The 57,671-nt window shown below is 41.5% G+C and carries 47 protein-coding genes (1 of these 47 cut by a window edge); 33 read left to right on the top strand and 14 right to left on the bottom strand.

The features are described 5' to 3' along the window. From KTO63_RS02930 to KTO63_RS02920, 3 genes are all read left to right on the top strand, one after another. A protein-coding gene (locus KTO63_RS02930; protein ID WP_232372999.1) for a tetratricopeptide repeat protein crosses the window boundary here: on the top strand, window positions 1–264 show its final stretch. It extends 417 nt beyond the left edge of the window; the window shows 264 of its 681 coding nt (coding positions 418–681); its start codon lies beyond the left edge, outside the window; it ends in the stop codon at window positions 262–264. An 80-nt stretch (window positions 265–344) separates the two neighbouring features. Then, complete coding sequence (gene ribH / locus KTO63_RS02925) at window positions 345–845, top strand: 6,7-dimethyl-8-ribityllumazine synthase (protein WP_217789623.1); 501 nt, start codon at window positions 345–347, stop codon at window positions 843–845. A 126-nt stretch (window positions 846–971) separates the two neighbouring features. Beyond that, window positions 972–1,691 (top strand): (Fe-S)-binding protein, encoded by a 720-nt coding sequence (locus KTO63_RS02920; protein WP_217789622.1) that lies wholly within the window; start codon window positions 972–974, stop codon window positions 1,689–1,691. Between the two features lie 155 nt (window positions 1,692–1,846). On the opposite strand, the gene KTO63_RS02915 is transcribed toward KTO63_RS02920, so the two are convergent. Beyond that, entirely contained in the window at window positions 1,847–2,605 is a 759-nt protein-coding gene (locus tag KTO63_RS02915) for a Rossmann-like and DUF2520 domain-containing protein (protein ID WP_217789621.1), read from the bottom strand. A gap of 18 nt (window positions 2,606–2,623) precedes the next feature. Here KTO63_RS02915 and KTO63_RS02910 point away from each other — a divergent pair, with 18 nt between their 5' ends. Continuing rightward, complete coding sequence (locus tag KTO63_RS02910) at window positions 2,624–3,463, top strand: alpha/beta hydrolase (protein ID WP_217789620.1); 840 nt, start codon at window positions 2,624–2,626, stop codon at window positions 3,461–3,463. A 49-nt stretch (window positions 3,464–3,512) separates the two neighbouring features. Here KTO63_RS02910 and KTO63_RS02905 read toward each other — a convergent pair whose 3' ends face one another. From KTO63_RS02905 to KTO63_RS02895, 3 genes are all read right to left on the bottom strand, one after another. After that, complete coding sequence (locus KTO63_RS02905; protein WP_232372998.1) at window positions 3,513–4,415, bottom strand: histone deacetylase family protein; 903 nt, start codon at window positions 4,413–4,415, stop codon at window positions 3,513–3,515. 219 nt (window positions 4,416–4,634) lie between these two features. Further along, window positions 4,635–5,594, bottom strand: a complete 960-nt coding sequence (locus KTO63_RS02900; RefSeq protein ID WP_217789619.1) for an ROK family protein — start codon at window positions 5,592–5,594, stop codon at window positions 4,635–4,637. A 132-nt stretch (window positions 5,595–5,726) separates the two neighbouring features. After that, a complete protein-coding gene (locus KTO63_RS02895) occupies window positions 5,727–7,178 on the bottom strand; it encodes an MFS transporter (protein WP_217789618.1) in 1,452 nt (483 codons plus the stop codon). Window positions 7,179–7,576: 398 nt separating this feature from the next. Here KTO63_RS02895 and KTO63_RS02890 point away from each other — a divergent pair, with 398 nt between their 5' ends. The 14 genes from KTO63_RS02890 (at window position 7,577) to rffA (ending at window position 25,217) form a co-directional block, all read left to right on the top strand. Next, the gene (locus tag KTO63_RS02890) at window positions 7,577–8,998 is read left to right on the top strand and encodes a glycogen synthase (protein ID WP_217789617.1); all 1,422 of its coding nucleotides are present in this window, start codon (window positions 7,577–7,579) and stop codon (window positions 8,996–8,998) included. A 116-nt stretch (window positions 8,999–9,114) separates the two neighbouring features. Then, window positions 9,115–10,389 carry a glucose-1-phosphate adenylyltransferase gene (locus tag KTO63_RS02885; protein WP_217789616.1) on the top strand — a complete coding sequence of 425 codons (1,275 nt, stop codon included), beginning with the start codon at window positions 9,115–9,117 and terminating at the stop codon, window positions 10,387–10,389. A 305-nt stretch (window positions 10,390–10,694) separates the two neighbouring features. Then, the gene (gene glgB / locus KTO63_RS02880; protein WP_217789615.1) at window positions 10,695–12,740 is read left to right on the top strand and encodes a 1,4-alpha-glucan branching protein GlgB; all 2,046 of its coding nucleotides are present in this window, start codon (window positions 10,695–10,697) and stop codon (window positions 12,738–12,740) included. Between the two features lie 124 nt (window positions 12,741–12,864). After that, complete coding sequence (locus KTO63_RS02875) at window positions 12,865–13,887, top strand: tetratricopeptide repeat protein (protein WP_217789614.1); 1,023 nt, start codon at window positions 12,865–12,867, stop codon at window positions 13,885–13,887. 319 nt (window positions 13,888–14,206) lie between these two features. Beyond that, on the top strand, window positions 14,207–16,633 hold the full coding sequence (locus tag KTO63_RS02870) for a DUF2339 domain-containing protein (RefSeq protein WP_217789613.1): 2,427 nt from the start codon (window positions 14,207–14,209) through the stop codon (window positions 16,631–16,633). Between the two features lie 13 nt (window positions 16,634–16,646). After that, entirely contained in the window at window positions 16,647–17,813 is a 1,167-nt protein-coding gene (locus tag KTO63_RS02865) for a hypothetical protein (RefSeq protein ID WP_217789612.1), read from the top strand. 5 nt (window positions 17,814–17,818) lie between these two features. Then, complete coding sequence (locus tag KTO63_RS02860; RefSeq protein ID WP_217789611.1) at window positions 17,819–18,736, top strand: RDD family protein; 918 nt, start codon at window positions 17,819–17,821, stop codon at window positions 18,734–18,736. Between the two features lie 277 nt (window positions 18,737–19,013). Then, window positions 19,014–19,637 (top strand): RDD family protein, encoded by a 624-nt coding sequence (locus KTO63_RS02855; RefSeq protein WP_217789610.1) that lies wholly within the window; start codon window positions 19,014–19,016, stop codon window positions 19,635–19,637. Between the two features lie 124 nt (window positions 19,638–19,761). Further along, on the top strand, window positions 19,762–20,946 hold the full coding sequence (locus KTO63_RS02850; protein ID WP_217789609.1) for an acetyl-CoA C-acyltransferase: 1,185 nt from the start codon (window positions 19,762–19,764) through the stop codon (window positions 20,944–20,946). 394 nt (window positions 20,947–21,340) lie between these two features. After that, on the top strand, window positions 21,341–21,541 hold the full coding sequence (locus tag KTO63_RS02845) for a hypothetical protein (RefSeq protein ID WP_217789608.1): 201 nt from the start codon (window positions 21,341–21,343) through the stop codon (window positions 21,539–21,541). Between the two features lie 89 nt (window positions 21,542–21,630). After that, on the top strand, window positions 21,631–22,440 hold the full coding sequence (locus tag KTO63_RS02840) for a glycosyltransferase family 2 protein (RefSeq protein WP_217789607.1): 810 nt from the start codon (window positions 21,631–21,633) through the stop codon (window positions 22,438–22,440). 35 nt (window positions 22,441–22,475) lie between these two features. After that, complete coding sequence (locus KTO63_RS02835; protein WP_217789606.1) at window positions 22,476–23,372, top strand: glycosyltransferase; 897 nt, start codon at window positions 22,476–22,478, stop codon at window positions 23,370–23,372. Then, window positions 23,369–24,073: a GNAT family N-acetyltransferase gene (locus KTO63_RS02830; RefSeq protein ID WP_217789605.1), complete on the top strand. Its 705-nt coding sequence runs from the start codon at window positions 23,369–23,371 to the stop codon at window positions 24,071–24,073. Before KTO63_RS02835 ends, KTO63_RS02830 begins: the two co-directional genes overlap by 4 nt. A gap of 4 nt (window positions 24,074–24,077) precedes the next feature. Continuing rightward, window positions 24,078–25,217, top strand: a complete 1,140-nt coding sequence (gene rffA, locus KTO63_RS02825) for a dTDP-4-amino-4,6-dideoxygalactose transaminase (protein WP_217789604.1) — start codon at window positions 24,078–24,080, stop codon at window positions 25,215–25,217. Between the two features lie 174 nt (window positions 25,218–25,391). Here rffA and KTO63_RS02820 read toward each other — a convergent pair whose 3' ends face one another. Next, on the bottom strand, window positions 25,392–28,067 hold the full coding sequence (locus tag KTO63_RS02820) for a valine--tRNA ligase (protein WP_217789603.1): 2,676 nt from the start codon (window positions 28,065–28,067) through the stop codon (window positions 25,392–25,394). A gap of 349 nt (window positions 28,068–28,416) precedes the next feature. Here KTO63_RS02820 and KTO63_RS02815 point away from each other — a divergent pair, with 349 nt between their 5' ends. Further along, on the top strand, window positions 28,417–29,460 hold the full coding sequence (locus KTO63_RS02815; RefSeq protein ID WP_232372997.1) for a Gfo/Idh/MocA family oxidoreductase: 1,044 nt from the start codon (window positions 28,417–28,419) through the stop codon (window positions 29,458–29,460). A gap of 158 nt (window positions 29,461–29,618) precedes the next feature. On the opposite strand, the gene KTO63_RS02810 is transcribed toward KTO63_RS02815, so the two are convergent. The 5 genes from KTO63_RS02810 to KTO63_RS02790 all read right to left on the bottom strand — a co-directional run bounded on the left by KTO63_RS02810 (window position 29,619) and on the right by KTO63_RS02790 (window position 33,462). Next, complete coding sequence (locus tag KTO63_RS02810; RefSeq protein WP_217789602.1) at window positions 29,619–30,791, bottom strand: hypothetical protein; 1,173 nt, start codon at window positions 30,789–30,791, stop codon at window positions 29,619–29,621. 97 nt (window positions 30,792–30,888) lie between these two features. Next, a complete protein-coding gene (gene smpB, locus KTO63_RS02805) occupies window positions 30,889–31,326 on the bottom strand; it encodes an SsrA-binding protein SmpB (protein ID WP_217789601.1) in 438 nt (145 codons plus the stop codon). A 53-nt stretch (window positions 31,327–31,379) separates the two neighbouring features. Further along, a complete protein-coding gene (locus KTO63_RS02800; RefSeq protein WP_217789600.1) occupies window positions 31,380–31,751 on the bottom strand; it encodes a four helix bundle protein in 372 nt (123 codons plus the stop codon). Between the two features lie 116 nt (window positions 31,752–31,867). Continuing rightward, the gene (gene accD / locus KTO63_RS02795; protein ID WP_217789599.1) at window positions 31,868–32,782 is read right to left on the bottom strand and encodes an acetyl-CoA carboxylase, carboxyltransferase subunit beta; all 915 of its coding nucleotides are present in this window, start codon (window positions 32,780–32,782) and stop codon (window positions 31,868–31,870) included. A gap of 122 nt (window positions 32,783–32,904) precedes the next feature. Beyond that, on the bottom strand, window positions 32,905–33,462 hold the full coding sequence (locus KTO63_RS02790; RefSeq protein WP_217789598.1) for a suppressor of fused domain protein: 558 nt from the start codon (window positions 33,460–33,462) through the stop codon (window positions 32,905–32,907). 378 nt (window positions 33,463–33,840) lie between these two features. Here KTO63_RS02790 and KTO63_RS02785 point away from each other — a divergent pair, with 378 nt between their 5' ends. The 10 genes from KTO63_RS02785 (at window position 33,841) to KTO63_RS02740 (ending at window position 45,898) form a co-directional block, all read left to right on the top strand. After that, a complete protein-coding gene (locus KTO63_RS02785) occupies window positions 33,841–34,539 on the top strand; it encodes a succinate dehydrogenase cytochrome b subunit (RefSeq protein WP_217789597.1) in 699 nt (232 codons plus the stop codon). Between the two features lie 111 nt (window positions 34,540–34,650). Beyond that, complete coding sequence (locus KTO63_RS02780) at window positions 34,651–36,624, top strand: fumarate reductase/succinate dehydrogenase flavoprotein subunit (protein WP_217789596.1); 1,974 nt, start codon at window positions 34,651–34,653, stop codon at window positions 36,622–36,624. 264 nt (window positions 36,625–36,888) lie between these two features. Next, window positions 36,889–37,101, top strand: coding sequence for a four helix bundle protein (locus KTO63_RS26205; protein WP_317195733.1), 213 nt, complete (start codon window positions 36,889–36,891; stop codon window positions 37,099–37,101). 68 nt (window positions 37,102–37,169) lie between these two features. Further along, complete coding sequence (locus tag KTO63_RS02770; protein WP_217789595.1) at window positions 37,170–37,934, top strand: succinate dehydrogenase/fumarate reductase iron-sulfur subunit; 765 nt, start codon at window positions 37,170–37,172, stop codon at window positions 37,932–37,934. A 204-nt stretch (window positions 37,935–38,138) separates the two neighbouring features. Continuing rightward, window positions 38,139–39,725 (top strand): FMN-binding glutamate synthase family protein, encoded by a 1,587-nt coding sequence (locus tag KTO63_RS02765; RefSeq protein WP_217789594.1) that lies wholly within the window; start codon window positions 38,139–38,141, stop codon window positions 39,723–39,725. Window positions 39,726–40,125: 400 nt separating this feature from the next. After that, entirely contained in the window at window positions 40,126–42,207 is a 2,082-nt protein-coding gene (locus KTO63_RS02760; RefSeq protein ID WP_217789593.1) for a S9 family peptidase, read from the top strand. A gap of 153 nt (window positions 42,208–42,360) precedes the next feature. Continuing rightward, complete coding sequence (locus KTO63_RS02755; RefSeq protein WP_217789592.1) at window positions 42,361–43,158, top strand: polysaccharide deacetylase family protein; 798 nt, start codon at window positions 42,361–42,363, stop codon at window positions 43,156–43,158. A 5-nt stretch (window positions 43,159–43,163) separates the two neighbouring features. Then, window positions 43,164–44,537, top strand: coding sequence for an alpha/beta hydrolase family protein (locus tag KTO63_RS02750; RefSeq protein WP_217789591.1), 1,374 nt, complete (start codon window positions 43,164–43,166; stop codon window positions 44,535–44,537). Between the two features lie 80 nt (window positions 44,538–44,617). After that, window positions 44,618–45,217: a YdeI/OmpD-associated family protein gene (locus KTO63_RS02745; protein ID WP_217789590.1), complete on the top strand. Its 600-nt coding sequence runs from the start codon at window positions 44,618–44,620 to the stop codon at window positions 45,215–45,217. 198 nt (window positions 45,218–45,415) lie between these two features. Further along, entirely contained in the window at window positions 45,416–45,898 is a 483-nt protein-coding gene (locus KTO63_RS02740) for a VOC family protein (RefSeq protein ID WP_217789589.1), read from the top strand. Between the two features lie 91 nt (window positions 45,899–45,989). On the opposite strand, the gene KTO63_RS02735 is transcribed toward KTO63_RS02740, so the two are convergent. Continuing rightward, window positions 45,990–47,192 carry a lactonase family protein gene (locus KTO63_RS02735; protein WP_232372996.1) on the bottom strand — a complete coding sequence of 401 codons (1,203 nt, stop codon included), beginning with the start codon at window positions 47,190–47,192 and terminating at the stop codon, window positions 45,990–45,992. A 146-nt stretch (window positions 47,193–47,338) separates the two neighbouring features. On the opposite strand from KTO63_RS02735, the gene KTO63_RS02730 reads away from it, so the two are divergent. Continuing rightward, complete coding sequence (locus KTO63_RS02730; protein WP_217789588.1) at window positions 47,339–49,444, top strand: endonuclease MutS2; 2,106 nt, start codon at window positions 47,339–47,341, stop codon at window positions 49,442–49,444. Window positions 49,445–49,575: 131 nt separating this feature from the next. Here the strand turns inward: KTO63_RS02730 and KTO63_RS02725 are convergent, their stop codons facing one another. Together KTO63_RS02725 and KTO63_RS02720 are read right to left on the bottom strand one after the other, a co-directional pair. Next, window positions 49,576–50,004 carry a CBS domain-containing protein gene (locus KTO63_RS02725; protein ID WP_217789587.1) on the bottom strand — a complete coding sequence of 143 codons (429 nt, stop codon included), beginning with the start codon at window positions 50,002–50,004 and terminating at the stop codon, window positions 49,576–49,578. A gap of 233 nt (window positions 50,005–50,237) precedes the next feature. Beyond that, window positions 50,238–51,095: a hypothetical protein gene (locus KTO63_RS02720; protein ID WP_217789586.1), complete on the bottom strand. Its 858-nt coding sequence runs from the start codon at window positions 51,093–51,095 to the stop codon at window positions 50,238–50,240. A 216-nt stretch (window positions 51,096–51,311) separates the two neighbouring features. On the opposite strand from KTO63_RS02720, the gene KTO63_RS02715 reads away from it, so the two are divergent. Continuing rightward, window positions 51,312–52,802 carry a serine hydrolase domain-containing protein gene (locus KTO63_RS02715; protein WP_217789585.1) on the top strand — a complete coding sequence of 497 codons (1,491 nt, stop codon included), beginning with the start codon at window positions 51,312–51,314 and terminating at the stop codon, window positions 52,800–52,802. 313 nt (window positions 52,803–53,115) lie between these two features. Here the strand turns inward: KTO63_RS02715 and KTO63_RS02710 are convergent, their stop codons facing one another. Beyond that, entirely contained in the window at window positions 53,116–54,270 is a 1,155-nt protein-coding gene (locus KTO63_RS02710) for a hypothetical protein (RefSeq protein ID WP_217789584.1), read from the bottom strand. Window positions 54,271–54,602: 332 nt separating this feature from the next. Here KTO63_RS02710 and thrS point away from each other — a divergent pair, with 332 nt between their 5' ends. Both thrS and infC read left to right on the top strand, forming a co-directional pair. Further along, on the top strand, window positions 54,603–56,543 hold the full coding sequence (gene thrS / locus KTO63_RS02705) for a threonine--tRNA ligase (protein ID WP_217789583.1): 1,941 nt from the start codon (window positions 54,603–54,605) through the stop codon (window positions 56,541–56,543). A 368-nt stretch (window positions 56,544–56,911) separates the two neighbouring features. Beyond that, window positions 56,912–57,505 carry a translation initiation factor IF-3 gene (gene infC / locus KTO63_RS02700; protein ID WP_217789582.1) on the top strand — a complete coding sequence of 198 codons (594 nt, stop codon included), beginning with the start codon at window positions 56,912–56,914 and terminating at the stop codon, window positions 57,503–57,505. Window positions 57,506–57,671 lie beyond the last annotated feature (166 nt).

The following is a 57,671-nucleotide window of genomic DNA, read 5'->3' as shown; positions in this document are numbered from 1 at the left end:
GCCCTGGCTCTATTGGGTGATGCATATGCAGATTCGGGTAAAAAAGAAGAAGCAATCGACCAGTATAAAAAAGCAGGTACCTTGTTTGAGAAAGATGACTATAACTCTCCGGAATATCTTTTCCGTGCAGGTTTGCTTTCTGAAACAATTGGCAAAACCAAAGAAGCTATTGAGTTGTACAAAACAATCCAAACAAAATACCCTCGTAGCGAAAGAGGTATGTCTATTGACAAATACCTTGCGAGACTGGGCGTAACTGAATAACTATAAAGTCAAAAGTCAAAAGTGAAAAATCAAAAATGCAACTCGTTTTTACTTTTTACTTTTGAATTTTAAATTTCGAAATGGCAACAGTATCAAACAGTAGTTTACTAGAAATAAATGCAGGCATTCTTCCAAAGGATGCCTGTGTTGTTATTGTGAAAACAGAATGGAACGCAGTCACAATTAACAAGCTTGAAGATGGCTGCAGAAAAGTTTTTGCAGAACAAGGCATAGAGAATGTAAAGACGATCGTAGTGCCCGGCGCTTTTGAAATTCCTTTTGGCGTAAAAGCTTACTGGGAAGCGAAAGAAAACTCTTACGAACAACCCGATGCATTTATTGCGCTAGGTGTTGTATTGCGCGGAGATACGCCGCATTTCGACTATGTATGCAAAGCGGTAACAGATGGTGTGGTGAATCTGAACCTTCAGCTACCTGTACCTGTTATTTTTGGTGTGTTGACAGTAGATAACCAGCAACAGGCCGATGAAAGAGTAGGCGGTGTGCATGGTCACAAAGGAGAAGAGGCGGCGATTACAGCGTTGAAGATGATTGCGTTGAAGAGAAGTTTTGAGCACTGATCTTTAATTGAAAATTGAAAGTTGAAAATTGAAAATGGAATGCTCGACATTTAGGCGTTTTCAACTTTCAACTTTCAATTTTCAACTCCCTAACAACCAACAACCATCAACTAACAACTTCCTGACATGAACGTACAACTATTCATACCTTGTTTCGTTGATCAATTGTATCCGCAAACGGCATTCAATATGGTGAAGGTTTTGCGGAAACTTGGTTGTGAGGTTTCCTATAACGAGAATCAAACCTGCTGTGGGCAGCCGGCTTTTAATGCAGGGTTCCAGCATGAGGCGAAAGAGGTTTGCTCCAAATTCCTCAAAGACTTTTCAGGAACTGATTATATCGTTGCGCCAAGTGCTTCCTGCACTGGCTTTGTAAGAAATTACTATACAAAACTGTTCGATAATTCTTCCGTTCACAATGAGGTGAAGAACCTTGGAAATCGTTTGTACGAATTCTCTGAGTTTCTTGTAAAGGTGTTGGGGGTGGAAGATGTGGGCGCGACCTTCCCCGCAAAGGCCACTTACCACGATTCCTGTGCAGGTTTGCGTGAATGCAAGATCAAGCAGGAGCCGCGCAAATTGCTGAAAAATGTAAAAGGACTTGAACTCGTTGAAATGAACGATGTTGAAACCTGCTGCGGTTTCGGTGGCACATTTGCGGTAAAATTTGAACCAATCTCTGTGGCCATGGCCGACCAGAAAATTACTAATGCGGTAGCCACAGAAGCGGAATACATTATCTCCACAGACCTTTCCTGCCTCATGCACATTGGTGGGCGCAGCAATTTCAAAGGCAATAAAATCAAGACGATTCATTTGGCGGATGTGCTGGCAAGCGGATGGTAATAGTTGAGAGTTGAGAGTTGAGAGTTGAGAGTTGAGAGTTGAGAGTTGAGAGTTGAGAGTTGAGAAAAATGTAATCGTTGAAGATACTACATTTAGCCATGATCATTGAATGCATGGCTATAAAGAACTCTCCATTCTCCATTCTCAACTCTCAATTATTCATACCTCTCCATTATTTCATCACTAAATACCTTATACAATTTCTTTAGTTGCGGTTCGTGCTGGAGTAATTGAAGATGTTTTTCTATCGTCGTCACATCTCTGCGAATTGCAGGGCCGGTCTGCATTGTAGCGGGAGCGTTGGCCTCAAGTCTGCCTACAGTTTCCCGGATAAGCGGCAATAACAATTCGAAATTAATGTTCTGGTGTCTGCAATAATCATCTGCCAAGGTAAACAGATGATTGGTGAAATTATTAACTATCACTGCTCCTACATGGAGGTGTAATCTTTTATTATCATCTGCAATTGCCACTTCTTCACTGATGGTTGTTCCCAATTCGATCAATACGCTGATATCTGCATTGGTATTGGCATCTACAAGAAACGGGATTTCAATATCCGCATCGCTGTTTTTCTTAAGGCTCTGCAATGGGTAAAAAATACCGTAACGCGGCGAGATTTTTTTGAGCACGTCTTTACTCACAGACCCTGCGGTGTGCACCACGAGGCTATCGCAACGAAAATCATCGGGTAGTTCATACAGGCCATTGTCAGAAATAGCGATGATGTACAGATCCGCATCTTTAGAAATGTCACTCCAATCGTAGCAGGGCGTGGCTTTCAATTCCTTTGCCAGTTGACCCGTTTTTTCATTGCTTCTTCCATACACCTCTACGATTTTATGAGATGCTCGTAAAAGCTTGTGACCTACAACAGTTGCAACATTGCCTGTTCCTATAATCGTAATGTTCATTGCACTAATTTTGGGGTGATGAAATTAAAACAAAAACTTGCGATCCGCTACATCAGCAGCAAGCTGAAACTTATTTCTGTTGTTTCGAAAAAACGCGCAGCTGAAAAAGCCTTTGATCTTTTCAGCAGCCCGGTATCGAGATCGCGAAAACAATCTGCACTGTTTGATAAGGTAGAGCGACTGCCCATGCAGGTTGACAATATTCCTGTTATGGCGTACAGATGGAACAAAGGAGCAGGCAAAAAGGTTCTCGTTCTCCATGGTTTTCAGAGCGCCAGTAAAAATTTCGATCATTTTATTCAATTGCTTATCAATAAAGGATATGAGGTATTGGCGGTTGATGCTCCGGCGCATGGCGAGTCTGGCGGCGACAGGATATTGTTGCCATTGTATGTAAAAACCATTGAAGCCGCTTTCAACCAGTTTGGACCCATTCAAAATTTTGTAGCACACTCTTTCGGTGGTTTGGCGATCACCCATTTCCTTGAAAAAATTGAACATTGCGAGGATTACAAGATTGCGCTCATTGCTCCGGCAACGGAAACTTCAAGCGCTATTGATCTTTTTTTCACAACGCTGAATCTCAATGATTCCTTTAGAAAAGAATTTGAGGATATTATTATCGAAAAAGGTGGCAAGCATTCTTCTGAATATTCCATCGCAAGAGCGGTAAAAACGATCAAGGCAAAAATATTGTGGATACATGATGCAGATGATGATGTAACGCCTTACAGTGATGTGATCCCTGTGATCAATGCCAATCATGGTCATATACAATTCATAACTACAAAGGGTTTGGGGCATCGGAAAATATACCACGACGAAAAAGTAGTGAAAGCGGTGATTGATTTTTTGTGATTAAGGCTTCGGCAAGCTCAGCCTGACAGCGGATTCTCCTTTCATCTACTCACGAATAAATATCAATAGCGGCTTTGAAAGTGTTGCAATGCGCTTCCACAATTTTCTTTACATCGGCGGAGTAGCCGCCGCCCATGGCAACGGTTACGGGAATGTTTCTTTTTTTTAGTTCTTCAAACACAAATACGTCTCTTTGGCGGCAACCTGCTATTGTCACTTTTAGCTTTCCGAATTTGTCAGTATCAAGAATATCAACACCGGAGAGAAAGAAAGCGAATTGTGGCTTCTCCTTGTCAAGCAAGCCTGGCAAAGTGTTTTGCAGAATGGACAAATAGGTGTTTGTGTCTGTTCCGTCCAGTAACGGTATATCAAGGTCTGATTTTTCTTTGTGAAAAGGGTAGTTGTGTGCGCCATGCATGCTGAATGTGAAGACGCGTGGTTCATGTTCAAATATTTTGGCAGAGCCATTTCCCTGGTGCACGTCGAGGTCGATAATCATGATTTTTGTTGCTTCTTTTCTATGCAGTAAATAATTTGCTGCAATTGCCATATCATTCAACAAACAAAATCCTTCGCCTTTGTCTGCATACGCGTGATGTGTGCCACCAGCGACATTCAGCGCCACGCTGTCTTTCATCGCATGGTAACAACAATCAATTGTTCCCTGGGCAATGATCAGTTCACGTTCTGTTAATAGTGGTGATTGCGGAAAACCAATCTTTCTTTGTTCGCTTGCGCTGAGCGTTTGATGGATTAGTTTGTTGTAGTACTCTTCCGTGTGGGTTAGCAAAACAGTTTCTTTCGGACAAACCACTGGCTCAAAAATATTCTTCTTTGTAATCACACCTTCATGTAGCAACTGCTCGGGAATCAGATCATATTTCAACATCGGAAAGCGATGCCCTTCGGGGAGAGGGTGGGAGTAGATGGCGGAGTGAGCGATAAGCGCCATAAGCGAATTAATAATTAATAATTAAAAATTAATAGGTGCAGCCAATTGAAGCAATTGCGCTTGTTTGGGTGCTACACAGTGTTTAAGACATGTTTTTCTACAAAAACAAAGGGCATTTATTCAAGTGAACAATGCCCTTCTATAAAACTATTTGAGTAATACTGATTACGTTTTATGCAGCACAGAAAGAATTATTAATTCTTAATTCTTAATTGGCCCTCATTTGTCCATATTCCACACCAAAGCACTTGCACCCAATATCGCAGCATCAGATTCTTTCAGATGGCTCACTATGAGTTTTACTTTGTTTTGGAAGATCTTGATCAGGTTATCTTCCATGTGCTCTTGCGTAGGACGCAGGATAAAGTCACCCGCTTTGGTAAGTCCGCCGAAAAGAATAATTGCTTCCGGGCTGGAGAACATTACTGCATTTGCCAACGCCAGACCAAGAATTTTACCGGTATATTCGAAAACTTGTTTTGCGATCTTATCGCCTTTGATGGCTGCGTCATACACTTTTTTAGAATCCATTTCTGATTCCGGAACCACTCTGAGAAGGCTGTCTTCAGCACTTTTGCTTAGTAGTTCAAGCGCAGTCAGCTTCACACCTGTTGCAGAAGCGTAAATTTCGAGGGAACCGTGTTTGCCAGTGCCCGGGTGAAAACGGCCATCAGGAATAACCACCGCGTGGCCAAGTTCTCCGGCGAAACCGTCATGGCCATAGATCAACTGACCATTCGCCACGATGCCACTGCCCACACCTGTGCCGAGGGTGATCATTATAAAGTCTTTCATCCCTTTTGCCGCGCCATACATCATTTCGCCGATTGCTGCTGCGTTGGCGTCATTGGTAAGTGTAACGGGCAATTGAAATTTATTCTCAAGCAATTTTGCAAGGGGCACTATGCCTTTCCATGGAAGATTTGGAGCGTATTCAATTGTTCCGGTGTAGAAGTTGCCGTTTGGAGCACCAACACCAATACCTTTCATTCGTCCAACACCACCTGTTTTATTAATCAGTTCGAAAACTGCATCATATAATTCATCGATAAATGTTTCTACATGGGAATGTTTCTTAGTGGAAATTTCACTGGAAAATAACACGTTGCCATTGCGATCTACAATACCAAATTTGGTACCTGTTCCGCCGATATCTATACCAATTGCTAAGGAAGTCATTTGTAAAGTTGGTTTATAGTAATGCGCGAAGATAGGAAAGGATGTACGATGTACGGCGTACGGTGTACGAAATTCATTTTGGTTTAACTCCTTAAAGTATTTCGTACACCGTACTTCGTACGTCACAACAGTCTAATGTCCTCCTGCGCTTTCTAGAGAATCATAATCTATACCTTGTGCTTTGAGCAGCGATTTTGCTTTTACGGCGTAGAAAGCCAGGTAAAGAAAACACGCAACTCCCACTACGTAAGAGTATTGTATGCCTAAAATAGCGTCGCTGGACAGTACACCCTGTAGCAATGGGATCAGACCACCACCCATAATCATCATAATCAGGAAGCTTGCGCCTTCGTTGGTATGTTTTCCAAGGCCTGCAATAGCCAGGGTAAAAATACAAGGCCACAAAGTGCTACAGAACAAACCAACGCTGATAAATGCAAAGGTGCTCACCATACCATCAGCCAGCATGCCAATAATGAGTGCTATTATGGCAAGAGCAGAGTAGATCAGCAACTGGCGTGCGGGGTTGCCCTTACTAAAGTAGTCACCGATGATCATTGCAACAATCACAGCGGCATAAATGTAGAAAGGAACCACATCATGACCGGCAATTTTATTAGCAATAATGAAAACAAGGAATGCCAGGTAAGGCATGATAAAACCAAGTATTTTGGTAATTCCTTTATTCAGGTTGAAAGCGCCTACAGAGCTTGTCCAACGGCCAATCATCAAACTTGCCCAGTAAAGGGAAACATAAGGAGCTACCTGGCTGGTATCAAGGCCTAAATGTTTTTCGATAAACAATGGCAGGTTGGATGCTGTAGATACTTCAACACCTACATAGATGAAGATAGCTATCATGCCCAGCACAAGTTGAGGGTATTTGAAAACGGAACCTCTGTCTTTGTAAAGATGGTCCTTTGGATCTTCTACGACATCATCGGATACCGTGTGTATTTTGTTAGGTACAGAGGAGAATCTAAAGATGAGGGCAGCCACGATGAAAGCGGCGCCGAGTATAAGATAAGGTGTTTTTACAGACTCAATACTTGCGGTTGTATTACCTGCAGAAACACTGCCGAATATAGCAAAGCTTACAAGCAATGGTCCGATGGTAGTACCGAAATTGTTGATACCACCAGCCATGCTCAAACGCTGTGAACCGGTTTTGGGATCACCCATCACAATGGCCAGCGGGTTGGCGGCTGTTTGTTGTAGCGAGAAGCCGAGACCAACTATGAAAAGTCCGCCAAGCAATAAGCCGTAAGAAGCCGTTTGCGCCGCAGGATAAAACAACAAGGTACCAACGGCGGAAATGATCAAGCCCAGGGATATACCATTTTTATAACCAATGCGGTTTAGAATGTCACCACCGCTTGCTCTGGAAATACCGAAATAAATTATTGAACCTACAGTGTAGGCCACATAGAAAGCAACCGAGATCAATTGAGATTGCCATGGGGCAAGGTCAAGGGCTTTTTTGAAAACTGGAATAAGGATATCGTTGCTCGCGGCTACGAAACCCCAGAAGAAGAATACAGTGACCAGCGTTCCAAACTGGGACCACTTCGTTTGTTGACTCATACTAGTTGTTGTTGTTGTTAAATTGAGGGCTTAAAAATAAATTGTTTTTCACGACATTAAACTGATTTCGATAAAAAGAATAAACATTTTACTCATAAAGTAATTTTTTTTTAATGCAAATGCATTTCGAATGCAAATCCTTCTTAAATTGAACTGCCTATATCAATGTACAAACCTATACTTTCCGCTGTACTTTGTGTTATGACTATTTTAGAGTAACTTTTATCATATTAGCGGCTAAAGAACACTTCTTTAAAGGGTTTTGGGCCGGTTTCCGATTGCACATTTGCGAGCGATAGTATATACTTAGTTTTCACCACCATGTTAGTGTCAGCATTACTGTAATTGTAATCACGGAACATTTTTTAGTATAAGGATCAATTTATAACGAAGAGCATATGGAAATAATTCACGTATCAGCAGAATGTTATCCGGTAGCAAAGGCGGGAGGTTTGGGCGATGTAGTAGGAGCGTTGCCAAAATACCAGAACCAGGCGGGGCACATTGCCAAGGTGGTAATGCCCATGTACAGAACAAAGTTCCTGTTTGACAACACATGGGAAGTCGTGCACAAAAGCGGCACATTTCTCGGCCAGCGCTGGTTCGACTACACAATAATCAAAGAAAAAACAAACAAACTGGGTTTTGATCTTTACCTGGTTGATATACCCGGTCTGCTCGACAGGGAAAAAATCTATTCATACAATGACGACGTTGAACGATTTACGGCGTTCCAAATCGCGGTAGTAGACTGGATCAGTGTTTGGAGGCATCGTCCCGACGTCATTCACGTTCACGACTATCATACTTCGCTTATTCCTTTTATGATGCAACATTGTTTTGCATACCGTCACCTTTCAACAGTGCCGGTAGTGCTTACCATTCACAATGCGCAATACCAGGGCTGGATGGGCTGGGAAAGAAGTAACTACATTCCGGCATGGGATTCATGGACAGGCGGTTTGCTGGGATGGAACGGCGTCATTAATCCATTGGCGGCGGGCATTAAGTGTGCATGGAAGGTGACGACGGTTAGCCCGAACTACTTAAACGAACTGCGTTACAACAGCAATGGTCTCGAAGCGCTTTTTGAATTTGAAAGAGGGAAATGCGTCGGTATTCTTAATGGAATAGATACCAAGGTTTGGGACCCTGCGACCGATTCTTATCTCGATTCGCATTTTGACATAAAAACCTTTGAAAAAGGAAAGGCTGCGAACAAAAAATTACTCTGCGATACTTTTAAACTGGATATAGATAAACCGCTGATCGTTTTTATTGGAAGATTGGTTGGTGAAAAAGCCGCCGAATTATTGCCCGGTGCCATAGGCGATTCTTTGTACCATATTGGAACAAAAATGAACTTCCTTGTGTTGGGAAATGGCGAATGGTGGATTGAGAGCCAGCTGGAGAACATGAAAAGTGTGTGGATGGGATTCTACAATTCTAAAATCGGGTACAACGAACAACTGAGCCACCAAATGTATGCGGGAGCAGATTTTCTGTTGATGCCGAGCAGAGTGGAACCTTGCGGGCTCAACCAGATGTATGCAATGCGCTACGGGACCATTCCCATTGTACGTTCAACAGGTGGCCTAAAGGACACGGTGATTGACTACGAAGCACCTGATGGTTACGGTGTCGTCTTCAATGATCTGAGTGTTGGCGACATCACCAACGCTATCTACAGAGCAATGAAACTGCAGGACAAGCCAGGCAAAATGAACGAACTCAAAAAGAAAATAATGGCACTCGATTTTAGTTGGGATAAAAGTGCGGAGGAGTACATTGGGGTGTACGAATCTTTGCAGCCGAAGTAGTTGAGAGTTGAGAGTGGAGAGTTGAGAGTTGTTCAACTCTGTAAGCTCGCTCGGATTTTTTAACTCTCCACTCTCAACTCCATAAATAACACTATTGTTAACTCATAATGATTAATATGTCAAAACACATGATGGCCGTGATTTTGGGAGGCGGCGCTGGAACGCGTTTATATCCTCTTACTGCGAGCCGCAGTAAACCGGCCGTACCTATTGCAGGAAAATATCGCCTCGTCGACATTCCCATTTCCAACTGTATCAATTCAAACATACATCGCATGTTTGTACTGACGCAGTTTAACTCGGCATCGCTCAACAGGCATATTAAAAACACTTATCACTTTAGTGCATTCAGTTCCGCGTTTGTAGATATTCTGGCTGCAGAGCAAACGCCCGATAACATCACGTGGTTCCAGGGAACGGCAGATGCGGTTCGTCAAAGTTTGAGACATCTTGAACCATTTGAAAGCGATTATATTTTGATCCTTTCGGGTGACCAGTTATATCAAATGGATTTCACTGAAATGCTTACGCACCACAGGGATACCGGTGCCGATATTTCCATTGCGACCATTCCAGTTACTGAGCGTGATGCTCCTGAATTTGGCATATTAAAATCTGACGAGAAACAACACATCACTTCGTTTATAGAGAAGCCTAAAAAAGAATTGTTGCCAGAGTGGGTAAGCGACACCGGGGCTGACATGCAGCGCCAGGGAAAGATCTATCTCGCTTCAATGGGCATTTATATTTTCAACAGAAAATTGCTTTTTGATCTGCTGAAAAATGAGAAGAAAGATGCCACTGATTTTGGTAAAGAGATCATTCCTGAAAGCATCGACAAATACAAAGTTACCAGCTACCAATATGATGGTTACTGGACAGATATCGGAAACATTCACTCTTTCTTTGACGCCAACCTGGGTCTTACAAAAGAGTTGCCTGATTTTAATTTGTTTGACAACAACAACGCCATCTTTACGCGTGCACGCATGTTGCCTCCTGCAAAGATCAGCGGAACCACATTGGAAAAGGCTTTGATAGCAGAAGGTTCCATCATAAATGCTTCGCGTGTCGAGAATTGTGTACTTGGTGTAAGATCAAGAATTGGCAGCGGCACAACCATTGCAAACAGCTATGTGATGGGTAACGACTACTTCGAAACTATTCCTGAAATGGAGCAGGCTAAAAAGAGTGGCATTCCGATCATAGGCATTGGTAACCGTTGCTACATCAACAATGCGATCGTAGATAAAAACTGCCGTATAGGCGATGACGTGCGCATTAACGGAGGCACGCATTTGGCCAACGTTGACGAGCCTTTGTATGTAGTAAAAGACGGCATTGTGGTGATTAAGAAAGGAGCGATCATTCCAAACGGATTTGTGCTTTAATACCAGGAACGCAGATTTTCAAGATTGTCATGATTTATTAAGATTGAATTTTAATAAGCGTAACGATTGGAAAAGTCTGCGTTCTTTTTTGTCAAAAACAGAACGCAGATTTTCATGATCTTCAAGATTTATCATGATTCTTTTATAATCAACAGGCAAAAAATCATAACAAATCATGACAAACTTGAGAATCTGCGTTCTCGCTTTTTCAGGAACACAAATTGTTGTAACTTCTACAAACAGGAGATCATAACAAATCATGACAATCATGAAAATCTGTGTTCCCTCTCTCAAAACCTACCGCCATGAGTGACAAAGTAAAAAATAAGCTGCCGAAAGAGGTTGTTGCAACGAACGGCCATGATAAGAAAACGCGAAAGAAATCATCTAAAAAGAAAGACAAATTGAATAACCTTCCCTACGAGCAATCACATTTTATTGATACGTCAAAAAATGTATGGAACTACACATTGCTTTCAAACGAGGATGTATTGAATTTTCAACATGGAACGAATTATCGCCTGTATGAAAAATTCGGCTCGCATGCGTTGGAAGTCAACGGAGAACAGGGAATGTATTTCGCAGTGTGGGCGCCCAATGCGACTTCCGTGTCGGTAATAGGTAACTTCAATGACTGGAAAAACTTTGAGTACAACTTATTTCCCCGTTGGGATAAAAGTGGGATTTGGGAGGGATTTATTCCCGGGTTTAAAAACGGCGAAGTTTATAAATATCATATCGTGGGTTTTCAGGGCGTAGAGACTGACAAAGGAGACCCGTTTGCTCATTTTTGGGAAATACGCCCGCAAACTGCATCTATTGCGTGGGAACTTGATTATGAATGGAGCGACAAGGAATGGATGAAGAAAAGAAAAAAACACAACAAGCTGGATGGCCCGTGGAGCGTTTACGAAGTGCATTTGGCAAGTTGGATGAGGCCTGATGCCAATGACGAAGAATCTTACAACACTTATCAGCAAATAAAAGAAAGAATGGTGCCTTATGTAAAGGAAATGGGCTTCACGCACGTGGAATTCATGCCCGTGATGGAACATCCTTTCGACGGAAGCTGGGGCTACCAGGGAACCGGTTTTTTTGCGCCCACATCACGCTTCGGATCACCGCAGGATTTTATGGATCTCGTAAATGCATTTCATGAAGCCGAAATAGGCGTGATCCTCGACTGGGTGCCTTCACATTTTCCATATGATGCACACGGTCTGTTCATGTTTGACGGAACACATACATACGAATATGCCGATATGCGCAAAGGGTTTCACCCGGATTGGAACTCTTACATTTTCAATTACAAACGAGGAGAGGTAAAATCATTTTTGATCAGCAGTGCCAGGTTTTGGTACGATAAATTCCACGCAGATGGCATTCGCGTAGATGCCGTTTCTTCCATGCTCAAACTCAGCTACTCGCGCAAAGAAGGAGAGTGGGAGCCAAACGAATTTGGTGGAGATGGCAACCTCGAAGCCATCGCGTTCATCAAAGATCTTAACGAAACGCTGTTCCGTGATTTCCCTGATACACAAACCATTGCGGAAGAAGCCAGCGATTGGCCCGGCATCTCAAAACCCACATTCTCAGGAGGTTTGGGCTTTGGTATGAAATGGATGATGGGCTGGATGCACGATACCTTGCGTTATTTCAAGCGCCATCCTTACGACCGTCAACATCACCAGGATGATCTCACTTTCAGCATGATGTATTATTATGATGAAAATTTCATGATGCCTTTGAGCCATGATGAGGTAGTACATGGAAAATCACCGATGCTGTACAAAATGCCCGGCGACGAATGGCAGAAACACGCCAACCTGCGATTGCTGTATTCGTACATGTTTGCACATCCCGGAGGCAAATTATTGTTTATGGGGAATGAATTTGCCGCCACCACCGAATGGAACTATAAAAGCGAGTTGCCCTGGCATTTGTTGGAGCATGACAGCCACAAGGGAATGCAGGAATGCGTGAAAGATTTGTGTCATTTGCTTAAAAACGAACCCGCTCTGTACGAACGACAATTTAATTCCGATGGTTTTGAATGGATTGACCTCAATCACCGCTCAGATGCCATCATTGTTTTTAAACGAAAAGGTGAAAAAGCGAAGGACGATTTGCTGGTTATTTTAAACATGACGCCCACCGTTCACCTCGATTGGAAAGTGCATGTACGCGGAAAAGATTCATGGAAGGAAATTTTTAACAGTAACGACCAAAAGTATTGGGGAAGCGGCGACGTGTACAATCCACTTCCCGAAATAAAGATTCTGGATAAAAAGCACAAACTTTATGAAATAAATGTGCATTTGCCAGCGTTAAGTGCTGTGATTTTAAAATAAAGTTTAAAATATATTTAAACTTTTAAACAAGTGTAAGTCGAAGCAAGATTGTTGCTTAACTTACACTGCGATCCAATATCCCAAGAACCGAACCTTAATGTTTATAAATCCAAAGTTGCACGCAATGAAAAGACCACTATTTACCGTGCTGACTGTTTTAGCTGTAAGCCAGGGCTTTGCACAAACAGACAGCTCCGATTATTTTTACCAAAAGGGTAACGAAGAGAAAATTGCCCGCCGTTATCTCCCCGCCTTTAACAATTTCCAAAAATCAGTTCAGTTTAAACCCGAAAATGCCGATGCGCAAAAAGCATTAGGAGAAGTTGCCGTGGAAATGCGTAAATATGAAGACGCGAAAAAAGCATTTTTGAAAGTACTGGAACTGAAAAAAGACGATACTACAGCAGTCAGCAATCTTAAAAATCTCTACTTCTGGACACGCAAATGGGATGATGCCGTTAAGTACGCCCAACAGGCAAAAACGCTTAAGGTTGGAACAGACAATAACTACATTATTGCCAAAGCATATTACGAGCAGGAAAACTATGGCAAAGCTTTAGAATTTCTTGAACAGGCCTACAAAGATGACAACAAGAATGCAGAGGTGCCATACCTCGGGGCCCGAAGCTTAATAGAAATGAGCAACTATAAAAAAGCTGCAGGCTGTTATGAGCAAGCAATTGCACTTGACTCCACAAAAACATTGTGGATGTATGAAGCAGGCTTAACATACTATGCCATTCCTGATGATAACAAAGCTATTTACTGGCTGGAACGTGCAGGTGCAAAGGGTTATAAAAGAACCAATGATTATTTGCAAAACCTTGCCAATGCATACCTGAATACAAAGCAATGGGATAAAGGACTGGTATTGCTTGATGAATTGTTTCAACGCAAGCCACAGGATGTTGAAGTAATTTATAATATAGGTGAAGTGTACTACAACACGAAGAAGTTTGACATGGCGATAGAAACATGGGATAAGATCCTCGCCATTGATAATAAAAATGCCAACGCTGTTTACATGATCGGCCTGGCTTACCAAAAGAAAGGTGATACCGCAAAAGGGCAGGAGCTTTGCGATAAAGCAATCGCAATGGACCCTAAACTGGCGAAATTGAAAGAAGAAAGAAAAATGCCGATGTAATTGAAAGTTGAAAGTTCCTGCCCGACTGCGTCAGTCAGGCGGGGAAAATTGAAAATGGTAGGGGCGAATTGCATTCGCCCTGTCTCTCACAAATCGCATTCGCCCTGATGCACTCCAAACGTGCAACATAAATATTTTGAAAATGCGCCGACAACCGGCGCATTTTTCATTTATCCATAACAGTTAGCGGACGCACGAGAACTCAGAGGCATGCACAGAAAGCATTTTCAAATTCTCAAATCGTCAAATTTTCAAATTTCCCCCTCGCTACCATTGTAACATGTTATTCCTTATTTTGCGTGGATAAACCCTGGATCGTATGGAAATATTTCTACTCTTCCTAGTGCTCGTGCTGTTCATCATTTTGCTTACAAGAGCATCACGGCATGAAAAGACCCTCCGGCAATTGGATGACACCATTCATTTGCTGCACAATGAGATCAAACAACTGAAAGGCAAAATAACTGCGCCTTCGTCCGAAATAGTTTCACCATCTGCAACGCAGCAAAAGAAAGAAGAACAGGCAAAACAACCTGATACCTTTGTTCCTGTTCCAAAGCCGGTGACAGAAGTCCCGCCGCAAAAAAAACCGGAGCCAGCCTTATTTACAAATGAACCGAAAGAAAAAGCTGCACCGGTCAATCCTTCGCCACGCCCAATTGCATTGGCCAAACCTGCAGAACCGCAGGAAAGTGCTTTTGCAAAATGGCTTGCCAAAAATCCTGATATAGAAAAATTCATTGGTGAAAATCTTATCAATAAAATTGGTATTGCGATATTGGTTTTAGGTATTGCTTTCTTCGTAAAATATGCCATCGACCAGGAATGGATTGGAGAGGTTGGAAGAGTATCTATTGGGTTGTTGTGTGGCGCGATCTTGCAAGGGCTTGCCCATAGACTACGTGAAAATTACAGGCCATTTAGCTCTGTGCTCGCGGGTGGCGGCATTACTGTATTCTATTTCACCATAGCGTTCGCTTTTCACCAATACAATTTGTTTTCGCAAACCGTGGCGTTTATCATCATGGTGATTATTACGGTGTTTGCTATTCTGATTTCCATTTTGTACGACAGAATTGAACTCGGCATCATTGCAACACTTGGCGGCTTTCTAACGCCGTTCCTGGTGAGCAAGGGTGATGGAAACTATATTGTGCTGTTCACATATCTCGCCATCTTAAATACGGGTTTAATTGTTTTGGCCAATTACAAGCAATGGCGACCAATTAATTTCATCGCCTTCTTTTTTACCCTAATTATTTATGGCGGATTTATCGTTACCAAAAATGATGCGCCAACCTTTTCATACATCGGTGTTTTTCTTTTTGGAACCGTCTTCTATGTCATGTTTGTGGTAATGAATCTCATTTATCACGTTGCTAAAAAGGGCAAACTCAAAGCATTCGATTTTATTATCCTGCTCAGTATTAATCTTGCCTATTTCGCCGCAGGATATTATCTTTTAAAGCATTGGCATCTTTTCGATTATACCGGCTTGTTTACTGCGGCGTTGGGCTTAATCAACTTGATCTTGTCTTACATTTTATTCAAAAGGCAAGGGGTCGATCGCAATTTCATTTACCTGCTCATTGGCATCACGCTCAGTTTTATTTCGCTTGCTGCACCTGTGCAGTTGAAAGGCAACTACATCACGCTGTTCTGGGCGGCTGAGCTGGTCGTTTTGTTTTGGCTGTATCAAAAATCAGGCATTCAGTTAATGAAGATCGCGTCTGCTATTATTACCTTGCTGGTCGTTGGAAGTCTTTTCTGGGATTGGGTAAATGTATACGGCAAAGAAGTTGTGATACCTGTGATTGTCAATAAAGGATTTGTAACATCTGTTGTTGTATCGGTATCAATGTACCTGATGTACGCATTGATGCGCAAAGACGAAAGCGCGGTCTATGCAGACTCTATAACGAACAAAGAAGTAAAGAATGCCTACATTGTTTTAGGCACCTCGATGCTTTTTATCGGCGGTTGTCTTGAAATATATTACCAGTTCAGGCATCGCTATCCATCGTTGTCGTTGGAAGACATTTATCTGCCATTATACGTTCATGCTTTTGTAATTGTGGGTTTTATTGTACTGCGTTATTTCAAAATTCAGGTTGGGAAAGTTGTGGGCGTTCTGGTGCCTGCTGTTCTTTTCATGTATTACCTGATCAATAATTTTTCCGTTTATGACCTGGAAAAAGAAATGCTGGCAAACCATACAGGAGCGGGACATTTCATCGTGCACTGGCTGGGTGTGATTTTGTATTTGTTGATCATTGGTCTCCTTGTTAAATACATGATTGGCCACAAGAAGGAAATGGGGTCGCTTGTAAATGCTTTTGCTTGCGCGATAACAATTGTATCGATCATTGTACTGAGCATTGAAATACAACACTTGTATGTTTGGAGTTATGCGCATAACCAAGATCAGATTCAAATGGCAGAACGCATATTCTCAAAAGCCGGATTAAGCATACTGTGGGGCATTTCGTCTTTCATTATCATTTGGCTTGGGTTACGTTACCACTTCAAAGCATTGCGTATAATTGCCTTGTGTTTGTTTGGAATAACCATTGTCAAACTATTTGCATATGATCTGAGCAATATTTCACCGGGTGGAAAAATTGCCGCATTCATTTTGTTGGGTGCATTGTTGCTCACTGTCTCGTTCATGTATCAGCGACTGAAAAAAATTATTATAGATGACAAACCCATTGAAAGCAATGTGCAGGATAAATCACAGGAATAAAATTGCGATGGTCATGCTGTTTTTATTAACCGGTCTGGTTCAAACACAGGCTCAGTTTAAAAACAAGGCAACGCTGCAAACGCCTGACTCCACAGGCTTTTATAGCATTGAATTTACACCGGCAATAAGTGGTTTTGTAAAAACAGATTTAAGCGACATTCGCATTTTGGATGAGCAGCAAAAGCAGGTGCCATTTATCATCCGCAATGCGGCTATGCGAAAAATAGATAACCGTTTCGATACGTTGTCTGTCCTTCAGAATAGAATAGATGATAGCGGCAGATCGGTTATTGTTGTGCAAAATAAAGGCACGGAAAAACTCGATGGCTTTACATTGGTCATAAAAAATGCCGATGTGTTGCGCAGCGCCTCACTGATGGGAAGTGATGATGAAAAGAGCTGGTATTCTATCATTGAAAACATCTACTTTTCCAACGCATCCTCAGTTGAAAAAGATGACTATCTGCAGCAAATAAATTTTCCGTTAAGTGGTTATCATTTTTATAAAATAGTGATCAACAACGGCAAGAATGCACCGTTGAATATTACTTCGGTTATTAAATCAATTACTGAAGAAACGAAGGCAATTGATCCTTATGTCAGCAATCCTGCGCTCAGTTTTTCCCAGAAAGACAGCACCGACGGCTATAGTTACATACTTGTCGAAAATCCATCCGGATATCACATTGAGAGGTTAGACGTTGACGTAACAGGTCCAAAGTTTTTTAAACGGGAGCTCGCTATAGAAGCAGGAATCAGCAACTATTTGTACACAGTAAAAGCAGATTCAAACCATAGTTTCATAGTGCCTGTCTTTAACGACAAAAAATGGACAATCAAAATTTACAATGGAGATAATCCTCCGCTTGTTGTTGCGGCTTTGAAAACTTTTCAATCACGTAAACAACTCATTGCATCACTCGACGCCGGCAAAAAATATGCTTTGTACATGAATGATTCTGCGGCAAAAGCACCGTCGTATGAACTGCAGAATTTCAAAGACAGTATTCCCCAGATAGTTAAAATTATTGCTGTTGGTTCTATTGAAAAAAACATAACAGAAGCGACAAAGAAAGTTGAAGCCAGCAAGAAGTGGCTTTGGATCACTTTAGTGGTTGTGCTTATAGTCCTGGCCTTCTTTACGGTGCGTTTGGTAAAGGATGTGCAAAAGAAAAATTAAGCCCTATGATAACCCAAAAACCTGATGACCAGCTTATTAGAAATTTTAGAATTGTTGCCATTGTAATTGGCATATGTTTGGCCTACTCCATTTATTCATGGACCGTTGCCGTTTATAAATTGTTGCTTAACACGAGCAAGGATATTCCGTTTGTTGTTTGGCTTAGTGTAGCTGTAATGATTGTTGGTATTGTTGGCTATGTTCAGTTTGTAGCATCGCGATTTGTGCGATCAAAACTGCTTAGGCTTTTTTTATTTTATAGTTGCTTCACCAATCTTGCAGCAATGATTGCATACTGCTTTATGTACTTTTCTTCGCGTTATAGTTTTATGCAGGAATTAAGCTGGATAATAAGAGTCTCTGCATCAGTCGGAGGACTTATTATCGCGGATTTCCTATCTCTTGCATTGCTTCAAAAAGCTCGTATTCCAAAATTTAGCGTCGAACAAAGCGGCGAAGAGAAAGCGTATACGTTTCATCCATTAAGTAACGGTCATCGCTTAATTCATCACATTCTTGATCTTGCGATTGTGATTTTTGTTGTGGGCAGTTATGCACCTATGCTTCAGGAGTTTTTACCTACTAACGGCTCATTAGTTATTGCAGGACTTTGCGCGACGTTTGTTTACTATTTTCTTATGGAAGCAATCTTTAAAGTAACCTTTGGGAAAATTGTAACGGACTCGGTGGTTGTCAATGAAAAGGGTGAGAAAGCAACAACAGCAAGAGTTTTGGTAAGGACAATTTGTCGGTTTATACCTTTCGATGTTTTTTCTTTTGTTGGAGAAGAAGGGTGGCACGATAGCCTGAGCGGTACGTCTGTGATAAATGATCAATATGCATGGGAGGATGAAGATGATACTTTCGATACATACTTCACCGGCGAGCCGGAATCGGAAACAGCTTCAACAATTAACCTCTAAACAGTCTTTTATGCTAAAATCAAAAATAGCGGCATTGCTTGTTAGTGTCCACCTCATATTTTTAATTTCGATTTCTTTTTATGGCTTAATAGGACTTGACATTATTTCAGTAATCAGGGTTAATTACCTCTCTTTCTTGTTCCAGGCTTTTGGGATTATTAGCCTCGTACAATTTTTTGTGTCCGGCTTTAAAAAATCCCAATTGCTTCGATTATTTGTCTTTTATCAATGCTTTAAGGCGGTTGCAATATGCACGAACTGCTATTTGAGGCCAATCATGGAAGGGATGGATGTGAAAATAGATGAGTTGTTTTTTCTAATGGCCACGCAGTTAATTGAAATAATTATTTTGTTTACTGCTATGGCATTACTTCAAACATCGCGACAGCCAAGCCTGGCTTTAGTTAAGGACGGCAACGTAGGGTCTGGCACTTTTCAACCGGTTAATAAATCGACGAGGCTTTTGCATTTGCTGATCGACGTTTTATTCGTCTCTTACGTTGCGTATACTTTTCTGGGAACCATTGCGAAAATGATTATAATAGACGGGTATCAAACCGTTTTGCTTATCATTAACCTTATGGTGCTGTTTCTTGGCATTTACTATTTGCTAATGGAGCTTTTCTTCAAAGTAACCTTTGCTAAAATAATTACGAATACGATCGTTATTAACAGGCGAGGTCAGAAAGCTGGCATTTTTCAAATCATAGGTCGTTCTTTTTGCCGGTTCATCCCATTTGAAGGCGTTTCTTTCCTTTTTAACGACCGGGGCTGGCATGATCGCCTGAGTGGCACCTATGTTGTAAAAGATCAATACTCATGGGAAACAAAGGAGGATACTTTCGATACTTATTTTACCGGCGAACCAGAATCGGAGCCCACTACAACGTTGATTCCTTAAAACGCCATCTTCGCGATTTGTTCACATTTTCCAACGGCGAAAATCACTAAATTTGACACTAGTCTAAATTAAACATTCATGAGAATTGCAGCTTAAATGTCGCAGTTCCAATACATTGCCATTTATGAAACAAGAAGAAGTTTATATCATTTCAGCGGTACGCACGCCAATGGGAAGTTTCGGCGGCACGTTAAAAGAATTTTCAGCAACAAAATTGGGTGCTATTGCCATTAAAGGCGCATTGCAAAAAGCAGGTGTCGATCCTTCATTGGTTGACGATGTTTTGATGGGTTGCGTGATCCAGGCAAATCTTGGCCAGGCTCCTGCGAGACAAGCAGCGAAATTTGCCGGCCTACCAGACACAGTAAATTGTACAACAGTAAATAAAGTTTGCGCCAGCGGCATGAAATCTCTTGCCAGTGCTGCGCAAAGCATCTTATTGGGCGACGCAGACATCGTGGTTGCCGGCGGTATGGAAAGCATGAGCAACGTGCCTTTCTATGCTGACTCCATGCGTTGGGGAAACAAATATGGTAACGCCGCACTCATCGATGGTCTTGCCAAAGATGGCTTAACCGATGTGTACGATGGCAAAGCAATGGGCAACGCCGCAGAGCTTTGTGCGAAAGATTGTAACATCAGCCGTGGCGAACAGGATGCTTTTGCAGTGGAGAGTTACAAACGATCACAGGCCGCGTGGAACGAAGGCAAATTTGCAGATGAGATTGTGCCGGTTGAGATTCCACAACGCAAAGGAGAGCCTGTTTTGTTTAACAAAGACGAAGAGCCCTTCAACGTTAAGTTTGATAAAATTCCTGAACTGAAACCGGCGTTTGTAAAAGACGGGACAGTGACTGCTGCCAATGCATCAACAATGAACGATGGTGCCGCTGCTCTTGTGCTTATGAGCAAATCAAAAGCAGAAGCATTAGGATTGAAACCAATTGCAAAGATCATCGGTTATGCAGACGCAGAACAAGCTCCTGAGTGGTTTACCACCACACCATCTTTAGCTGTTCCAAAAGCAGTGGAGAAAGCAGGTTTGAAAATGAGCGATATAGAATACTTTGAACTGAACGAAGCATTCGCTGTGGTAGGCATTGAGAATACCCGCCGCATGAAACTTGATCCCGCAAAGGTAAACGTGCACGGAGGTGCGGTGGCACTGGGGCATCCACTGGGTGCAAGTGGCGCAAGAATCATTGTTACCCTCATCAACGTGTTAAAACAAAACAAAGCCCGCTATGGCGCTGCAGGTATTTGTAACGGTGGAGGAGGAGCGAGTGCAATGGTGATAGAAGCAGTGTAATTTGAAAATGTGCTAATTTGAAAATTTGAAAATGCGAGGTGCAACATTCGTTATCGAGTGTTGCACCTTTTTTATTTTAGGTAAGATTGAATTGTAGTGATGAGTCGCTTTTTCCTTTCGGTTATAAATACGCGATGCCTTTGTATCTAAATCTCTTATCCGTTAAACAATGGCAGTAATAAACCTCGCCTTTTTTCTAAAATATATTGTCTTTTGCTAATATGATCTGGTCGGTTTTGTCGATAACATTGCAGTCTCTATTAGTTACGTTATTTAGCTTTTTGTAATGTGTCTAATAGCGATTTCATCAGTAAATATTGGGTGTCTTTCAATAAATATTGGGTATCTTTATCAATAAATATGAGTTATCTTTATTAGTAAACATTGGTTATCTATGAGTTTTGTCAAGGGTAAAAACGAATCCCATTGGTTCTCAATCTGTGTTTCCGCAGATTCATGCCTTATAGTTCTGGATGATGAAAAGAAGCTGCAGGCCAACCGGAAAACTGCAGTAATAAATGATTATGGAATTGACTGGTGTGAGAAGTCCAGGGCAGATGTTTTAGTTGTAGAACCCAACCTGCTGTCTTTCTAATCCTCATGATTTTATTAACAAGTTTTCATCCACGCATCGTTCGGATGAATTGCAATACGGATACTTTTTTCTAATAAGATAAATGTTTTATGTTACAACCCCTAGTCAGTGTGTTAATGACCTGTTACAACCGAGAAAAATATATAGGTGAGGCTATTGAAAGTGTACTCAACTCTACTTACAAAAACTTCGAGTTGATCATTGTAGACGATGGATCAAAAGACGCAACCGTGAGCATTGCTAAAAGTTATGCCATGAAAGACGAGCGTATATCCGTGTACGTCAACGATGAAAACTTAGGTGACTATCCCAACAGGAACCGCGCCGCGTCATACGCGAAAGGCAAATATCTGAAATATGTAGATTCGGATGATTTGTTATACAAACACAGCATACAGGTTTATGTCGATTTTATGGAAACGTATCCGAATGTTGGATACGCTGTCATAAGCGCTCATAACAGTACGCTTCAGCCTTTTCCTCATATATTGAAACCAACAGAGTCAATACGAACTCATTTTTTTAAACGAGGCTTTTTAGATTGTGCTCCTACCGGAGTTATTTACAGAACAGATGTATTTCGGGAATTAGGTAGCTTTTCAGGCGCACGAATGATAGGGGACATAGAAATGGGATTGAAGATCGCTTTGCAATATGATGTTATGATACTGCCCCCTGGTTTGGTGTTTTGGAGAGAACATGGCGCTCAGGAGTTTTTTATCGGTATCAAAAACAATATGTACCCGCCCTTAATGAAAAGCGTTTTACTTGCTTTGTTGTCGGATGTAGATGAAAAAATTCTGACACAGAAAGAACTGCAGAAGATAATAAAAACCCAAACACACACCAGTGTTATTGGGAAAGCAAAAAGAATAATCAAATCAATCGTTAGGAAATGAGAGGAGACTTCCAAACTCATTCAAATTATAACAAAATGGAAGACAAGATATCCGTGTGCTTATTTACCTACAATTATGAAAAATATATTGACGAATGTTTGCAAAGCATTTTAACCCAGCGAACAAATGTTGAATTTGAAATTATCATTACAGATGACTGCTCAACAGATAGAACGCAGGAGATATGTAACACATACGCAACAAAATATCCGGGCCGCATCAAATTAGTTTTCAATAAAAAAAATATTGGTGACTCAACGGCAAATTGGATAAATGCATTTCGCCAATGCAAAGGAAAGTACATCGCATTAATTGATGGTGATGATTATTTTACAGATAGGGATAAGTTACAGAAACAATTTGATGTAATGGAGGCAGATAATAACGCCGTGCTCTGTTTTCATAATGTAAAAGAAGTTTATGCCAATTCCCAATTAGACACTGAAACCAATTTTGACAATAGAATTTATGTCAGTAAAGACTTTATGCACGGCTGGTTTATCAGAACCTCCAGTATGTTTTTTAAGAAAGACGCTTTTCCCGACGTGATACCTGATTGGGTATATGACTACCCGTTTCGTTTTGATTCTATACTACCCGTAATGCTGAACGAGAAAGGACATACAATCTTTATAGATGAAACAATGAGTGCCTGGAGAAAACATACTGCAGGTACTTCAAACATTTTTAAAATTGATGTCGTTAAAAACTTTACCACTATTATTCAATTGTATTCGCAGCTGAACCTGTATACCCAAAAAAAATATGACAAAGAAGCGAAGGAACATATTTCAGCGTTATACACAGGGATATTGCTGGAGCGTATAAAGCATAAAAAAATATTCTCAGATTTTAAGTTGTTTATGAAAGCAGCAATTTTCAGTAATAAGAATTATTTCATCAGGAGAGGCATAAGTAAAATCTCAAAATGAAAACAGTAGAGTGGGATAGCAATTTTTATAAAAAGAAGATCGGCAAAATAAGTATTGTCAATCAGACTGTAAAAGAGTTTGTATGCGAGATTGAAAATGCCAGAGAAAATAATTTTGATTTGATATATGTTTTTGTTGAAGACAAAAACGTGCCTATCGAAGATTATCTCAAGCGTCATAGCCAATGTTTTGACGAGAAGGTTGTATATGTAAAACCGATAGATTCAAGTGCTGATAAGCCTTCTAAAGTATTTGTTTATGATGGCCCGGCAAATGAGCAATTGATTCATCTGGGGTTTGAGGCGGGGAAATTTTCAAGATTTGGTATTGACCCTCGGCTTAGTCCCTATTTTAAAACAATGTACAAACTATGGATAGAGAACTCCATTAATAAGAGTTTTGCAGATTTTTTAATTTGCAAATATTCAGAGTCAGAACCTCAAATAATCACCTCTTTTGTTACAGGGAAAGCAGACGGAAATGTAGGCAGAATTGGTTTGATAGCAACAAATCCTCTGTATCAAGGCAAAGGCATAGGCCGCGAAATAATGAAAGCATCGGAATACCATTTTTTGCAATCCGGTGCCGTTGATATAGAAGTTGCCACGCAATTAGAAAATAAAATAGCATGTGCGTTCTATTCCTCAATAGGATTCAAGATAAAAACTATTACCCCTATCTATCATTATTGGTTAAAATAAGAGTATGATCCCATTTAATAAACCGGTCCTTACTGGAAAGGAGCTGCTGTATATTGGAGAAGCCGTGGCAAGTGGCAAAATTTCAGGAGATGGAATTTTTACAAAAAGATGTCATCAGATTTTTGAAGATTTATTGCAATCAAAAAAATGCTTATTAACTACTTCATGCACTGACGCCCTGGAACTTTGTGCTTTGCTTTTAAATATTAAGGAAGGTGACGAGGTGATAATGCCTTCCTATACATTCGTGAGTACTGCCAACGCCTTTGTATTAAGGGGCGCCAAGATAGTTTTTGCAGATTCCGGTTCGCAGAATCCCAATATGGATGTTGATACCATAGAGCCATTAGTTAATGAGAAAACAAAAGCAATAGTGGCAGTACATTATGCAGGTGTGGCTTGCGATATGGATAAGCTGTTGGCCTTGACCCAAAAACATAAGTTGTATTTAATAGAAGATGCTGCGCAGGCAATTGATAGCTATTGTATAAACTCAGCCGGGGAAAAAAAAGCTTTAGGTTCAATAGGTCATCTGGCTACATTCTCTTTTCATGAAACAAAAAATATTCAATGCGGAGAAGGCGGTTTATTAGCCATAAATGATGAGCAATTCATTAGTCGCGCCGAAATTATGAGAGAAAAAGGAACCAATCGTAGTTCTTTTTTTAGAGGTGAGGTTAATAAATATGGTTGGGTGGATATTGGTTCTTCTTTTTTGCCATCAGAAGTTGTCGCTGCGTTTCTATTTGCGCAATTAGAAAATTTGGAGAAGATACAGAATAAAAGAAAAGAGCTTTGGAATGTTTATTATGACAGATTATCTATATTAGAAAAAGAGAATAAGATAAAATTGCCATTTATTCCAGAATGGGCGACCAATAACGCTCACATGTTTTATGTTATATGTAATTCAATAGAAGAGAGGACTCAATTGATTGACTATTTAAGGTCTAAAAACATCTTATCCGTTTTTCATTATCTTTCTTTGCATGAATCGCCTTATTATCAACCAAAATACGAGGGAAAAAAACTTCCATGGAGTAATTATTATACAGATAGACTATTAAGGCTGCCATTGTATTTTGAATTGACTGTAGAAGAGGTTAATATGATTTCAAATTACATTTTGGAATTTTTTAAGTAACCCCTAAAAAAGAGTTGTTTTTTCTAGTGGTGAGCCGTTGTATAAGGTGGTTTACGGAAATTCGACCATTTTAAAGCGTAGAAGAAGCGTTGAATGATAAAATGATAAAAGGCAGTCTCAGACTGCCTTTTATCATTTTATCATTCAACGCTTGCGAACTAAACGGTGTTCTTTTTAAGCCAACGCTGCTAAACTCTCCTCGATCACTTTTATCTTTTCTTCCGCATCGGATTTTTTCTTTCTTTCAAACTCTACAACTTCCGGTTTTGCATTTTGAACAAAACGTTCGTTGCTTAATTTTTTCTCTACAGATGCCAAAAAGCCTTTTTGATATTCCAGTTCTTTTTCAAGCTCTTCTTTCTGGTGACCTGTATTTAAAGGCATTTCAGTAACAAGATAGAATTTGTCTTTTCCAACAACAAAGTTGATCGACTGAGCAACCGCGTCAGTTGCAAACGCGAAACTCTTTGCATTTACCTGTTTGCCCAACAGCTCTGTAATATCGCTGTATGCCGCTTGTTCATTGCTTTGGATACTCAGCTCAATTGTTTCTTTTGGTTTCAATTGTGCTTTATTTCTTGCATCACGAACCGCCGTGATAGAATCTTTCAGCAAATTACCTTTTGCCAAAATTGCTTTATCGATATTGCCGATTGGGGCAAATTGTTTCACACACAAGTCTTCATTTCTTTCTTCCAGCAAATGATAAATTTCTTCCGTTACAAACGGCATGTATGGGTGCAACAGTTGCAACAACTCAGTGAAGAATGCAATTGTTTTTTGATAAACATTCGCATTGATTGGTTGCTCAAAGCCTGGCTTCGCCCACTCAAGATACCAGCTACAGAAATCATCCCAGATAAGCGAGTAGATCGTTTTCAATGCCTCGCTCAAACGGAACTGTTTCATCAAAGCATCCACTTCCGTTTTCACTTCATTCAAACGGCTTTCGAACCAGTTGATGGCAAAAGTGGAATTGTCGCCCGAATTGTTGTTGTCAATTCTTGGCTCCCACATTTTTACCAGCTTCAGCGCGTTCCATATTTTGTTATTGAAGAAGCTTCCCTGTTCTAAAGATGATTCATCAAACAACAAATCATTTCCCGCAGGAGAAGAGATCATGATGCCAAAACGAACGGCGTCCGCACCGTATTTGTCGATCAACTCAAGCAAGTCAGGAGAGTTGCCGAGGCTCTTACTCATTTTCCTTCCTTGTTTATCACGCACCATACCGGTGAAGTAAACATCTTTAAATGGAATTTGCTTTTCATATTCCAAACCTGCCATTACCATTCTTGCCACCCAAAAGAAGATGATGTCTTGTCCGGTAACCAGCACAGAAGTAGGGTAGTAATATTTTACATCAGCGTTGCCCGGATTGGAAACTCCGTTAAACACCTCGCTTGGCCATAACCATGAAGAGAACCATGTATCCAATACATCTTCATCCTGTTTGATATCGTTGATGGTAAAAGGAGAAGATGGCAGTTGATCATTAAATTGCTCACCACCCGCTGCCCACTGGCTTTCAAATAGCATAAACGCTTCTTCACGAGTTGCAGCTACTACACAGGTTCCGTCCGGCGAGTACCATGCAGGAATTTGCTGTCCCCACCAGAGCTGGCGGCTAATGCACCAATCCTTCACGTTTTCCAGCCAATATTTATACGTAGCAAGGAATTTATCTCCCGGATGTATTTTAATATCACCATCAACAACCGCTTTCAATGCAGGCTCAGCAAGCTCCTTCATTTTCAGGAACCATTGTGTAGAAATGCGTGGTTCTACCACAACACCTGTACGCTGACTATAACCAAGGCGGGTTTGATACTCTTCTTCCTTAACTAAAAATCCCTTTTCAGTTAATTCCGCAATGATCTTTTTTCTTGCTTTAAAACGGTCTTCGCCAACATAGATCTGCGCCGCTGCACTCAACGTGCCATCTTCATTCAGGGTATCAACTACCTCAAGATTGTGTTTCAATCCAAGGTTGTAGTCATTGATATCGTGTGCCGGCGTTACTTTCAGCGCACCGGTACCGAATGAAGGATCAACGTATTCATCGAAAATGATAGGGATGCGACGATTGATCAAAGGAACAACCGCGAATGCTCCTTTAAGGTTTGTATAACGTTCATCATTAGGGTTTACGCAAATGGCAGTATCACCCATAATGGTTTCCGGACGTTGCGTTGCAATGGTAATGCCACCAATGTTTTTACCATCGGCACTAACCAGGTCATATTTTACATGATATAGTTTACCCTGCAGATCTTTGTACTCAACTTCTTCATCACTCAACGCAGTCTTGGCGGCAGGGTCCCAGTTGATCATGCGTGCACCACGGTAGATCAACCCTTTGTTGTACAAGTCAACGAATACATTGATAACCGCTTTGTAATAATGATCGTCCATTGTGAATGTCACGCGGCTCCAATCCACACTGCAACCCAGTCTTTCGATCTGGTTGTAGATGATGCCGCCGTATTTTTCTTTCCATTCAAAGGCATATTTCAAAAACTCCTCACGGCTAAGAGCAGCCTTTTTAATGCCTTTTTCTTTTTCCAGCATTTGTACCACTTTGGCTTCGGTAGCAATGGAAGCGTGGTCGCTACCCGGAACCCAGCAAGCGTTGAAGCCGCTCATGCGGGCTTTTCTGACCAAAATATCCTGCACGGTTTCATTCAAAGTATGGCCCATGTGCAACACTCCTGTAACGTTTGGTGGTGGAATGACCACGGTAAACGCCGGACGGTTGTCGGGTTTGCTGTTGAAATAGCCTTTCTGTTGCCAATGCTTGTTCCATTTGCCTTCTACACTTGCAGGAATAAAATTTTTACTGAGTTCCATTGTTTTAAATAAAATTTTGCCGCAAAATTTACAATGCGGAGGGCTGCAAAAATAATGATTTTAAGCCGTTTTCGGCACGCAAAAATGGAACGCAGATGACGCAGATTGGACTGATTTACACTGATTTTTGGGTTGAATCAGGATCAGGTTGAGGTTTATCGAAAGGCTGAGTCATTGAATTATTAAATTATTGAAAAGAAATCATGATCAATCAGCATAATCTTGAGAATCAGTGTTCCGTTCTCTCCATTTTCAAATTTTCAAATCCTCAAATTTTCAAATTCCTAAACTATCTTTACGTTCTCCCTTTAGCTAAGCCACATTTTAACACCGAACCAAAAAAATCATCATGCAGCCTATCAAAACAGCATTGTGTTCCTTTGGCATGTCAGGCAGATTGTTCCATGCTCCGTTTATTGAAACCTTGCCTCATTTTGAATTGTACGCCGTGTGGGAGCGCAGTAAGAAGCTTGCTGCAGAAAAATATCCATCCATTATTTCTTACGATAGTTACGAAGAATTGCTGGCCGATGACGCCATTGAACTGGTGATCGTGAATACACCTAATGTTACGCATTTTGAATACGCAAAAAAGGCTTTGCTGGCAGGCAAACATGTGATTGTAGAGAAGCCATTTACCGTACATTCTGACCAGGCGAAAGAATTGCAAACGCTTTCTGAGGAGCAAAACAAAAAACTTGTGGTGTACCACAATCGCAGGTTTGATAGTGACTTTAAAACGGTGAAAAAAGTGATTGATGAAGGCTATCTCGGAAAAATCGTGGAAGCTGAAATTCATTTCGACCGTTATAAACAAGAGCTGAGTCCCAAAACACATAAGGAAACGCCAGGTGATGGAACAGGTGCATTGTATGACTTGGGTTCTCACTTAATTGATCAGGCATTAACGCTGTTTGGCTTGCCTGATGCGGTTTTCGGAGACATCCGCATTATTCGCGAAGTCTCTAAAGTGGATGATTACTTCGAAGTGCTTTTGTACTATCCCGAATTAAGAGTGAGATTAAAGAGTAGCTATCTGGTACGTGAACCTCTGGCTGCGTACAGCTTACACGGCACGCTGGGTTCTTTTGTTAAATCAAGAGGGGATGTGCAGGAAGCGAATCTTGACAAAAAAATATTGCCCAATACCGACGCATGGGGCATTGAACCGGAAACGGAAAAAGGCTTGCTGCACACGGAAAAAAGCGGCACCGTTGTTCGTGATTATATCGACACACTCCAGGGAAATTATAATGACTATTTCAAACAGGTGTATGAAGCCATCCGCTTCGATAAGCCCGTTCCTGTTAGCGCAGAAGACGGTCTGAATGTGATTCGCGTCATTGAAGCTGCGTTTGAAAGTAATGATGAGAAGAAGGTGGTGAAGTTTTAGGAATTAGGAATTAGGAATTAGGAATTAAGAATGCTCTCTGCGCTGCACTAAGAATGTTATCGGGCATATTTCGTTTGCGACAGCTTGTAAAATAATAAAAGCTGCATTCAATGGAGAATGCAGCCTATAAAGAATTCTTAATTGATAATTCTTAATTCCTAATTGATCTTCCGTCTGATCCTTATCGTCGCATTTTGCGAAAGACTGCTGGATAAATAAACTTCCTGGCGCTGGTTCCCGTCATACAATACCATCAAAGCGGTGTTGGGTGGGTATTTGCCGAGGTTTTCAGCAAACATGCTCAGCTCATTTACATCTTTTGTTTTATCCAATACGATGTAGATGTTTAACGCAGTGGCAGCGAGTTCTTGTTTCATGAGAATCGGCTGATTGTTCAGGAAAACAGAAATGCTATCCCCATCAATTTCCCCATTGTCATAAAAACTAACACGAACAGAATCTGAGGCTACGACAATTTCCTTGCTGTAAATATTTTTTCTCTTTTCAAATGCTTTTACCAGCAAATCCTTTTCAGATGGCTGTTGCGGGGCCATGGCAATAGCAACCGGAGGCGCAATCACAGGTGCCTGCGTTTTTACTACTGCTTGTTTTGCACTTTTGAGTGATTCTTCTTTTTCTATTACGGCAACCGCTGCGGCTGTATCTTTTGTTACAGCGGGTTCGGTTTTAGCAACAGCAGGAGTATCTTTTGTGATGACAGGTTCTGCTTTAGCAACAACAGGAGTGTCCCTCACTACAATAATGGGCTCCGTTTTGGCAACTGCTGGTGTTTCTTTTTTTACTGGTTTTTCGTTGTCGACAATTACGTCCTGTGGTAATGGTTGCCAGAATTTTTTAGCAACAGTGTTTTTAATAAGGCTATCCTGCTTGTTGTTCTCGTCAATATCAAGATCAAAAGTAACACGTAGCTCAGGGCAGGTGTATTTGTATTTTGGATCGCTCGAAAAATAGCCGTTAATATTGCTCTTCACCCTTGAAACAACAAGTACTCCGGTAAAGTCCATATAACAATTAACGCCGTCAATATCTTTTGCGCGGAAATAAGTGATGGGAATATTATCTATTGTAATTGTTCTGGAAGCTTTATCAAAGTTTCCATGAATATATACGCTTTGATAACCATTTTTGAAATAGTAACCTAAGATGCCAACGACTTCATTACCTTTTTGTTTAATGATCATCTCTGCGAGATAATTATTGTGGCGACCCGAAAGCATTACGTCAGCATTACCATACCAGCTGCCGGTAACCGTTTGCGCCTGGGTACTTAAATGAAAGAGTAGTGACAGAAGTAATAATTTGGTTCGCATAGTTTGTAGTGGTACTAAAAGGTACTAAAATTCATGCCAGTTAAGGCACATTATACAGTAAGTCATCCAAGTTATTTTTAGGTTGTCGCAGGTCGGTCTATTTCAGGTATCTTTTCATTTCACGTTCTGTATCGCGCTGTTTGATCGTTTCTCTTTTGTCGTGCAGCTTTTTACCTTTTCCTAGTCCTATCTCAATCTTTGCGATGTTTTTATCGTTGAAAAAAATACGAAGCGGAACGATAGTGTATCCTTTTTCAGTAGTTTTTCCCTGTAGTTTTTTGAGTTCTTTTTTTGTGAGCAGTAACTTACGTTCTTGTGTTGGCTCGTGTTTGTAGAGAGTGCCAAATGCGTATTCAGAAATGTGCAGACTTTTAATGAACATTTCACCTTTGTGCAAATAACAATAGCTATCATTGAAACTAACCTTGCCTGCACGCAATGATTTCACTTCCGTTCCAACCAATACAAGCCCCGCTACATAAGTATCTTCAATGTAGTATTCGTGAAAAGCCGATCTGTTTCTTATTTCTGCCATGTTGTGCCAGTTGTTTGTTGTTAGTTAATAGTTGTTAGGCTTTTGAACTAACGTCACTTTTCTATAGCTGAAAGTTTTTGATAGTAGTTTATAAATCCATGGAGCAACTTCTTGCAGTTTCTGATTTTCAAAAAAATGACATCAAAATTCCCCTCAGATATAAATTGTTGATCCAGCGCGATATAAAGCTGCGTTTCCAATTCAAATAACGAACCCCGGGAAATAAATAAGAATTGGATGGTATTTTTAGCTGAATTTCTGCCACACCCTTCAGCTATGTTTGATGGTACTGAAACGGCGCATCTTCGCATCTGCTGAACCAATCCAAACAACTCTTCTTTGGGAAAAAACTTTGTTTGAATATATATATCGTTAACCAGATCCCTTGCCGCTTTCCAAACTTCGAGTTCAGTATAATTATTCATTTAGCGAGATTGATTATACTGGTCGGTTATAATGGTAGTTGTAGCTTATAGTTGTTAGTTGTTAGCAGGGAATAATTGAATCTGATGCCTAACAACTAACAATCAACAACTAACAACTAACTCCTGAAGAGAACCAATAAAGTTGACAATCTCTCTTTAAGTGCCTTTCTGTCTATGATGAAATCAAGGAATCCATGCTCTAGCAAAAATTCGCTACGCTGAAATCCTTCAGGTAAATCTTTCTTTATTGTTTCCTTAATAACACGAGGTCCGGCGAAACCGATCAGGGCGCCAGGCTCTGCTATGTTCAGATCTCCCAACATACCAAATGACGCTGAAATACCACCAAAAGATGGATCGGTCAGGAAGGATATGTAAGGAATTTTAGCATCGGTTAGCTGAGACAATTTACCGGAAACTTTCGCTAACTGCATCAGCGAGAATGCACTCTCCATCATACGGGCGCCACCACTTTTACAGATGATCATCAATGGTGTTTTGTGCTCGATGGCATAGTCAACTGCTCTTGAAATTCTTTCGCCCATTACACTGCCCAATGAACCACCTATAAATTCGAAGTCCATACAGGCAATCACGAAATCTTCACCATCAACCTTACCGGATGCAACACGGATGGAGTCGGTAAGGTCCGTTTTCTTCCATGTTTCTTCCAGTCTTTTTTGATACGGTTTCAAATCCGTAAAATGTAAAAAGTCTTTTGAACGGATATTTTCAAACATCACATTGTGCTCGCCATTGTCGAAAATGATATCGAAGTATTCGGAACTACCGATGCGGTGATGGTAATTACATTTCGGGCAAACAAACAGATTTTCCTTCAACTCAGTAACCGTAGATATATAATTACATTCAGGACATTTTGCCCAAAGTCCCTCTGGTGTTTCTTTTTTTTCGGAAGTAGTTGTTAGGATACCTTTCTTGATGCGCTTGAACCAACTTGATTTTGATTCTTCACTCTGGCCGTCTTCTCCGGCAAGATTAGCTGAAAAATCCTCTTCGTTTTTTGCCATGCGTTTAAAAAGTTTAAAAAATTGGGCGGCTAAGATAGGAATTAGAAATTAAACTAGAAATTAGTTGTTTAGTTGAGAGGGGAGAATGGAGAGTTGAGAGTTAGTCAGAATGGGCATCCATGCTATATTCTTATCCGTTTTCTCGTAACACTATAATTATCAAAGTCCGGGTGATGCCAGAATTCTTCCAGCCCAATCTTCTCAAATATTTTCAGTTCATCCGAGTAGATTGGGTACAATCCCGCAATATTTATGTTGTAGTCTGCGCCTATGTCGATGTTAAGATAGTCGTCCTTTTCCAGGGTACTGGGTGCAAAAATGAAAAAAGCATCCATTTCTGAATCCTCACTTATTTTTTCGCGGAAATTGATCGATTGTCCATAGCTAAACGGGCAATCGCCACGAAGCTTGTTAGCAAGATAGCCCAGGGCAAATGCCCAATCCAGTCTCGAAGATTTCACAGAAATGCAAAGTTCCGGCCTTCCGAATTTCCAATCAGGATGCCTGACAATGGACAGGCCATAGGTAAAAGCGGTTATAAAGCCCGGTTCAGGAATGTCTATGTAAACAATTGACGTTATTCCGGGCACGCCTTCGATCAGGCTTTTGTTTTTATAGAACAAGGGTTCTTGCTGGAAAATATTATCCAGGTGCTCGAGATATTTTTCCGCGGGGTTCATGGGTTTTTATTTTAGTCAGGGGTATATATAATAAATGTAATACGGAAATTATGATTATCTAAATCCTCCACACCAATACCTGCTCGTAAGTGTAATTTTTATAATTCGATAAAAAGAATTTGTGTCGTTGATACAGAATATCATGGAATTGTCATAAAAATATCCTGAGAAAAGCAACTTGAAATACTTACTACCTTATTTTTGCACAATCTAAACGGATAACTGCTATATGACCCCTGCCGTGGAAACCAGGATTTGTGCCAATTTTCAGGATCTATAGCTCAACAAAGCACTTTCCTTTGAAATAATTGTATCACTATCAGCGTTTAAGCTTCAGTTATTTTTAAGGCCTCATAAATAGATAAATAATAGTTTGACATGAAATGGTCTGAATTTTTTACTTCCTCGATCGGCAAAAAGTTTGTAATGGCTCTCACAGGAATTTTCCTGATTCTCTTCTTAATTGTTCACGTAGGACTGAATGCCTGCATTTTTGCAACATGGTTTGACAGCGAAGATCACGGTGCTATGTTTAATAAAGCTGCTCACTTTATGGGCGCTAACTGGGTACCACGTTTGCTGGAAGTCGGTCTTTTTGCAGGTATTTTGCTGCACATCTTCCAGGGTTATGCTATTGAAATGAAAAACCGCAGCACCCGTTCTGTAGGTTACGCAGTAAAACTGGGCAACCGCGGAAGCAAATGGTACAGCCGCAGCATGGGTCTGTTGGGTACTTTGGTGTTCCTTTTCCTTATTGTACACATTGCTCAGTTCTGGGTTCCTTCACGTATTACCGGTTTGGAAGAAACCATTATCGATGGCAAACCATACCACGATCTTTTCGCGAGAATGGTGGTAGTGTTCCAGGCGCCTTGGGTTGTTGCATTATACCTAATTGGATGTGCTTCCTTATTATTTCATTTACTGCATGGTTTCCAAAGTTCTTTCAGAACAATTGGAGTGGTTAATAAAAGATATATGGCTATCATCAAGGCAACAGGTGTTGCGTTTTCCATCATCGTAGTGCTTCTTTTCGCCCTGATGCCAATCAGCATGCACTTAGGTTGGGTAAAATAGATAGACAACTGTTTTGAAGTTGTAGGAAAAATTAGATTAAAATCATTTGACAATAATCGGCTGGAAAACACGACGCAATCATGCTTCCGGCGCTCAAATTTTCAAATTCATATGCTGAACTCAAAAATTCCTGCCGGTCAGCTCGACCAAAAATGGAATGACTACAAAGGACACGTTAAGCTGGTAAACCCTGCTAACAAGCGTAAAATTGAAGTTATTATAGTAGGTACAGGTTTGGCAGGCGCTTCTGCTGCTGCTGCTCTTGGCGAATTGGGATACAAAGTGAAAACATTTTGCTTCCAGGATTCTCCTCGTCGTGCACACAGTATTGCTGCACAGGGCGGTATCAATGCTGCAAAAAATTATCAAAATGACGGCGACAGCGTTTTCCGTCTGTTTTACGATACAATTAAAGGTGGTGACTACAGAGCACGTGAAGCAAACGTACACCGCCTGGCTGAAGTGAGCGTTAACATCATCGACCAGTGTGTGGCACAAGGTGTTCCTTTTGCCCGCGAATATGGCGGATTGCTTAGCAACCGTTCTTTTGGTGGAACACAGGTACAACGTACATTCTATGCTGCCGGACAAACCGGTCAGCAATTGTTGATAGGTGCATACCAGTCTCTCGAGCGCCAGATTTCATTGGGTAATGTAAGACAATATTCCCGCCATGAAATGCTTGAAGTGGTAATGGTAGATGGCAAGGCCCGCGGTATCATTGCACGCGACCTGGTAACAGGAAAACTGGAGCGCCATTTCGGCCATGCTGTATTATTATGTACGGGTGGTTACGGTAACGTCTTCTATCTTTCTACCAACGCAATGGGCTGTAACGTAACAGCAGCATGGAAGGCACACAAAAAAGGTGCTTATTTCGGAAACCCTTGCTTCACGCAAATTCACCCGACTTGTATTCCTGTTTCGGGAGATTACCAATCCAAGTTAACATTGATGTCCGAATCACTGCGTAACGATGGACGTATCTGGGTTCCAAAGAAAAAAGACGACAACCGCAAAGCAACAGATATTCCTGAAGAAGAGAGAGATTACTACCTGGAAAGAAGATATCCTGCATTTGGTAACCTCGTTCCGCGTGACGTGGCAAGCCGTGCAGCGAAAGAGAGATGTGATGCCGGTTACGGTGTAGGTACGTCCAAGCAAGCCGTTTACCTTGACTACGCAGATGCGATCGACCGTTACGGTAGAATCGAATGCCTGAAACATGGTATCGAAAATCCATCAGCAGAAGTTGTTCGCGAACATGGAGTAGCAGTAGTAAAAGAGAAATATGGTAACCTGTTTGACATGTACGACAAGATCACAGGTGAAAATCCATACGAAGTGCCAATGCGCATTTATCCTGCGGTTCACTACACAATGGGTGGCTTGTGGGTTGACTACGAATTAATGACATCAATTCCTGGATTATACTGTCTTGGTGAAGCAAACTTCAGCGATCACGGTGCAAACCGCTTGGGAGCCTCTGCTCTGATGCAGGGTCTGGCTGATGGTTACTTCGTAATTCCTTACACTGTAGGTAACTACCTGGCAGATGAAATTGCAACCAAAGCAATACCTGTAGATCATCCTGCGTTTGTAGCAGCAGAAAAAGAAGTGTCTGATCGCATCAACACATTGATGGGCATTAAGGGTAAACAAACCGTTGAAAGTTTCCACAAACGTCTTGGTAAGATCATGTGGGACAAATGCGGTATGGCCCGTAATGCACAAGGACTGCAGGAAGCGATCACTGAAATCCAGCAATTGAAAAAAGAATTCTGGAGCGACCTGAAAATTCCGGGCGAAATCGGCGAGATGAACCCTGAGTTGGATAAAGCAAATCGTGTGGCAGACTTTATCGAATTAGGTGAGCTGATGTGTATCGACGCATTGAACCGTAACGAAAGCTGCGGCGGTCACTTCCGTGAAGAGAGCCAAACCGAAGAGGGCGAAGCAAAACGCGACGACGCCAACTTCTCCTACGTTTCCGCATGGGAATACAAAGGAGAACACAGCTGGGAGCTGCATAAGGAAGAGTTGACGTTTGATGTGGCGAAACCAACGCAGAGAAGCTACAAATAATTTGAAAATTTGAAGATGTGGTGATTTGAAAATGCTTTCTGTGCCACATGCAAATAATTTTCGATTATTCAAATAGATTGAATTGTATAATTATAGTGAGAGCCTTGACCAAAGTATTATCACTAAATTATGCGAAATGACAAGCAGAATGTGATTGTTGAAAAAACGGTAGCGTTTTCGTTGGCAATCATTAAATATTGTGAAGTTCTTGAACATGATAGAAAATACGTAATAGCGAACCAGCTTTTAAAATAGGGAACGTCCATAGGAGCCAACGTATTTGAAGCACAGAATGCTGAAAGCAAAGTAGACTTTATACATAAAATGAAGATTGCGGCGAAAGAAGCAAGTGAAACAAAATATTGGTTAGTCCTTTGTGAGAAAAGTGAGGGTTATAGGTTTGAAGAAAAGTTGCGAAATGACTTGGAAGTAATTCTCCGAATTCTTTCCAAAATCATTTCCTCATCAAAAGGATAGTTACCTTTTTACCTGGTTGCCGCACACGAATTTTCAAATTTTCAAATTTTCAAATTAGCACATTAGCTATGGAACATTATAACATGAATCTCACACTCAAAGTGTGGCGCCAGAAAAACAATAAAGCAAAAGGTGGTTTTGAAACGTACAAGCTGAGTGATATTTCTTCGGAAATGTCGTTCCTGGAAATGGTAGACGTTTTGAATGAGCAGTTGATCAGAGAAGGGCAGGACCCGATTGCATTTGACCACGACTGCCGTGAGGGTATTTGTGGAACCTGTTCCATGTACATTGATGGAAAGCCGCATGGTCCTTGGCATGCAAACACAACCTGCCAGTTGCACATGCGTGCATACAAAGACGGCGATACCATTACCATCGAACCATGGAGAGCGAACGCTTTCCCTGTGATCAAAGATTTGATGGTAGACAGAACTTCATTCGACCGCATCATCCAGGCAGGTGGTTTCATTTCTGTAAACACCGGTAACGCCGTAGATGCAAACGCCATTCCGATTAATAAAGACGATGCCGATGCTTCTTTCGCAGCAGCAGCTTGTATCGGTTGCGGAGCTTGCGTAGCAGCTTGTAAAAATAGCTCAGCTATGTTGTTCGTTTCTGCAAAGGTTTCTCACTTGGCATTGTTGCCACAAGGTCAGCCAGAGCATAAGGGTCGTGCATTGAACATGATCGCTCAAATGGATAAAGAAGGTTTCGGTTCATGTACAAACACCGGCGCTTGCGAAGCCGTTTGCCCTAAAGAGATTTCAATGGTAAACATCGCTCGCCTGAACAATGAATTCCTTGGAGCAGGATTGACAGTCGACAATTAATTTTCCCAAAATATTTATTTCGAAAGACTGCTGAAAGGCAGTCTTTTTTGTTTGATGTTTAACGCTCAACGCCAAACGCTTAACGCTTAACGCGAGTGGCTGTCTGCGTTTTGCCTTAAGTGTTAAAGATTCGGTGACCAGCGTTACGCGTTAGGCATTTAGCGTTGGGCCTCTTACTTTTGTCAATTATAAAATCTAATAAACATGAGAAAAGGATTTATAATAAGCGCCATTGCGGGAATCGTCATCGGTACATTGCTTACTGTTTTTGTCAGTGCGTACTGGCTGGTCTTTCTTGCAGTTGTAATCGCTTTAACTATTGTAGGCATCAACGACATGATGCAAACAAAACACTCCATTATGCGAACCTATCCTGTTTTGGGAAGAATGCGTTACTGGATGGAAGAACTTCGCCCGAAAATGTACCAGTACTTTGTTGAATCGGACATTGATGGAAGACCGATCAACAGGATCGATCGTTCCACCATTTACCAAAGAGCAAAACGTGAAACAGACACACTGCCGTTTGGAACACAGCTTGATGTATATGCAGAAGGCTACGAGTGGATGAGCCATTCCATTGCGCCCAAAGATTTTACTAAACTCAATCATTCGCCTCGCGTAACAATAGGAAACAAGAATTGCAAACAGCCTTATTCAGCAAGCGTTTTCAATGTCTCTGCCATGAGCTTCGGATCGCTGAGTTCCAATGCCATCGAGGCGTTGAACGGCGGCGCGAAGATTGGCAACTTTGCACACAACACAGGTGAAGGCGGCATCAGCCCCCATCATTTAAAACAAGGCGGAGACATCATTTGGCAAATAGGAACAGGCTATTTTGGCTGTCGCGACGAAAACGGAAATTTCTCTGATGAAGTTTTCAGAGAAAATGTTTCGAAGCCGCAGATCAAAATGGTGGAGATTAAAATTTCACAAGGTGCGAAGCCCGGCCATGGCGGTATTTTGCCCGCGTCTAAGAATACACCCGAAATTGCGGCTATACGTCACGTTAAGGCCGGAACAACCGTTGCTTCTCCACCTTATCATTCCGCATTCAATACACCGAAAGAACTTGTGCAATTTGTTGCAAGACTGAGAGAAATTTCCGGAGGTAAACCTGTTGGCTTCAAACTTTGTATTGGTAGAAAAAGTGAGTTTGTTGGCATCTGCAAAGCCATGATCGAGCTTGATACTTTCCCTGATTTCATAACAGTCGATGGTGGAGAAGGCGGCACGGGCGCAGCTCCGCAGGAATTTTCTAACTATGTGGGAGCGCCATTGCTGGATGGTTTGGCTTTTGTTCACAACATGCTTGTGGGCTTTGGCATTCGTGAGCATATTGTGGTGATTGCGTCAGGCAAAATTTTATCCGGATTTCACTTGGTCCGTGCATTTGCATTAGGTGCAGACGCGTGCAACAGTGCAAGAGCAATGATGATGGCGATTGGTTGTATACAGGCGTTGCAATGCAATACAAATAAATGTCCAACAGGTGTGGCTACACAAAACCCTTCACTGGCGGTGGGTTTGGTGGTTGACGACAAAAAACATCGCGTTGCGAATTATCATGCAGACACTGTAAAAACTTTTGTGGAGTTGCTGGGCGCAGCTGGAATTGACGACTACAAAAAACTCACGCGTTCGCATATTTACAGACGTGTATTGATGAATGAGATGAAAACCTTTGAAGAGATATTTCCATCGCTCGAACCTAACTGCATGCTAAACGGAAAGATTCCTGAAAAATACCAGCAGGACTTCGACCAGGCGTTTGCTGACAGGTGGATGTAGGAGGCAAGTGAGCACGCTGATGACACTGATTAGACTGATTTACACGGATTTTTTAACCACAGAGTGAAGGAGATTTTTTTTCACAGAGGAAAGGAGGCGGTTTATTGTTCAGGACCTGACAGCTTTTAAAACCTGTCAGGTTCTTTGCGTTTCGAGAGCCTTCGTTCTCTCTGTGCTCTCGTGACTTGCTATTTATTTCGGTGCCAACCGCTCTGCCCCCTCTGCGGTTAAAAAAAAGTCCGATATCGTTGCGGGTTCAGATAGATAAGACCGCCAACAAAAAAATCTGTGTAAATCAGTCTAATCAGCGTCATCTGTGTGCCATTTTTCTTAAATTCAATACCTAAAACCTAACCCTCTTATGAGATTTGCATTCTTAACCATTTTACTAATTTCCGTTATGAACACTATAGTTGAAGCACAATTACAGCCACCGGTTTGCGAGAAGAAACCCAAAGTATTAGAAGAGCACGGTGACAAAAGAACTGACAATTATTACTGGCTCAATGAATACTGGCTCAAGGGGCCGGACAGCAATAAAGTAGTTGACTATCTCACTAAAGAGAACGATTACTTCTATGCAAACATGAAGCACACGGAAGCTTTGCAGGACAAGCTTTATAACGAAATGCTCGGTCGCATCAAACAAACAGATCAATCTGTTCCTTATTTCAAAAAAGGTTACTGGTATATCACTAAGACTGAAGAAGGAAAGGAGTATGCAAAATATACGCGTCGCAAAACATCCATGGACAGCGATGAAGAATTGTTACTTGATGCGAACGTTGAAGGTGCCAATCACAAATACTATTCTGTTGGAGTGCTTGCTGTGAGCCCAAATAACAATATACTCGCTTACGCGGTAGATACGTTGAGCCGCAGAAAATTCCAGATCTATTTTAAAAATCTTGCTACCGGAGAATTATTGGCAGATGTAATTCCTGTATCAACCGGCAGTATGGTTTGGGCAAACGATAACAAAACGGTCTTTTACACTTTGCAGAATGATCTTACTCTTCGCAGCGAAAAGGTTATGAAACACGTAATAGGCACGCCGGTTTCAGAAGATAAAGTAGTATTCTTTGAGCAGGATGAAACCTATAATACATGGGTAGAAAAATCTAAAAGCGAAGACTATATTTTTATCTATAGCAACAGCACACTTTCCTCCGAAGTGAGATTTATTAAAGCAAACAATCCAGACGACGAGTTTAAAATTTTTACGCCAAGAGAAAAGGATATGTTGTACTATGTAGATCATTACAAAAATGATTTTTATGTTCGTACAAATTGGAGCGCCCTCAACTTCAGATTGATGAAATGCCCTGTCAACAATACTTCCAAAGATGCTTGGCATGAAGAGATCGGCAACAGGGCAGATGTCTTGCTCGATGAAATGGAGCTTTTTAACGACTATCTCGTACTAAGTGAAAGGAGTAAAGCATCCACTCAAATTCGAGTGATCAAATGGGCAGATAAAAAAGAATATTATCTGGACTTCAAAGAATCTGCTTATGTAGCATCAGTGGCATACAACCCGGATTTTAATGCCACTAAACTCCGTTACAACTATCAATCGATGATCACGCCGCCATCAACGTTTGATATTGATATGGCGACAAAGCAAAATTTTTTATTAAAGCAACAGGAAATTCTCGGCGGCTATAATGCTGCCAACTATGAAACCGAACGCCTATGGGCAACTGCACAGGATGGAACAAAAGTTCCGTTGTCAATTGTATACAAAAAAGGATTTAAAAAAGATGGCAGCCAACCGTTGTTGTTATACGGCTATGGCAGCTATGGAAACAGCATGAATCCTTCGTTTAGCAGTGCCAGGCTAAGTTTGCTTGACAGAGGTTTTGCATTTGTGATTGCACATATTCGTGGTGGCGAAGAAATGGGCCGTCAATGGTATGAAGACGGTAAGATGTTCCACAAGAAAAATACCTTCACGGACTTCATCGATTGTGCTGAATTCTTAATCAAAAATAAATACACCAGCAGTAAACATTTATATGCCGACGGCGGCAGCGCAGGTGGTTTGCTGATGGGAGCTGTAATGAACATGCGTCCTGATTTATGGCATGGTATCATCGCTGCGGTTCCTTTTGTAGATGTTGTTACAACGATGCTTGACGAGAGCATTCCATTAACAACAGGAGAGTTTGATGAGTGGGGGAATCCAAAAAATAAAGACAGTTATTTCTACATGAAGAGTTACTCTCCTTACGACAATGTAGAAAAGAAAGCCTATCCAAACCTTTTGGTAACAACAGGTTTGCACGATAGCCAGGTACAATATTTTGAACCGGCGAAATGGGTAGCAAAACTTCGCGAGTTAAAAACAGATCACAATAAACTATTGCTTTACACAAATATGGACGTGGGCCACGGTGGCGCCAGCGGAAGGTTCCAGCGACTGAAAGAAGTTGCGAGAGATTATGCGTTCCTGATCGATCTGGAGGGAATAAAAGAATAGTTGCCGGTAGGCCGGTTGCCAGTAGCCGGTGTTTGTGTAAATCATTGACTATAAAATGCAAGCAGCTGGTATATATCAGCAATGTTAGAGCAGGTGCCAGGCTATTGGTTACGGGCCACCGGCTACTTCAAATATGACCAACAACTAAACCATATGAACACCAAAATTCATTGCATAATTCTCTTTCTATTCTTTGGCTACAGCGTTCATGCGCAAGACACTTTGTGGCACCACAAAAAATGTGCTGTTGTTTTAACCTATGATGATGCGCTTGACGTAGACATCGACAACGCTGCTCCAGCGCTTGATTCACTTGGGTTAAAAGCAACTTTTTACTTATCAAATTACACCGGAACGCTGGATACCCGCACAGCCCAATGGCGCGCCATCGCAGCTAAAGGGCACGAGTTAGGCAATCACACATACTATCATCCATGCATCGGAAAAAGACCGGGCAGGGAATTTGTAAAAGCAGATAATGACCTGAATAATTATACCGTTCAGCAAATTGACCAGGAAATTCACATGATGAACTCTTTGCTGAAAGCTATTGATGGTAAGCATTCGCGGACGTTTGCTTATCCTTGTGGAGATACAAAGATCAGCGACTCGTTTTACCTTGATCCGATAAAAAAAGAATTCACAGGAGCCAGAGGCGTAAGACCGGAAATGCTGCGCATTCAGGATGTGAAGCTTTATGACATAGGTTGTTACGGCATCAATGGAGAATCAGGAGATCAGCTTGTTTCACTTGTTCAAAAAGCAATGGACTCGCACACTTTAGTTGTGTTTCTTTTTCATGGCGTGGGAGGCGGACATTCGCTTAACGTTTCACTGCAGGCGCATAGTCAGTTGCTGCATTTCCTGAAACAACATGAAAAAGAAATCTGGATTGCGCCAATGACAGAGGTTGCTGAGTATATACAACGTTATCAATCATCATCAAAATAAACGACATGAAAAGGATCGCTTGCCTGTTCATTTCCCATGTCATTTTAACAACAACATTTGCGCAAAGCAATGTGGCTGACAGTTTGAAGCGCGACAGTCTGTGGCGTGCAAATATGAAAGCCATCCAGGCCGCCTCACAGGTAGATCATCAAAAAATGATGAAGTTGTTGCACATAGATTCGTTGCGTGATGGCCCATCAGGAAACCCAAAAGCTCCGAATGCGGCGAATGCCGATGAGTCGAAGGCTACAACATACACGTCCTTACCCGATCCGCTTGTTTTAAAAAACGGAACAAAGGTTACAGACGCCAACACTTGGTGGAGCAAGCGCCGGCCAGAGATCGTGAAAGATTTTGATCGTGAAATATATGGCCGCGTTCCTGCAAATGTGCCCAAAGTAAAATGGGAGGTAGTGAGTGTGGTGAATGAGAAAAATGGAGACATCCCCGTTGTAACAAAAAAATTGCTCGGACATGTTGACAACAGCGCTTACGCGGATGTAAAAGTCGATATCGATCTTACATTAACAACACCTGCAAATGTAAAAAAGCCTGTGCCTGTGATAATGGAATTCACCTTTGTATTCCCACCAGGTTTTAGAATGCCGGCCCAAAATGCCAGCAAAGAACCAACATGGCAGCAACAGGTACTGGCCAAAGGGTATGGTTATGCGATTCTTGTACCAACCAGTTATCAGGCTGATAACGGAGCGGGGCTAACACAGGGCATTATTGGTTTGGTGAACAAGGGCCAGCCACGCAAACCAGATGACTGGGGGGCATTGCGCGCATGGGCGTGGGGCGCAAGCCGGGCGATTGATTATTTTGAAACGGATAAAGCCGTCGACAAAAAACGAATCGCGATTGAAGGACTTTCGCGCTACGGCAAAGCGGCACTTGTTGCCATGGCTTATGAGCCGCGCATTTCCATTGGGTTCATTGGATCTTCCGGAGCTGGTGGCGGAAAAATATTGCGTCGTACATTTGGTGAGCAGGTAGAGAATCTCGCCTCATCATCGGAGTATCATTGGTTTGCCGGAAACTTTATTAAATATGCCGGTCCGTTAACACCAAATGATCTTCCCGTAGATGCACATGAATTGGTTGCTCTTTGCGCGCCAAGGCCGGTATTTATCAGCGTAGGGTCTCCGTATGTAGAAGGCAATTGGATCGATGGGAAAGGTCTTTTTCTTGGAGGCTTGTATGCCGGACCAGTTTATGAATTGCTCAGAAAAAAAGGATTGGGCACTACACAAATGCCACCAATAGAAACACCATTAACAGATGGAGAAATAGCGTTTCGTCAACACAGCGGTGGACATACAACAGGACCCAACTGGCCGACGTTTTTGAGCTACACCGATAAGTACTGGAAGTGATATTTGCACAGCGAAAAAAAACCGTGCAAATCCGTCTAATCCGTGTCATCTGCGTGCTAAATAACTATTCAATTTTTCTTATGCCAACAGCAAAAAAAGACGCGCCGAAAGAGATTACGAATTATATCAAGGAAATGCCTGAGTTTTCTAAGGCAATCTGCACAAAGCTGCGCTCCATTATTTTGAATGCTGATGATAGCCTTGTAGAAGAATGGAAGTGGGGGCCGCACTATGCATCCAACGGAATGGTCTGCGGCTATGGAGCTTTTAAGCAACATGTAAAGCTTACTTTCTTCAACGGTGATGCAATGAAAGATGCAAAGAAACTCTTCAATCACTGTGTTGACAATGAGTTTAGCCGTTCAATAAAATATGTCGATGCAAGCGAACTCGATGAAAAAACATTGACCGCATATATCAAAGAATCTGTTGCGATCAATAAGAAAGGTTATAAAAGGGTGGTCAAGAACAAAGACGTTGATACACCCGAAGATCTTGAAAAGGCATTGGCGAAAAGCAAAAAGGCAAAAACATTTTACGACGCTCTTACTTACGGCTACAAGAAAGAATTTGTAGAGTGGGTAACCACCGCAAAGCGCGAAGAAACCCGTAACGACCGCATTGCAAAAATAGTTGCAATGTGCGAAGAAGGAAGGACGTTAAACGATAAATACCGGTAGGGGCGAATTGCATTCGCCCTCTAGTTGAAAATTGAAAGTTGAAAATTGGCTGCTAGTCGAAGTTGTTAGATCTGATGAAGACTTTTTCAAAACCAAGGCCTAATAACCAATAACAACCAACTAACAACTGTATTCATTTTCAATTTTCAACTTTCAATTTTCAATTAATCAATGATTCAGTTATTCAATTATTCAATCATGGCTTACATCATACCACCTCAAACACGCATCGGTCACGTACATTTAAAAGTTACTGACCTTGACAAAGCGTTGACTTTTTATAAAGATATTCTTGGTTTTGAGATCATGCAGCGATACGGAACGCAGGCTGTTTTTCTTTCGGCAGGAGGATACCATCATCACATTGGGTTGAATACCTGGTACAGCAAGAACACAGGACCGGCGCCGGTCCACGCTGCGGGATTATTTCATACCGCAATACTATATCCCTCAGAAAGAGATCTTGGCGTTGTATTAAAGAGATTGATTGATGCGAAATATCCGTTAACAGGCGCTTCAGATCATGGCGTTTCCAAAGCCCTCTATCTCGATGATCCAGACGGAAACGGAGTAGAATTATATTGGGACAGGCCAAAAGAAGAATGGCCGCTGGATGCAGAAGGAAACCTTATGATGGTAACGGAGCATTTGGATTTGGATGCGCTGTTGGCGCTGATTTAGAAATCAGGAATTAGGAGTTAGGAATTAGAATTGTCAAAAAGCAAAAAGAATTGCGACTATTCTAACTCCTAACTCCTAATTTCTAATCTCTCTATTTCACCCACAACACACAAACCGGACTTCCCACATTGATGCGTTTGCCCGTATCTGTTAGCAGGCCTGTTTTTTTATCTACTTTAAAAATTACAACATCATCACTTTGCTGATGTGCCACCAGTAAGAAATTTCCTGAAGGGTCGAAATTGAAATTGCGTGGCGTTTTTCCCATAGTAGGTTGAAAACCAACAGATGTTAATTTGCCCGTAGCTGCATCTCTTTTAAAAATGGCTATAGAATTGGCATCGCCGCGATTAGATGCATAAAGGAAATTGCCGTCAGGAGAAATATGAATATCTGCGGAACCAATGGATCCTTTAAAATCTGCAGGGTGACTTGATATGGTTTGCACCTCTTTGAACTGACCCTCATTGTATTTATACACTACCACTTCGCCGCTAAGCTCGGTCATCAGGTAAGCGAATTTACCGCTCGCATCAAACGTCATGTGGCGCGGACCGCTGCCCGGCTTCACTGCTACGAAAGGTGTTTTTGCAGGGGTAAGGCTTCCCGTAGCCGCATTGAAATGATAGATCATTATTTTATCCGTGCCCAAATCATTTATAAACAGGTACTTGTTATCAGGGGAGAAGACTGTTGCGTGAGCGTGTGCCTTTTCCTGCCTTTTTGTGTTTGGTCCCGTGCCCTCGTCTTTTCTTTTTTCAACAGGCTCGCCAATGCTGCCATCTTTTTCTACCGGGTACACAAGATAATTGCCCGAGCTGTAATTTGCCACGGCAATAAATTTTCCGTTTTTGCTCGTCGCTACAAAACAAGGAGATTCACCCGAAGTTGGCTCGGTATTGATGAAAGAAAGAGAACCGTCTTTTTTGTCAAAAGCATAGGAAGAAACCGCTCCCGGGCCGTTGTCTTCATTAACGGCAAAAACTGTTTTTTTGTCGGGAGAAATTGCCAGGAATGAAGGATTGGAACTCGGTACGTTGTTTACTTCTGTGGCCTCACCCGTAGCCGCATCAAATTTATATACATAGATGCCTTTACTTTTTCCGCTATTGGTATAGGTTCCCAACAATAAATATGGGTCGGAAGGTGCTGTTGACATAGTTGTAGATGAAGGTTTTGTGGTGGTTTGCTTATGCGCAGTCGATTTTTTCTTTTTCTTCTGTGCAAAAGTTCCTGAAAATGAAAGCAATGCAATAATCGTTAAAACGGTTATCGAGGTTAAAGGATTTTTCATGCAATTCTTGATTTATATAGGTTCCGTAATAAATTCATTGTTTTTACGCCTCTCTAAATTCCTAATTTCTAACTTCTGATTCCTAAAAATTGTATGTCAATTATAATAAACTTTGGCCGAAATTTGCAGCCTAAATTATATAGCAGTTGAAATTATTTCCGGAATCGGCCGTCTACCAATTGGAATTTGACAAAGTAAAGGATTTGCTGACGGCACATTGCAAAAGCGAGTACGCAAAAAAGAAAGCTGAGCAATTACGCATACATACAAAAAATGAATTCATACAGGTTGAATTAAAACAAAGCCATGAATACAGGCAACTGGTTCTGAATGGCATTTATTTCCCTAATGACTATACACTGAACCTGTCGAAGGACCTGAAGCTGTTGGGCATTCCGGGGGCGGTGCTCAGTGGCGACCAATTCATGCAGATCAAAAAACTGGCAGAGAGCATTCAGAACATTTTCCGCTGGTTTGATGCAGAGAGAAGGCTGGTTTACGATGCACTCGCAAAAGTGATTGAAGGTTCGCACTACGAAAAAGCCATTCAGCAGCACATCAACGAGATACTGGATGACAATGGTAATGTGCTGGATAATGCTTCTGAGGACCTGCAGCGCATTCGCATGAACTTGTATCGCAAACGAAATGACCTGCGTCGCGTGTTCGACAAGATCGTTTCCAAACTCAACAAGCAGGGATATCTCGCCGACATAGAAGAATCGTTCCTAAATGGCAGGAGAGTACTCGCCGTTTTTGCGGAGCAAAAAAGAATGGTGAAAGGTATTCTGCATGGTGAAAGCGATACAAGACGCACCACGTTCATTGAACCTGAAGAAACGATCGAACTTAACAACGAAGTCTTTTCCCTTGAGCACGAAGAAAGCCGCGAAGTGTATCGCATTTTGCGTGAGCTTACGGCAAATCTTTCTGTACATGCGCCTCTGTTACAGCAGTACCACAACATTGTGGGCGAATATGATTTCATTCGTGCCAAAGCAAAACTCGCGATTGACTATAACGGAGAGTATCCTTTGGTAAACGACAAAGCGCACGTACATCTTGTACAAGCCATGCACCCGCTGTTGTTTTTGTATAATAAAAAATCAGGCAAACCAACCATTCCGGTTGCGGTTACACTCGATGAAAAAAGCAGGATACTCGTAATCAGCGGACCGAATGCCGGCGGTAAAACAGTTACACTTAAAACGGTAGGATTGCTGCAAATGATGGTGCAGGCAGGTTTGCTGGTGCCGGTGCATCCTTCTTCGCAAATGGGCATCTTCAAGCAACTCATGATTCACATTGGCGACACGCAGAGTTTGGAATTTGAGTTGAGTACCTATAGTTCGCACCTGAAAAACATGAAGTATTTCATGGAAAGTGCAAATGGTAAGACTTTGTTTTTTATCGATGAACTGGGAAGCGGCAGTGACCCAAATCTTGGTGGGGCATTTGCCGAGGTTATTTTGGAAGAAATGGCCCGCAAACATTCATTTGGTATTGTTACCACGCACTATCTCAACCTGAAGGTAATGGCGAATAAAACGCCGGGCATCATCAATGGTGCCATGGCTTTTGACGAGGCTAGTTTGCTGCCAATGTATAAACTGATCGTTGGTAAACCCGGAAGTTCCTATACCTTCTCCATTGCAGAAAGAATTGGTCTTGACAAATCATTGATTGCCCGCGCCAGAAAAATGGTCGATGAAGATCATTTCCGTTTGGATAAATTGCTGAATGCAACAGAGCAGGACCTTCGGGATCTTGAGAAGAAAGAAAAAGAGCTGAATCATTTGCTTCGTGAAAATGAGAAGTTGAAAAAAGAGATGCAGCAGGTAATGGACAAAGAGCGCCATCGCCAGCAAGTTGAAGTTTTGAAGGAACAAAACAAAATAACCGAAGATCGCATCGCTTACCTGAAAGACATGGATCGTAAGATTAAGCAGATCCTGATCGAATGGAAAAAAACTGATGACAAGGAAAAAGTGATGAAGCAGATGTTTGCCCTTTTGTTCAAGAAGGATGAAACTAAAGTGGTGAACAAACTGCAGAAAAAAGTAGAATCAAAATTTGCTGAAGTGCAGGGCGAAATTGCGGTGGGTAGCAAAGTAAAAATGAAAAAGAATCACCAGGTAGGGCAGGTGCTTGAAGTGCGTGGCAAAAAAGCCGTTGTAAAAATCGGCTTATTACCTATGCAAGTTGACATGAAGGACTTGGTTTTGGTGACAGAGAAAATTATAGAAAGTTGAGAATTGAGAGTTGAGAAGGGAGAGTTGTTTAGGAAAGTTTTTAGTTGATAGTCGTTGGTTATTAGGCTCTGGTTTTGCATAGTAATTACCGAAGTCTAACAACCAAACTCTCAACTCTCAATTCTCCACTCTCAACTATGAATGTAGCTCTCCAAATGAGCAATAGTTTCTTCCTGGTGTGAAATGATCGCCTTGATTACGTCGTTTACGGAAATAATACCACACACTTTATCGTTCTCAAAAACCGGCAAATAGCGGATGTTGTTCTCACTCATCAAATGCATGCACACCTCAATAGAATTGTCGGGAGTAATTCTCGGCAATCCGATTGACATAATATCATAGACCTTGGTATCGGTAGAAGACTTTGATTTCAGGATCACTTTGCGAGAATAATCCCGTTCAGTTAGCAGTCCGAAATATTCTTCGCCATCCATCACCAATACAGATCCAATGTTTTTTTCCGCCATCACATTCAGCGCTTCCAATACTGTAGTGTCTGGCGTGACAGCAATCAACGTGTACTTTTTTTGGGATAAAATGTCTGATACTTTTTTCATAAACAATCATTGTTTTTTAGTTGCTATAAGATAAGAAAAAAGACGTAAAAGAGGAAATACAGAGGGCTAACAAAGAATGCCGGATTTGGTTCACATTGAGAATCAATGACTGAATAACTGAGTAACTGAATAACTGAGTGCTTGAAACGCAGAAAGACTTTCCGAATGGAGGCCTTCAGTTATTCAGTTATTCAGTCATTTGCCCTCGACAATTCAATGATTAAATTATTCTGTCAGTCCTTCTGGTACCTAAACCTCACCACCGCGCTTTTTTCCAGCGTCGACGTCATATGTACCTCGTATCGCTGTTTGCCTGCGGTAATTTCCATGACAGCTGTATTTGGCGGCACGCGTCCAAGGTTATCGGCGTACATGATCAGCTCGTAATCTATATCTGGAAATGCATTTATTTCGAGAGTTAGCGCTTTGTCGGTAAGCATTTTTTTATACAGCAAAAGGCGGTTGTTTAGCAATACCGTCACCGTATCGCCATCTAGTTCTGCATTATCGTAAAGCTGAATTTTAATGGTAGGTGTGTGGAATATCAGATCTTTTTCCAGTTCTTTTTTGCGGGGCTTTAACTGAAGTGTTTCCTGTATTTCAGCCAATTCTTCACTCTGGTCAATCTCGTTTTTAAACACAGGAATTGCGGCTCGTCTTAAAATGATTTTTCCGGAAGGGCAGGGCGTTTTGGTATCCATTGCATAACCTTTGAATTCACCCTTCAAAACTTCCTCATGGTTGCTTGAATCATATTGCAGCATGTAGGTTTTAATGCAAGGAATGCAGTCGGCTGGAATGTTATAGCGAATTACTTTGTTCTCTATAATGACAATCCGTTTCGACAGCGGATTGAACTTTCCTGAAAAAGACAATTGCACCAGTCTTTCTGTATCGTAAAAGTCATAGGATTTGCCCTGTAAATTATTGTTGGCAAAGTTGACCTGCATTTCAATATTGTAAACTGGAAAACAGCCGCCGGAATCCTGGATAAGCGAGCCGCGCCATATGCCGGCAAGATCCTGTGCGATACAGGAACAACAACAAAAAAAAGCAATAATGGTAAATGCCAGCAGGCGTTTTATTATCATGGTTTGATACCATTAAAAATAGTCAATTGCCCAACACTCTTTCAAAGGAAAAGGTAAAAGAAACGTTATTGTTCTGTGATAAAAACTCTTGCCATCATCCTTTCATAAGGAGCAACAACCGCAGGTAGAATAAGTTCTCAAAAGGCCGGTAAATAACTTGTTCGGTCTTTCGGAAACGGGGAAAATAATCTATGTTAGTACTGCAAAACTTCATTCATGAAAAAGATCGCGGTGTTCCTGCTGCTGCTGATTATTTCAACAGCAAATATTTTCGCCCAAAACAAGAAACAAGCGCTTGATAAATATTTCACGGCGCTGCACGATAACCAGCGGTTTAACGGAAATGCTCTCGTAGCAGACAACGGAAAGATCGTTTATGAAAAATCGTTTGGCTATGCCGACTTTGCCAATAAAAAACTCAATACTAATAACACTCAGTTTTGCATCGCATCAATAACAAAAACTTTTACAGCAACAGGCATTTTTCAACTGTTTGAAAAAGGAAAGCTGAATATTGAAGATCCCGTAAACAAATACCTTCCTGCATTTCCTTATCCCGAAATAAAGGTCCGGCATCTGTTATCTCACACTTCCGGATTACTGCCTTACGATAAATTTTTTGATTCGATGAGGCGTGCACATCCCGATACAGTTTTCACAAATAAAGATATCGTCGCGCGTTATGCAGCATTAAAACTGCCCTTGCAATACCAGCCCGGCGACAAGGCGACTTACGACAATGTGAACTACATTTTTCTTTCGCTCATAATAGAAAGCATAACAGGAGTGGCTTATGTAGATTATATTAAGAAGAACGTTTTTGAGCCGGCTGGCATGACTAAAACATTTTTTCCCAAGGCAACATTCTATCATTATTTACCTGAGGAAAAAACGAACCTGGTGGAGACTTACAACTATCCGTTTGTTTATTCAACAGCCATGCAAAAGACAGACACTATCAAATTTGTTGCTGATTACTGGCAGAATTATCAGTTCAAAGGATTTGGTGAGATCATTACAACAACCGAAGATTTGCTAAAATATGATCAGGCATTGTACAACGACAAACTGTTGTCTGACGAGACTTTGGTGAAAGCCTACACACTAACTAAACTGAATAATGGGAAAGACAGTCCCGTAGAAATTGGCCTCGGTTGGAAAGTATACACGGACAATCCATTTGGTCAGGTAGTGGGGCACACTGGTGGTTTGATAGGACTTTCAGCCGTTTTTTTACGAAATATCACCAGGCATCAAACAGTTATACTGTTCGACAATACGCAAAACAGAACAGAAGATGCAGGTGAAGATGCGTTCAAAATCTTAAACGGTGGCAAAGCAATTCCATTGGCGAAAAGCGCTGCCAGAGAATATGGCAGGACGCTTGTAAGCAAAGGCATTGAAGCTGCTGATATCGCGTTGATCGCAATGAAAAAAGATTCGGCCCATTATTCTTTGGTAGAAAAGGAATTCAACACACTTGGCTATGATCTAATGGCGAACAAAAAGTTGAACCTTGCATTGGAGGCTTTCAAAACAAACATGCAATTATTTCTCCAAAGTTGGAACGTCTACGATAGTTACGGCGAAGCACTCTTAGAAAACGGACAAAAAGAAGAAGCCATAAAAATGTACAAGAAGTCTGTCGAGCTTAATCCGGAAAATGAGAACGGAGTGAAAGTTTTGAAGGATTTGAGCAAGGAATAACTGAATAACTGAATAACTGAATAACTGAATAACTGAATAACTGACTGGTTCAACTTATAAACAGCGCTGCACGTCATTGCGAGCCCCTTGTAGATCAGGTGTTTCAAAAACTAAGGCAACTCTGTAAATAGGAGATGGGGCGAAGCAATCTCAATTTGCGTGCTGAGATTGCTTCGCCCCACTTGTCTATAGGCCATCTTGTTATTATTTTCTGAATCGTGTTGATAGTGCAGTGTCTCGCAATGACGGTGCAGCATATCCGCGGCGGAGTTACACTAGGGCAATTCAGTTATTCAGTTATTGAGTTATTCGGTCAATCACCCGCATACTTAAATACCACCACGGCATTCTTTTGTTCCGTAGACGTGATGCGCACTTCATACTGCTGGTCGCCTGCTTTCACCACCATTAAAGATGTATTGGGAGGAATATCACCAAGATTTTCTGCCACCATCACCACCTCATGATAATTGTTTGTAGTGTCAAGTTTAATTTTCACAATGATTGGCTCGAGCGATAACATTTTGCGGGACACCACCAGTTTATTATCCAGGTAAACTGAAACTGTGTCGTGATCTATCGTGCCATTATCGTAAATGTATAGAGCAACCTCATTGCTTTTTACGGTGATCGTTTTTGTTATTTCGTTTTCCCTGTTTTTGATCACAGAAGGGATGCTCGCTGAAAAACTTTTACCAGGAGAAACGGTAATCGTTTTTTTGGGCGTGTCGGGTCGTGCAAGAGGTTCTATTTGTTGCGGCGTAAGCTTTGTTTCAGGCTTTTTTTGCGGCGCCGTTTTTGCTACCGGCGCAGAAGATTTAGGCGCAGGTTTCTTTGGAGTCGTATTGGCTGGCGGTTTTGGAGTTGTTTTTGCAACTGGTGCGGGCTTTGTTTTGGCAACCGGTGCCGGTGCAATTTTCAGGCTGTCCACCGGTTTTGGGACTGTATTTGCTGCGGCCAATTTTTTCGCAATTTCTTTTTCCTTCCGGGCAACAAACGGTTCCTTATAAAAGTCGGACACCGCCTCTTTACGCAGGAACACAGTGCCTCTGCCGCAAAAGCTACTATCTAGAGTATTCGTTGCTACAAAAGTGCCTTCCAGAAACTCATCATCACCAGATTTTGTCCATGTGAGCATACAATCCATGCTACAAACCATAGTGTTCATTCCCTTGCGCACTTCAATGATCTTTAGCTCCAACACGCGGACCTTCCCAGTTTTTGGATTAATACTTCCGGTTGCGGAAGCCTTTGCATAAAATTCGATGTTTTTGTAAGAGTAGGTAATGGCCTGCAGTTTTTTGTCAGTTTGCGCAATCTGCACCTCAAATCTGTAGCGATCATCAATATTTAGAATTTGATTCATCCGGTTGTTGTCGCTAAAGTGACCCCGCCAAATGCCGGTGATATCCTGAGCCGCCACGCCGTGAATAAGGCCCAGTAAAAAAACTACAATAACGGATCGCATAAACATATTTTGAAATTACGGAAAAACTTCTCTCATAACAATTTGCATAAAAAACAATCCACGAAACATTTCGTTAATTTTTATAATGTTTTCATGTTGTGTTCGCCGCAACAAAGTCCGCCGAATTCTCTTTCTCCATTTTCCCCGCCTGAATGACTTTAGTCGTGCAGGAACTTTCAATTTTCAATTACCCAATAGTTCGTAAATTTGCAGCCCTGTTATTTGATAGAAATTAGAAATTAGGAATCAGGAGTTAGATAATCGATCAAATCTAACAACCAGCAACTAACAACTAACGACTGTCTCTGGCAGCAAAAACTTACAAAGAACCAATGATAAAAGTAACATTTCCGGACGGCGCGGTAAGAGAATATCAGCCAGGAACATCAGCAATGGACGTTGCAAAATCCATTAGTGAAGGATTAGCAAAAAAAGTATTGGCAGCAAACGTAAATGGAGAAGTATGGGATGCAACGCGTCCTATCTACAACGACACCACGCTGAAACTGATAACCTGGGACGATAAAGATGGCAAGGCTACTTTTTGGCACTCGTCTGCCCACTTAATGGCAGAGGCCGTTGAAGCGTTGTATCCTGGTGTGAAATTTTGGGTTGGGCCTTCTTTAGAAACAGGTGGTTTCTACTACGATATAGATTTTGGTGGCAAACAAGTTACAGAAGATGACCTGCGCAAGCTGGAAGCTAAAATGGCAGAGCTGGCAAAACAAAGCAATCCTTACATCCGCAAAGAGATCAGCAAAGCAGATGCTGTAAAATATTTTGAAGATAAAAGTGATGAATACAAGCTTGACCTGCTGAGCAATCTGCAGGATGGTGGCATCACGTTTTACACACAAGGCGGCTTTACCGACCTGTGCCGCGGACCACACATTCCGCAAACAGGTTTGATCAAAGCGATCAGGCTTACAAACATAGCTGGTGCTTACTGGAAAGGTGATGAGAAAAACAAACAGCTTACAAGGTTGTACGGTATTTCTTTTCCAAACCAGAAAGAACTGGACGAGTACCTGCACATGCTGGAGGAAGCAAAAAAACGCGACCACCGCAAGCTGGGTAAAGAGTTGGGCATTTACACTACCAACGATGATATTGGCCAGGGTCTTATTTTATGGATGCCAAACGGTACCGTTATCATTGAAGAGTTGGAAAAACTGGCAAAAGAAACCGAAGAAGATGCCGGTTACAAACGAGTGGTAACACCGCATATCGCGAAAGAAAATCTGTATTTAACCAGTGGTCACTTGCCGTACTACGCAGACAGTATGTTCCCTCCAATGGAAATGGACGGCGAAAAATATTATCTGAAGGCGATGAACTGTCCGCATCACCACAAAATATTTGATGCAGAGCCAAAGAGCTACCGCCAAATGCCATACAGAATTGCGGAATACGGTACATGCTACCGCTACGAGCAAAGTGGTGAACTGTTTGGTTTGATGCGCGTACGTTGTCTGCACATGAACGATGCGCATATCTATTGCACTAAAGAGCAATTTGCGCAGGAGTTCAGAGCGGTAAACGACATGTATCTGAAATATTTCAAAATATTCGGTATTGAGAAATACGTGATGCGCCTGTCTCTGCACGATCCGGAGAAGTTGGGGCAGAAATATGTGAACGAACCTGAACTGTGGCTCGAAACAGAGGAACTTGTAAGAAATGTGTTGATTGAAAGCAACATTCCATTTGTAGAAGTAAAAGGCGAAGGAGCTTTCTATGGTCCTAAGATTGACGTTCAGATATGGAGCGCTATCGGTAGAGAATTTACCCTAGCTACCAACCAGGTTGACTTTGCGCAGCCACGCCGTTTCAACCTGTCATTCACTAATCAGAACAACGAGCCGGAAATTCCATTGGTCATTCACCGTGCACCACTTGGTACACATGAGCGCTTCATCGGATTCCTTTTGGAACACTATGCGGGTCGTTTCCCATTATGGCTGGCACCATTGCAGGTTAAGATTTTGCCAATTAGCGATAAATTCTTCCCTTATTCTGAGGACCTGTTGAAAAAATTAAGAAAAGCGGGCATCAGAGCAGAAATAGACGACAGAAATGAAAAAATAGGCAAGAAAATCCGCGATACAGAACTGATGAAAGTGCCTTATATGCTGGTAATTGGCGAAAAAGAGGTCAACGAAAACAAGGTAGCCATCAGAAGACACGGTAAAGGCGACGCAGGGGTAAAAGCTGTAGAAGACTTTATCGCCGACGCTGTGGCAGAGATTCAGGAGAAAAGAAATGAAGAATAGGAATACGAATTAATAATTAATAAAGAATAATTAATAGGGTAGTAGTCATCAAAAAACACCGCTTCCTAAATTTTGCGGATATAAAGCCAAAGGCTGTCGATGCTGCTAAACCAAGCAAAGTCAAAGTTTTGTAGGGATCAGATATTAATTATTAATTCTTAATTATTAATTGAGTAGAAAAGTTCCTGGTAATAAATTACTTTTATTCGTATTTTTGGAACGGTTTTTTATGAATAAAGAGGCGATTTGAACAATTTGATTTCAGAATTGTCTTTAACGATTGATCAAGCGGCAGATTTTTAAAATTAAAATGAAAGCATTCCACAAAAGCCCCTGTGCTGCCGACAGCAGGTAGTGGACAAAATAATATGGCATTTCCACCCAGACCATCTTCTAGAGGAGGTTTTAACCCCCGTTTTAAGAAGGAGCAACAGCAGGAACACCGCACCAATCACATGATCAGAGTGCCACAGGTGAGGCTAGTTGGAGACAACGTTGAAGTAGGCGTATATTCCATTCAGGAAGCATTACGCATGGCACAGGACCAGCAAATGGACCTTGTAGAGATTTCTCCTAATGCAGATCCTCCTGTTTGTAAAATCATCGATTACAACAAATTCTTATACGAAAAGAAGAAGAAAGAGAAAGAAATGAAGGCGAAAGCCAAAGTTTCTGAAGTGAAAGAGATTCGTTTTACTCCAAATACGGATGATCACGATTTTAACTTCAAGGCGAAGCACGCTGAGACCTTCCTTAAAGAAGGTAACAAGGTGAAAGCTTACGTACAATTTAAAGGACGTGCAATCCAGTTCAAGGACAGGGGAGAACTTCTCCTGCTGAAATTTGCGGAACGTCTCGCAGAATTTGGTGCACTTGAAGGCATGCCGAAAATGGAAGGCAAAAGAATGCTGGCCATTTGGGCGCCGAAAGCGAAAAAGAAACCCGCTAAAGCTGAAGAATAGTAAAAAAGCCCCGATAGGGGCTTTTTTTATAGGAATTAGGAGTTAGAAATCAGGAATTAAGAATTAATAATTAGGAATTAAGAATTGCTCCAAGTTCCTGATTGCCTTGTGTAATGAAACTTCCAGTATTGGCCAATAGAATTACTACCGTAAAGAGTGCGGCGTA

The organism is Pinibacter aurantiacus (assembly GCF_019130065.1).
In the GTDB taxonomy this organism is placed as follows: Bacteria; Bacteroidota; Bacteroidia; order Chitinophagales; family Chitinophagaceae; genus Pinibacter; species Pinibacter aurantiacus.
Note: the sequence above shows the minus strand (reverse complement) of the source record. Positions and strands in the feature narration are given on the sequence as shown.

Excerpts from the sequence above, each read along its gene's own strand:
- ribH (WP_217789623.1), top strand. The coding sequence starts at position 345 with ATGGCAACAGTATCAAACAGTAGTTTACTAGAAATAAATGCAGGCATT.
- KTO63_RS02920 (WP_217789622.1), top strand. The coding sequence starts at position 972 with ATGAACGTACAACTATTCATACCTTGTTTCGTTGATCAATTGTATCCG.
- KTO63_RS02915 (WP_217789621.1), bottom strand. The coding sequence starts at position 2,605 with ATGAACATTACGATTATAGGAACAGGCAATGTTGCAACTGTTGTAGGT.
- KTO63_RS02910 (WP_217789620.1), top strand. The coding sequence starts at position 2,624 with ATGAAATTAAAACAAAAACTTGCGATCCGCTACATCAGCAGCAAGCTG.
- KTO63_RS02905 (WP_232372998.1), bottom strand. The coding sequence starts at position 4,415 with ATGGCGCTTATCGCTCACTCCGCCATCTACTCCCACCCTCTCCCCGAA.
- KTO63_RS02900 (WP_217789619.1), bottom strand. The coding sequence starts at position 5,594 with ATGACTTCCTTAGCAATTGGTATAGATATCGGCGGAACAGGTACCAAA.
- KTO63_RS02895 (WP_217789618.1), bottom strand. The coding sequence starts at position 7,178 with ATGAGTCAACAAACGAAGTGGTCCCAGTTTGGAACGCTGGTCACTGTA.
- KTO63_RS02890 (WP_217789617.1), top strand. The coding sequence starts at position 7,577 with ATGGAAATAATTCACGTATCAGCAGAATGTTATCCGGTAGCAAAGGCG.
- KTO63_RS02885 (WP_217789616.1), top strand. The coding sequence starts at position 9,115 with ATGTCAAAACACATGATGGCCGTGATTTTGGGAGGCGGCGCTGGAACG.
- glgB (WP_217789615.1), top strand. The coding sequence starts at position 10,695 with ATGAGTGACAAAGTAAAAAATAAGCTGCCGAAAGAGGTTGTTGCAACG.
- KTO63_RS02875 (WP_217789614.1), top strand. The coding sequence starts at position 12,865 with ATGAAAAGACCACTATTTACCGTGCTGACTGTTTTAGCTGTAAGCCAG.
- KTO63_RS02870 (WP_217789613.1), top strand. The coding sequence starts at position 14,207 with ATGGAAATATTTCTACTCTTCCTAGTGCTCGTGCTGTTCATCATTTTG.
- KTO63_RS02865 (WP_217789612.1), top strand. The coding sequence starts at position 16,647 with ATGCTGTTTTTATTAACCGGTCTGGTTCAAACACAGGCTCAGTTTAAA.
- KTO63_RS02860 (WP_217789611.1), top strand. The coding sequence starts at position 17,819 with ATGATAACCCAAAAACCTGATGACCAGCTTATTAGAAATTTTAGAATT.
- KTO63_RS02855 (WP_217789610.1), top strand. The coding sequence starts at position 19,014 with ATGGAAGGGATGGATGTGAAAATAGATGAGTTGTTTTTTCTAATGGCC.
- KTO63_RS02850 (WP_217789609.1), top strand. The coding sequence starts at position 19,762 with ATGAAACAAGAAGAAGTTTATATCATTTCAGCGGTACGCACGCCAATG.
- KTO63_RS02845 (WP_217789608.1), top strand. The coding sequence starts at position 21,341 with ATGAGTTTTGTCAAGGGTAAAAACGAATCCCATTGGTTCTCAATCTGT.
- KTO63_RS02840 (WP_217789607.1), top strand. The coding sequence starts at position 21,631 with ATGTTACAACCCCTAGTCAGTGTGTTAATGACCTGTTACAACCGAGAA.
- KTO63_RS02835 (WP_217789606.1), top strand. The coding sequence starts at position 22,476 with ATGGAAGACAAGATATCCGTGTGCTTATTTACCTACAATTATGAAAAA.
- KTO63_RS02830 (WP_217789605.1), top strand. The coding sequence starts at position 23,369 with ATGAAAACAGTAGAGTGGGATAGCAATTTTTATAAAAAGAAGATCGGC.
- rffA (WP_217789604.1), top strand. The coding sequence starts at position 24,078 with ATGATCCCATTTAATAAACCGGTCCTTACTGGAAAGGAGCTGCTGTAT.
- KTO63_RS02820 (WP_217789603.1), bottom strand. The coding sequence starts at position 28,067 with ATGGAACTCAGTAAAAATTTTATTCCTGCAAGTGTAGAAGGCAAATGG.
- KTO63_RS02815 (WP_232372997.1), top strand. The coding sequence starts at position 28,417 with ATGCAGCCTATCAAAACAGCATTGTGTTCCTTTGGCATGTCAGGCAGA.
- KTO63_RS02810 (WP_217789602.1), bottom strand. The coding sequence starts at position 30,791 with ATGCGAACCAAATTATTACTTCTGTCACTACTCTTTCATTTAAGTACC.
- smpB (WP_217789601.1), bottom strand. The coding sequence starts at position 31,326 with ATGGCAGAAATAAGAAACAGATCGGCTTTTCACGAATACTACATTGAA.
- KTO63_RS02800 (WP_217789600.1), bottom strand. The coding sequence starts at position 31,751 with ATGAATAATTATACTGAACTCGAAGTTTGGAAAGCGGCAAGGGATCTG.
- accD (WP_217789599.1), bottom strand. The coding sequence starts at position 32,782 with ATGGCAAAAAACGAAGAGGATTTTTCAGCTAATCTTGCCGGAGAAGAC.
- KTO63_RS02790 (WP_217789598.1), bottom strand. The coding sequence starts at position 33,462 with ATGAACCCCGCGGAAAAATATCTCGAGCACCTGGATAATATTTTCCAG.
- KTO63_RS02785 (WP_217789597.1), top strand. The coding sequence starts at position 33,841 with ATGAAATGGTCTGAATTTTTTACTTCCTCGATCGGCAAAAAGTTTGTA.
- KTO63_RS02780 (WP_217789596.1), top strand. The coding sequence starts at position 34,651 with ATGCTGAACTCAAAAATTCCTGCCGGTCAGCTCGACCAAAAATGGAAT.
- KTO63_RS02770 (WP_217789595.1), top strand. The coding sequence starts at position 37,170 with ATGGAACATTATAACATGAATCTCACACTCAAAGTGTGGCGCCAGAAA.
- KTO63_RS02765 (WP_217789594.1), top strand. The coding sequence starts at position 38,139 with ATGAGAAAAGGATTTATAATAAGCGCCATTGCGGGAATCGTCATCGGT.
- KTO63_RS02760 (WP_217789593.1), top strand. The coding sequence starts at position 40,126 with ATGAACACTATAGTTGAAGCACAATTACAGCCACCGGTTTGCGAGAAG.
- KTO63_RS02755 (WP_217789592.1), top strand. The coding sequence starts at position 42,361 with ATGAACACCAAAATTCATTGCATAATTCTCTTTCTATTCTTTGGCTAC.
- KTO63_RS02750 (WP_217789591.1), top strand. The coding sequence starts at position 43,164 with ATGAAAAGGATCGCTTGCCTGTTCATTTCCCATGTCATTTTAACAACA.
- KTO63_RS02745 (WP_217789590.1), top strand. The coding sequence starts at position 44,618 with ATGCCAACAGCAAAAAAAGACGCGCCGAAAGAGATTACGAATTATATC.
- KTO63_RS02740 (WP_217789589.1), top strand. The coding sequence starts at position 45,416 with ATGGCTTACATCATACCACCTCAAACACGCATCGGTCACGTACATTTA.
- KTO63_RS02735 (WP_232372996.1), bottom strand. The coding sequence starts at position 47,192 with ATGAAAAATCCTTTAACCTCGATAACCGTTTTAACGATTATTGCATTG.
- KTO63_RS02725 (WP_217789587.1), bottom strand. The coding sequence starts at position 50,004 with ATGAAAAAAGTATCAGACATTTTATCCCAAAAAAAGTACACGTTGATT.
- KTO63_RS02720 (WP_217789586.1), bottom strand. The coding sequence starts at position 51,095 with ATGATAATAAAACGCCTGCTGGCATTTACCATTATTGCTTTTTTTTGT.
- KTO63_RS02715 (WP_217789585.1), top strand. The coding sequence starts at position 51,312 with ATGAAAAAGATCGCGGTGTTCCTGCTGCTGCTGATTATTTCAACAGCA.
- KTO63_RS02710 (WP_217789584.1), bottom strand. The coding sequence starts at position 54,270 with ATGCGATCCGTTATTGTAGTTTTTTTACTGGGCCTTATTCACGGCGTG.
- thrS (WP_217789583.1), top strand. The coding sequence starts at position 54,603 with ATGATAAAAGTAACATTTCCGGACGGCGCGGTAAGAGAATATCAGCCA.
- infC (WP_217789582.1), top strand. The coding sequence starts at position 56,912 with ATGGCATTTCCACCCAGACCATCTTCTAGAGGAGGTTTTAACCCCCGT.